The organism is Sphingobium phenoxybenzoativorans, from assembly GCF_001757355.1.
Classification (GTDB): Bacteria; Pseudomonadota; Alphaproteobacteria; order Sphingomonadales; family Sphingomonadaceae; genus Sphingobium; species Sphingobium phenoxybenzoativorans.
On sequence record NZ_MINO01000005.1, the window covers coordinates 1 to 55,714 of the forward strand.

General features: G+C 61.2%; 58 protein-coding genes, 1 tRNA gene and 1 pseudogene (1 of these 60 cut by a window edge). 24 read left to right on the forward strand and 36 right to left on the reverse strand.

Going from position 1 to position 55,714, the window contains the following annotated elements; translation table 11 throughout:
- Together BHQ40_RS03985 and BHQ40_RS03990 are read left to right on the forward strand one after the other, a co-directional pair.
- On the forward strand, positions 1-708 hold a 708-nt coding region (locus tag BHQ40_RS03985; protein ID WP_253183250.1), incomplete at its 5' end, for an AAA family ATPase.
- A gap of 146 nt (positions 709-854) precedes the next feature.
- Positions 855-1,370, forward strand: coding sequence for a CHAP domain-containing protein (locus BHQ40_RS03990; RefSeq protein ID WP_070152736.1), 516 nt, complete (start codon positions 855-857; stop codon positions 1,368-1,370).
- A gap of 140 nt (positions 1,371-1,510) precedes the next feature.
- On the opposite strand, the gene BHQ40_RS03995 is transcribed toward BHQ40_RS03990, so the two are convergent.
- The 5 genes from BHQ40_RS03995 to sthA all read right to left on the reverse strand — a co-directional run bounded on the left by BHQ40_RS03995 (position 1,511) and on the right by sthA (position 6,757).
- On the reverse strand, positions 1,511-1,780 hold the full coding sequence (locus tag BHQ40_RS03995) for a DUF3297 family protein (RefSeq protein WP_070152739.1): 270 nt from the start codon (positions 1,778-1,780) through the stop codon (positions 1,511-1,513).
- 86 nt (positions 1,781-1,866) lie between these two features.
- Positions 1,867-2,160 carry a hypothetical protein gene (locus BHQ40_RS04000; RefSeq protein ID WP_070152742.1) on the reverse strand — a complete coding sequence of 98 codons (294 nt, stop codon included), beginning with the start codon at positions 2,158-2,160 and terminating at the stop codon, positions 1,867-1,869.
- A gap of 133 nt (positions 2,161-2,293) precedes the next feature.
- Entirely contained in the window at positions 2,294-4,111 is a 1,818-nt protein-coding gene (gene typA, locus BHQ40_RS04005) for a translational GTPase TypA (RefSeq protein WP_070152745.1), read from the reverse strand.
- Between the two features lie 109 nt (positions 4,112-4,220).
- Positions 4,221-5,177: a hypothetical protein gene (locus tag BHQ40_RS04010; RefSeq protein ID WP_070152748.1), complete on the reverse strand. Its 957-nt coding sequence runs from the start codon at positions 5,175-5,177 to the stop codon at positions 4,221-4,223.
- Between the two features lie 140 nt (positions 5,178-5,317).
- Positions 5,318-6,757 carry a Si-specific NAD(P)(+) transhydrogenase gene (gene sthA, locus BHQ40_RS04015; protein ID WP_246524677.1) on the reverse strand — a complete coding sequence of 480 codons (1,440 nt, stop codon included), beginning with the start codon at positions 6,755-6,757 and terminating at the stop codon, positions 5,318-5,320.
- A 173-nt stretch (positions 6,758-6,930) separates the two neighbouring features.
- Here sthA and BHQ40_RS04020 point away from each other — a divergent pair, with 173 nt between their 5' ends.
- The 3 genes from BHQ40_RS04020 (at position 6,931) to BHQ40_RS04030 (ending at position 9,490) form a co-directional block, all read left to right on the forward strand.
- Positions 6,931-8,157 carry a toxic anion resistance protein gene (locus BHQ40_RS04020; RefSeq protein WP_070152754.1) on the forward strand — a complete coding sequence of 409 codons (1,227 nt, stop codon included), beginning with the start codon at positions 6,931-6,933 and terminating at the stop codon, positions 8,155-8,157.
- Between the two features lie 3 nt (positions 8,158-8,160).
- On the forward strand, positions 8,161-8,880 hold the full coding sequence (locus BHQ40_RS04025) for a hypothetical protein (protein ID WP_070152757.1): 720 nt from the start codon (positions 8,161-8,163) through the stop codon (positions 8,878-8,880).
- Positions 8,881-9,301: 421 nt separating this feature from the next.
- Entirely contained in the window at positions 9,302-9,490 is a 189-nt protein-coding gene (locus BHQ40_RS04030) for a hypothetical protein (protein WP_070152760.1), read from the forward strand.
- 16 nt (positions 9,491-9,506) lie between these two features.
- On the opposite strand, the gene BHQ40_RS04035 is transcribed toward BHQ40_RS04030, so the two are convergent.
- From BHQ40_RS04035 to BHQ40_RS04045, 3 genes are all read right to left on the reverse strand, one after another.
- Complete coding sequence (locus BHQ40_RS04035) at positions 9,507-9,692, reverse strand: hypothetical protein (protein WP_070153134.1); 186 nt, start codon at positions 9,690-9,692, stop codon at positions 9,507-9,509.
- Positions 9,693-9,758: 66 nt separating this feature from the next.
- Complete coding sequence (locus tag BHQ40_RS04040) at positions 9,759-10,385, reverse strand: DUF4126 domain-containing protein (protein WP_070152763.1); 627 nt, start codon at positions 10,383-10,385, stop codon at positions 9,759-9,761.
- A gap of 47 nt (positions 10,386-10,432) precedes the next feature.
- Positions 10,433-10,506: transfer RNA gene (locus BHQ40_RS04045), tRNA-Gln, on the reverse strand.
- 210 nt (positions 10,507-10,716) lie between these two features.
- On the opposite strand from BHQ40_RS04045, the gene BHQ40_RS04050 reads away from it, so the two are divergent.
- On the forward strand, positions 10,717-11,802 hold the full coding sequence (locus BHQ40_RS04050) for a Ppx/GppA phosphatase family protein (protein WP_070153137.1): 1,086 nt from the start codon (positions 10,717-10,719) through the stop codon (positions 11,800-11,802).
- Positions 11,799-12,476, forward strand: coding sequence for an RlmE family RNA methyltransferase (locus tag BHQ40_RS04055; protein ID WP_070152767.1), 678 nt, complete (start codon positions 11,799-11,801; stop codon positions 12,474-12,476). Before BHQ40_RS04050 ends, BHQ40_RS04055 begins: the two co-directional genes overlap by 4 nt.
- A gap of 11 nt (positions 12,477-12,487) precedes the next feature.
- On the opposite strand, the gene BHQ40_RS04060 is transcribed toward BHQ40_RS04055, so the two are convergent.
- Positions 12,488-12,856 carry a hypothetical protein gene (locus BHQ40_RS04060; protein ID WP_253183251.1) on the reverse strand — a complete coding sequence of 123 codons (369 nt, stop codon included), beginning with the start codon at positions 12,854-12,856 and terminating at the stop codon, positions 12,488-12,490.
- Between the two features lie 302 nt (positions 12,857-13,158).
- Between BHQ40_RS04060 and BHQ40_RS04065 the strand changes: the two genes are divergently transcribed.
- Entirely contained in the window at positions 13,159-13,587 is a 429-nt protein-coding gene (locus BHQ40_RS04065; protein WP_070152770.1) for a response regulator, read from the forward strand.
- Between the two features lie 21 nt (positions 13,588-13,608).
- Here the strand turns inward: BHQ40_RS04065 and BHQ40_RS04070 are convergent, their stop codons facing one another.
- Positions 13,609-13,794, reverse strand: a complete 186-nt coding sequence (locus tag BHQ40_RS04070; RefSeq protein WP_070152773.1) for a DUF1328 domain-containing protein — start codon at positions 13,792-13,794, stop codon at positions 13,609-13,611.
- A gap of 210 nt (positions 13,795-14,004) precedes the next feature.
- Between BHQ40_RS04070 and BHQ40_RS04075 the strand changes: the two genes are divergently transcribed.
- Together BHQ40_RS04075 and BHQ40_RS26065 are read left to right on the forward strand one after the other, a co-directional pair.
- Positions 14,005-14,820 carry a transglutaminase-like domain-containing protein gene (locus BHQ40_RS04075; RefSeq protein ID WP_070152775.1) on the forward strand — a complete coding sequence of 272 codons (816 nt, stop codon included), beginning with the start codon at positions 14,005-14,007 and terminating at the stop codon, positions 14,818-14,820.
- Between the two features lie 49 nt (positions 14,821-14,869).
- Positions 14,870-15,016, forward strand: a complete 147-nt coding sequence (locus BHQ40_RS26065) for a hypothetical protein (RefSeq protein WP_171905752.1) — start codon at positions 14,870-14,872, stop codon at positions 15,014-15,016.
- A 55-nt stretch (positions 15,017-15,071) separates the two neighbouring features.
- Here the strand turns inward: BHQ40_RS26065 and BHQ40_RS04080 are convergent, their stop codons facing one another.
- The 5 genes from BHQ40_RS04080 to purU all read right to left on the reverse strand — a co-directional run bounded on the left by BHQ40_RS04080 (position 15,072) and on the right by purU (position 17,958).
- Positions 15,072-15,548 (reverse strand): helix-turn-helix domain-containing protein, encoded by a 477-nt coding sequence (locus BHQ40_RS04080; protein WP_070152778.1) that lies wholly within the window; start codon positions 15,546-15,548, stop codon positions 15,072-15,074.
- Between the two features lie 57 nt (positions 15,549-15,605).
- A complete protein-coding gene (locus tag BHQ40_RS04085) occupies positions 15,606-16,049 on the reverse strand; it encodes a hypothetical protein (RefSeq protein ID WP_070152781.1) in 444 nt (147 codons plus the stop codon).
- A gap of 51 nt (positions 16,050-16,100) precedes the next feature.
- Positions 16,101-16,439: a hypothetical protein gene (locus BHQ40_RS04090; RefSeq protein WP_083276685.1), complete on the reverse strand. Its 339-nt coding sequence runs from the start codon at positions 16,437-16,439 to the stop codon at positions 16,101-16,103.
- A gap of 89 nt (positions 16,440-16,528) precedes the next feature.
- On the reverse strand, positions 16,529-16,981 hold the full coding sequence (locus BHQ40_RS04095) for a helix-turn-helix domain-containing protein (protein WP_171905753.1): 453 nt from the start codon (positions 16,979-16,981) through the stop codon (positions 16,529-16,531).
- Positions 16,982-17,097: 116 nt separating this feature from the next.
- On the reverse strand, positions 17,098-17,958 hold the full coding sequence (gene purU, locus BHQ40_RS04100) for a formyltetrahydrofolate deformylase (protein ID WP_070152790.1): 861 nt from the start codon (positions 17,956-17,958) through the stop codon (positions 17,098-17,100).
- A 212-nt stretch (positions 17,959-18,170) separates the two neighbouring features.
- Between purU and BHQ40_RS04105 the strand changes: the two genes are divergently transcribed.
- Together BHQ40_RS04105 and BHQ40_RS26665 are read left to right on the forward strand one after the other, a co-directional pair.
- A complete protein-coding gene (locus BHQ40_RS04105; RefSeq protein WP_070152793.1) occupies positions 18,171-18,368 on the forward strand; it encodes a hypothetical protein in 198 nt (65 codons plus the stop codon).
- Complete coding sequence (locus BHQ40_RS26665; protein ID WP_253183252.1) at positions 18,368-18,457, forward strand: hypothetical protein; 90 nt, start codon at positions 18,368-18,370, stop codon at positions 18,455-18,457. Before BHQ40_RS04105 ends, BHQ40_RS26665 begins: the two co-directional genes overlap by 1 nt.
- Positions 18,458-18,614: 157 nt before the next feature.
- Here the strand turns inward: BHQ40_RS26665 and BHQ40_RS04110 are convergent, their stop codons facing one another.
- On the reverse strand, positions 18,615-19,373 hold the full coding sequence (locus tag BHQ40_RS04110; protein ID WP_070152796.1) for an SDR family NAD(P)-dependent oxidoreductase: 759 nt from the start codon (positions 19,371-19,373) through the stop codon (positions 18,615-18,617).
- Between the two features lie 221 nt (positions 19,374-19,594).
- Here BHQ40_RS04110 and BHQ40_RS04115 point away from each other — a divergent pair, with 221 nt between their 5' ends.
- Positions 19,595-20,440 carry an AraC family transcriptional regulator gene (locus BHQ40_RS04115; protein ID WP_216094849.1) on the forward strand — a complete coding sequence of 282 codons (846 nt, stop codon included), beginning with the start codon at positions 19,595-19,597 and terminating at the stop codon, positions 20,438-20,440.
- A gap of 7 nt (positions 20,441-20,447) precedes the next feature.
- Here the strand turns inward: BHQ40_RS04115 and BHQ40_RS04120 are convergent, their stop codons facing one another.
- Together BHQ40_RS04120 and BHQ40_RS04125 are read right to left on the reverse strand one after the other, a co-directional pair.
- Entirely contained in the window at positions 20,448-21,611 is a 1,164-nt protein-coding gene (locus BHQ40_RS04120) for an iron-containing alcohol dehydrogenase (RefSeq protein ID WP_070152802.1), read from the reverse strand.
- 96 nt (positions 21,612-21,707) lie between these two features.
- Positions 21,708-22,850, reverse strand: coding sequence for a cytochrome P450 (locus tag BHQ40_RS04125; RefSeq protein WP_083276686.1), 1,143 nt, complete (start codon positions 22,848-22,850; stop codon positions 21,708-21,710).
- Between the two features lie 303 nt (positions 22,851-23,153).
- Here BHQ40_RS04125 and BHQ40_RS04130 point away from each other — a divergent pair, with 303 nt between their 5' ends.
- Positions 23,154-23,813 (forward strand): TetR/AcrR family transcriptional regulator, encoded by a 660-nt coding sequence (locus BHQ40_RS04130; RefSeq protein ID WP_070152804.1) that lies wholly within the window; start codon positions 23,154-23,156, stop codon positions 23,811-23,813.
- 862 nt (positions 23,814-24,675) lie between these two features.
- Here the strand turns inward: BHQ40_RS04130 and BHQ40_RS04135 are convergent.
- Positions 24,676-25,023, reverse strand: coding sequence for a hypothetical protein (locus tag BHQ40_RS04135; protein ID WP_171905754.1), 348 nt, complete (start codon positions 25,021-25,023; stop codon positions 24,676-24,678).
- A 455-nt stretch (positions 25,024-25,478) separates the two neighbouring features.
- Here BHQ40_RS04135 and BHQ40_RS04140 point away from each other — a divergent pair, with 455 nt between their 5' ends.
- Positions 25,479-25,658 carry a hypothetical protein gene (locus tag BHQ40_RS04140; protein ID WP_070152809.1) on the forward strand — a complete coding sequence of 60 codons (180 nt, stop codon included), beginning with the start codon at positions 25,479-25,481 and terminating at the stop codon, positions 25,656-25,658.
- Between the two features lie 65 nt (positions 25,659-25,723).
- On the opposite strand, the gene BHQ40_RS04145 is transcribed toward BHQ40_RS04140, so the two are convergent.
- Genes BHQ40_RS04145 through BHQ40_RS04165 form a run of 5 tightly spaced genes read right to left on the reverse strand, consistent with a single transcriptional unit; the run spans position 25,724 to position 31,230 of the window.
- The gene (locus BHQ40_RS04145; RefSeq protein WP_070152812.1) at positions 25,724-26,224 is read right to left on the reverse strand and encodes a DUF1543 domain-containing protein; all 501 of its coding nucleotides are present in this window, start codon (positions 26,222-26,224) and stop codon (positions 25,724-25,726) included.
- Entirely contained in the window at positions 26,221-27,900 is a 1,680-nt protein-coding gene (locus tag BHQ40_RS04150; RefSeq protein ID WP_070152815.1) for an FAD/NAD(P)-binding protein, read from the reverse strand. The genes BHQ40_RS04145 and BHQ40_RS04150 overlap by 4 nt, the downstream gene beginning before the upstream one ends.
- Positions 27,897-28,673 carry a transglutaminase-like domain-containing protein gene (locus BHQ40_RS04155; protein WP_070152818.1) on the reverse strand — a complete coding sequence of 259 codons (777 nt, stop codon included), beginning with the start codon at positions 28,671-28,673 and terminating at the stop codon, positions 27,897-27,899. Before BHQ40_RS04155 ends, BHQ40_RS04150 begins: the two co-directional genes overlap by 4 nt.
- Positions 28,670-29,152 (reverse strand): hypothetical protein, encoded by a 483-nt coding sequence (locus BHQ40_RS04160; protein ID WP_083276688.1) that lies wholly within the window; start codon positions 29,150-29,152, stop codon positions 28,670-28,672. Before BHQ40_RS04160 ends, BHQ40_RS04155 begins: the two co-directional genes overlap by 4 nt.
- Positions 29,149-31,230: a catalase gene (locus BHQ40_RS04165; protein WP_070152821.1), complete on the reverse strand. Its 2,082-nt coding sequence runs from the start codon at positions 31,228-31,230 to the stop codon at positions 29,149-29,151. Before BHQ40_RS04165 ends, BHQ40_RS04160 begins: the two co-directional genes overlap by 4 nt.
- 418 nt (positions 31,231-31,648) lie before the next feature.
- Here BHQ40_RS04165 and BHQ40_RS04170 point away from each other — a divergent pair, with 418 nt between their 5' ends.
- Together BHQ40_RS04170 and BHQ40_RS04175 are read left to right on the forward strand one after the other, a co-directional pair.
- On the forward strand, positions 31,649-33,142 hold the full coding sequence (locus BHQ40_RS04170) for an ATPase domain-containing protein (protein ID WP_070152825.1): 1,494 nt from the start codon (positions 31,649-31,651) through the stop codon (positions 33,140-33,142).
- Positions 33,143-33,172: 30 nt separating this feature from the next.
- Positions 33,173-35,248 carry a hybrid sensor histidine kinase/response regulator gene (locus BHQ40_RS04175; RefSeq protein WP_253183253.1) on the forward strand — a complete coding sequence of 692 codons (2,076 nt, stop codon included), beginning with the start codon at positions 33,173-33,175 and terminating at the stop codon, positions 35,246-35,248.
- Between the two features lie 496 nt (positions 35,249-35,744).
- Here the strand turns inward: BHQ40_RS04175 and BHQ40_RS27030 are convergent, their stop codons facing one another.
- From BHQ40_RS27030 to BHQ40_RS04220, 9 genes and pseudogenes are all read right to left on the reverse strand, one after another.
- On the reverse strand, positions 35,745-37,385 hold the full coding sequence (locus BHQ40_RS27030; protein WP_435593902.1) for an ATP-binding protein: 1,641 nt from the start codon (positions 37,383-37,385) through the stop codon (positions 35,745-35,747).
- Positions 37,359-39,122, reverse strand: a pseudogene (locus BHQ40_RS27035) (GAF domain-containing protein); the annotation flags it as partial. The pseudogene BHQ40_RS27035 and the gene BHQ40_RS27030, both read right to left, overlap by 27 nt.
- Before the next feature lies 1 nt (position 39,123).
- Positions 39,124-40,605, reverse strand: a complete 1,482-nt coding sequence (locus BHQ40_RS04185; protein ID WP_070152831.1) for an ATPase domain-containing protein — start codon at positions 40,603-40,605, stop codon at positions 39,124-39,126.
- A 944-nt stretch (positions 40,606-41,549) separates the two neighbouring features.
- On the reverse strand, positions 41,550-42,065 hold the full coding sequence (locus BHQ40_RS04195) for a nuclear transport factor 2 family protein (protein WP_139139181.1): 516 nt from the start codon (positions 42,063-42,065) through the stop codon (positions 41,550-41,552).
- 62 nt (positions 42,066-42,127) lie between these two features.
- Positions 42,128-42,943: an SDR family oxidoreductase gene (locus BHQ40_RS04200; RefSeq protein WP_070152838.1), complete on the reverse strand. Its 816-nt coding sequence runs from the start codon at positions 42,941-42,943 to the stop codon at positions 42,128-42,130.
- A gap of 44 nt (positions 42,944-42,987) precedes the next feature.
- Positions 42,988-43,389, reverse strand: coding sequence for a GlcG/HbpS family heme-binding protein (locus BHQ40_RS04205; RefSeq protein WP_070152841.1), 402 nt, complete (start codon positions 43,387-43,389; stop codon positions 42,988-42,990).
- A gap of 138 nt (positions 43,390-43,527) precedes the next feature.
- Positions 43,528-44,409, reverse strand: a complete 882-nt coding sequence (locus BHQ40_RS04210; protein WP_070152844.1) for a helix-turn-helix domain-containing protein — start codon at positions 44,407-44,409, stop codon at positions 43,528-43,530.
- An 844-nt stretch (positions 44,410-45,253) separates the two neighbouring features.
- Positions 45,254-46,153: a sigma-70 family RNA polymerase sigma factor gene (locus BHQ40_RS04215; protein WP_083276690.1), complete on the reverse strand. Its 900-nt coding sequence runs from the start codon at positions 46,151-46,153 to the stop codon at positions 45,254-45,256.
- Positions 46,143-46,583 (reverse strand): hypothetical protein, encoded by a 441-nt coding sequence (locus tag BHQ40_RS04220; protein ID WP_070152849.1) that lies wholly within the window; start codon positions 46,581-46,583, stop codon positions 46,143-46,145. The genes BHQ40_RS04215 and BHQ40_RS04220 overlap by 11 nt, the downstream gene beginning before the upstream one ends.
- Positions 46,584-46,869: 286 nt before the next feature.
- Between BHQ40_RS04220 and BHQ40_RS04225 the strand changes: the two genes are divergently transcribed.
- The gene (locus tag BHQ40_RS04225; protein ID WP_253183255.1) at positions 46,870-47,325 is read left to right on the forward strand and encodes a carboxymuconolactone decarboxylase family protein; all 456 of its coding nucleotides are present in this window, start codon (positions 46,870-46,872) and stop codon (positions 47,323-47,325) included.
- A gap of 443 nt (positions 47,326-47,768) precedes the next feature.
- Here the strand turns inward: BHQ40_RS04225 and BHQ40_RS04230 are convergent, their stop codons facing one another.
- Positions 47,769-49,604: a cation:proton antiporter domain-containing protein gene (locus tag BHQ40_RS04230; RefSeq protein WP_070153151.1), complete on the reverse strand. Its 1,836-nt coding sequence runs from the start codon at positions 49,602-49,604 to the stop codon at positions 47,769-47,771.
- Positions 49,605-49,999: 395 nt separating this feature from the next.
- On the opposite strand from BHQ40_RS04230, the gene BHQ40_RS04235 reads away from it, so the two are divergent.
- From BHQ40_RS04235 to BHQ40_RS26470, 6 genes are all read left to right on the forward strand, one after another.
- On the forward strand, positions 50,000-50,287 hold the full coding sequence (locus BHQ40_RS04235; protein ID WP_070152852.1) for a co-chaperone GroES: 288 nt from the start codon (positions 50,000-50,002) through the stop codon (positions 50,285-50,287).
- Between the two features lie 70 nt (positions 50,288-50,357).
- Complete coding sequence (gene groL / locus BHQ40_RS04240; RefSeq protein WP_070152855.1) at positions 50,358-51,992, forward strand: chaperonin GroEL; 1,635 nt, start codon at positions 50,358-50,360, stop codon at positions 51,990-51,992.
- 234 nt (positions 51,993-52,226) lie between these two features.
- The gene (locus BHQ40_RS04245; RefSeq protein WP_070152857.1) at positions 52,227-52,592 is read left to right on the forward strand and encodes a hypothetical protein; all 366 of its coding nucleotides are present in this window, start codon (positions 52,227-52,229) and stop codon (positions 52,590-52,592) included.
- Between the two features lie 8 nt (positions 52,593-52,600).
- A complete protein-coding gene (locus BHQ40_RS04250; RefSeq protein WP_253183256.1) occupies positions 52,601-52,915 on the forward strand; it encodes a hypothetical protein in 315 nt (104 codons plus the stop codon).
- A 147-nt stretch (positions 52,916-53,062) separates the two neighbouring features.
- Positions 53,063-53,305, forward strand: coding sequence for a YozE family protein (locus BHQ40_RS04255; RefSeq protein WP_253183257.1), 243 nt, complete (start codon positions 53,063-53,065; stop codon positions 53,303-53,305).
- Positions 53,302-53,544 (forward strand): hypothetical protein, encoded by a 243-nt coding sequence (locus tag BHQ40_RS26470; protein WP_070152863.1) that lies wholly within the window; start codon positions 53,302-53,304, stop codon positions 53,542-53,544. Before BHQ40_RS04255 ends, BHQ40_RS26470 begins: the two co-directional genes overlap by 4 nt.
- Positions 53,545-53,762: 218 nt before the next feature.
- Here BHQ40_RS26470 and BHQ40_RS04265 read toward each other — a convergent pair whose 3' ends face one another.
- A complete protein-coding gene (locus BHQ40_RS04265) occupies positions 53,763-54,617 on the reverse strand; it encodes a transglutaminase family protein (RefSeq protein WP_083276692.1) in 855 nt (284 codons plus the stop codon).
- Between the two features lie 5 nt (positions 54,618-54,622).
- Positions 54,623-55,714, reverse strand: partial view of an extracellular catalytic domain type 1 short-chain-length polyhydroxyalkanoate depolymerase gene (locus tag BHQ40_RS04270; RefSeq protein WP_070152869.1) — the 3' portion only. 57 nt of this gene lie beyond the right edge of the window; 1,092 of the gene's 1,149 nt are visible here — the last part of the coding sequence; the start codon falls outside the window, past its right edge — the gene reads right to left on this strand; its stop codon occupies positions 54,623-54,625.

Sequence of the window (55,714 nt, forward strand, 5' to 3'; positions counted from 1 at the left end):
CGGCTGTTCACTGAAGCGCCGGGGGGACGGCGGCGCTTTCTGGACCGGCTTACGCTGGCGCTGCACCCCGGCCACGCCACGCACAGCGCCCGGTATGAGGCGGCGATGCGCGCCCGCACCAAATTGCTGACCGACGACCGCCCGGCCGACCCGTCCTGGCTGGCGGCGCTGGAGGCGCAGATGGACGAGCATGGCGCGGCGCTGGCGGCCGCCCGTCAGGATACGGTAACGGCGCTCGGACTGGCTCTCATGGATCAGCCGGATGGTCCCTTCGCCCGCCCGCTCCTGTCCATACAGGGATGGCGTGCGGACGGCGAACCGCTGGTCGACCAATTGCGCGAAGGGCGGCGGAGGGACGCCGCCGCCGGGCGCGCGCTCAGCGGCCCGCACCGCAGCGACCTCTCCGTCATCCACGCGGAAAAGGGCCAGCCCGCCGCGCTTTGTTCGACGGGGGAGCAGAAGGCGCTGCTGCTGTCGATCATCATCGCCCATGCCGCCCTGGTGGCGCAGCGGTCCGGCCGTCCGCCCGTGCTGCTGCTGGACGAAGTGGCGGCGCATCTTGATCCCGCCCGGCGCGCGGCCCTGTTCGACCGGCTCGCTGCAACCGGCGGGCAGGTATGGATGACCGGCACCGAATCCGAACTTTTCTCGGCCCTCGGCGCGGCGACCCGCCTGCACGTCGAACAGGGGCATATCCGCCCCGCCTGACCATGGCCGGGTCGCGGCTTATGCGGCGAACCGTTCTTTGACGCGCTGCAGCAACGACTCATCGCAGGATCGACGTTCGTCGTATTTTCTTATTAACCGCGACCTGCCTTAACCCTTCCAACAAGAGAGCGAGGGGTCGCAATCGCATGATTAAAGGGTTTCGCGCAGCCATTGCGCTGGTGTTGGCGCTTGGCTGTCTGACGGTCGCAAATCCGGCCGTCGCCGGCGTTCTGCAATGCGCGCCCTATGCCCGTCAGGTTTCCGGCATTCAGCTTTTCGGCCGCGCCGCCAACTGGTGGGCGCAGGCGGACGGTTTGTACGACAAGGGTCAGGAACCCCGCGAGGGCGCGGTCCTCTCCTTCGCCGCCAGCCGCGCAATGCCCGCCGGCCATGTCGCCGTCGTCAGCCGCATCGTCAATTCCCGCGAAGTGCTGCTGGACCATGCCAACTGGTCCTATCGCGGCGGCATCGAACATGATGTGCGCGCCATCGACGTGTCGCCGAACAATGACTGGACCGACGTGCGCGTCTGGTACGGCCCGATCGGCGACCTCGGCATCCGCAGCAACCCGGCCAACGGCTTCATCTATCCGGAAGCGCACAAGGCGCCCGGCGCCCCCACCCAGATCGCTGCGCTCGGCAGGAACACCGGCGGCCGGTAATCGGCGGGTTCCCGGACACCTCATCGGCCCGGCGGAACTGTCCAACAAAGGCGAAGGTTCCAACAAATCCTATTTTTGCTGAAACCAGGCAAATATATGAAATTTCTGGAGTAATCCGGAATCCGAAAAGCGCGAAAAAGCTATATACCCTCGCGTTCCCCGTCGCTTTCGGCCGCATTTTCGAACCAGGCTTCGACCGGTCCTGACAGCTTGATCGTCAGCGGCTGGCCATGCCGGTCGCGGGTCTTGCCCGCAGCGACGCGGATCCAGCCCTCGGAAATGCAATATTCCTCGACATCGGTGCGCACCCGGTCCTTGAAGCGGATGCCGATACCGCGCTGAAGCACGTCCATGTCGAAATGGGGGCTGCGCGGATTGGTCGAAAGGCGATCTGGCGGCGTATCTGTCATGGCAGAGCGCCTAGCGCCGATGCGGCCGGGCCGTCAACCGCCTGTAGGAGCGATCGACGGCCAAACCTCATGCCTGGCTTATGCTGTCAGCGGCAGATGCGGACCCGGACATCGCGATGGCGATAGCGATCATACCGCCACTCGTTCCAGCACCGGCGGCGGTCGCCGCGCCAGTTCGAACGGCGATGGTCCCGGCGCCAGTCGCGGCGGTCATACCGGTCCCAGCGGTCGCCGCGCCAGCGATCCCCGCGATAATAATCGCCACGGTAATTGTCGCCGCGCCAGCCGTACCGGTCATGCGCCTGCGCGGGGGCCGACGCCGCGATCATGGCGCTGCCCGCGATCAGGGCCGCGGTCACGCCTTTCCACAGAATGTTCATCTTCACGCTCCTCCTCATCCGGGCTGGAGGGGGGCCGCCAGCCTGTATGAAAAGAAATATTCCCGCCCGGCTGAACCGGACGGGAATATGGCGTTAACTAGATGTTCAGCGGGCGAACGCTCGCCCGGCCGGATCAAGCCGCCTTGGAGCGGGACTGGCGCTTGCGCTCATTGGGGTCGAGCCAGCGCTTGCGCAGACGGATCGACTTGGGCGTCACCTCGACCATTTCGTCATCGTCGATATAGGCGATGGCCTGCTCCAGCGTCAGGCGGCGCGGCGGCGTCAGGCGCACCGTGTCGTCCTTGCCACTGGCGCGGAAGTTGGTGAGCGCCTTCGACTTCATCGGGTTGACCTCAAGGTCTTCCGGCTTGGCGTTCTCGCCGACGATCATGCCTTCATAAAGCGCCTCGCCGACGCCGACCATCAGGATGCCGCGCTCCTCCAGCGGACCCAGCGCGTAGGCATTCGCCTCGCCCGCGCCGTTGGAGATCAGCACGCCATTCTTGCGGCCTTCGATCTTGCCCTTGTGCGGGCCATATTTCTCGAACAGGCGGTTCATGATGCCCGTGCCACGCGTGTCGGACAGGAATTCGCCATGATAGCCGATCAGCCCGCGCGAGGGGGCGGAGAAGGTGATGCGGGTCTTGCCGCCGCCGGACGGACGCATGTCGGTCATCTCGGCCTTGCGGATGTTCATCTTGTCGACGACGGTGCCGGAAAACTCCTCGTCCACGTCAATGACGACGGTTTCATACGGCTCGGTCTTGCCGCCATTCTCATCCTCGCCAAACAGCACGCGCGGACGGCTGATGCCCAGCTCATAACCCTCGCGGCGCATCGTCTCGATCAGAACGCCAAGCTGAAGCTCGCCACGCCCTGCAACCTCGAAGCTGTCCTTGTCGGCGCTCTCGGTCACCTTGATGGCGACGTTCGATTCCGCTTCGCGCTCCAGCCGGTCACGGATCATGCGGCTCGTCACCTTGCTGCCCTCGCGGCCCGCCATCGGCGAGTCATTGACCGCAAAGCGCATCGACAGCGTGGGCGGATCGATCGGCTGCGCCTGGATCGGCTCGGTTACCGAAGTGTCAGCGATCGTGTTGGCCACGGTCGCGACAGTCAGGCCCGCAAGCGAGATGATGTCGCCCGCCTTCGCTTCGTCCACCGGCACGCGCTCCAGCCCACGGAACGACATGATCTTGGAGGCGCGGCCGGTTTCGATGACCTTGCCCTCCATATCAAGCGCATGGATCGCCTGATTGACCTTGACGGTGCCGCTGGTGACGCGGCCGGTCAGCACGCGGCCAAGGAAGTTGTCGCGGTCGAGCAGCGTCACCAGGAAGGTGAAGGGCGCATCGACGTCCAGCGCCGGCGGCGGCACATGGTCGACGATCTTCTGGAACAGCGGCGTCAGCGTGCCCGAACGCAGCGACGGATCTTCATTGGCGTAGCCGTTGCGGCCCGACGCATAGAGCACCGGGAAGTCGAGCTGCTCGTCAGTGGCCTCCAGGCTCACGAACAGGTCGAACACCTCGTCCAGCACTTCCTGGATGCGCTCGTCCGGACGGTCCACCTTGTTCACGACGACGATCGGGCGCAGGCCCAGCGCCAGCGCCTTGCCGGTCACAAACTTGGTCTGCGGCATCGCGCCTTCGGAGGAATCGACCAGCAGGATCACGCCGTCGACCATCGACAGGATGCGCTCCACCTCGCCGCCAAAGTCGGCGTGGCCGGGCGTGTCGACGATGTTGATCCGCGTGCCTTCCCACTCGATTGACGTCGGCTTGGCCAGAATGGTGATGCCCCGCTCTTTTTCCAGGTCGTTGCTGTCCATCGCGCGTTCTTCGACGCGCTGGTTTTCGCGGAACGTGCCGGACTGGCGGAACAACTGGTCAACCAGCGTGGTCTTGCCATGATCGACGTGCGCGATGATGGCCACATTGCGGAGGCTCATGAAGGATCTGCTCATTTTGTGAGGACTGTTGGGCGCGCCCTTAGCGGAAAGTCCGCTGCGCCGCAACAGCGCGCTAAAATGGGCGGAAAGGACCCGGACGCCGGTGGGGTCAGTGCTTTACGGTCTTTAACCCGCACTTCTTACGGATATAGCGCGCCAGGTTCGGATCGCTCAGGCCGTTGCCCTTCTCATAGGCGGCATGCAGCTCATCGCGGATTTTCTGCGCGGCGCTCCGCCGGTTGAGGTCGGCAAAACCGGCCTCCGAGGCGACCAGCTTCTCCAGCGCCGCATGGATGCCTTCGCTCACCTTGGAGCGCGCGGCGGAAGCGGGCGCGGAGCTGACCGCCGCAACGGCCTCGACGACCGGGACCGGTGCTGGCGATGGCGTTTCCACCTTCGCTTTCCTTTTCGCCTTCGCCGGCTTTTCCGCCGCCTTCTTCGACGGCTGGACGGGTTTCGACGGGGGGACTGGCGGCTTCTTCGCCTTCACCTTTGCTTTGGGCTTTGACGGCTTGGCCTTCTTTTCCACCTTGGCGGCGGGCTTTTCCACCTTGGCGGCAGGCGGCGTTTCCGCAACCGGTTCCGCTTCGGCGATCGTCGCCAGTTCCAGCACGGGCCTGGCTGCAGCGGCGGGGATGGCGGCGGGATCGGTAATCCGTACCCGCTCATAGGTGGTGCCGTTCAGGCGGACGACGCTATTATCCCAATCCGCGCTGGCCTCTGCAAAGAAGGACGGGTCGATGGGGACCGGCGCGGCCTTCTTGTCCTTCCCCGCATAACCGGTAGCGATCAGATGATCCGTCGCCAGCACCTCTATCAGCATGTCCTGCAGCAGCTTGCGGCTTTCCAGCTTGTCGAGATGGGCTTTTCCGACTTCCTGCAGAGCGGACAATATCTTCTTCCCGTCCCGCGTGCTCTGCGCCACGGCGACCAGATGCTGGAGCGTGCCGGTGAAACCCGGCTTGCTCTCATGCTCCTCCCGCACCGCCTGTTCGGCAAAATGCAGCCAGGCGTCGCTGAGCGCGACACCGGCTTTCCATATCTGCCTTGATGGGTCGGTTGTCATCGGGTGCCGTTAACCAAAGATCAGAAACAGGACAAACAGGATTCGCAAATAGCCACGTCTTGCGCCAATAGACTAGGGTGAAATCGCGGCATCATGGTTACTGGCCCCGCTAACAGCGAATTGTTTCATCTTGCAACATGTCAGACGCGCGGCATCCGGTTCCATGCATCAAGCGCCGCGATCTTGTACGCCTCCGCCAATGTCGGATAGTTGAATGTATTCTCGATGAAATAATCGAGCGTTCCGTGCAGGTTAAGCACTGCTTGACCGATGTGGATCAGTTCCGTCGCGCCTTCGCCCAATATATGGACGCCAAGTAGACGCCGGGTCTTGAGCGAGAAGATCATCTTCATCAGGCCCTGATCGAGTCCCATGATGTGCCCGCGCGACGTTTCGCGGAACCGCGCGACGCCGCACTCATATTTGATTCCCTTCTCGCGCACTTCCTGTTCGCTCATGCCGACAGTGGAGATTTCCGGCACGGCATAGATGCCATAGGGGAAATATTGGGGCGCGGGCGGCATCGGGAGGTTGAAGGCGTGGCAGGCGGCGATCCGCCCCTGCTCCATCGATGTCGAGGCGAGGCTGGGAAAACCGATCACATCGCCGGCGGCATAGATATGCGGCACGGAGGTCTGGAATGTCGCGGGATCGACCGTCAGGCGGCCGCGCCTGTCGGTTTCCAGCCCGCATGTGTCGAGGCCCAGCGTGGCTGTCGCCCCCACGCGCCCGGCTGCATAGAGCAGCATGTCGGTGCGGATCGCCCGGCCATCCTCCAACGTGGTGACGACCTTTCCGCTGTCGTCCTTTTCCACCGTGGAAACCGGCGAACCCAGCCGGATGATCATGCCCCGGTCGCGCAACTGGTGGATAAATTCCTCAATAATTTCCCGATCGATGAAATCGAGGAAGGTCGTGCGCGGTTCGACCAACGTAACGGCCACATCCAGCGCGCTGAAGATGGTGGCATATTCGATGCCGATGACCCCGGCGCCCACCACCGTCAGGCTGCGCGGCACGCGCGGCGCTTCGATCACGGCGTCACTGTCGAGGATGGAAACGTCATCAAAGGGAATATCGGCCGGGCGGTACGGCGCTGTGCCGACCGCGATCAATATCTTCTCGCCCTGGACGATCAGTTCGCTCTCGTCCGGCGACGTGATCGCCACCCTGTGCGGGTCGAGGAACCGGGCGAAGCCGGACATGGTGCGCACGCCGTTGCGCTGAAACTGATGCTCCAGCACGTCGACCTCATGCTCCAGCGTCTTGTTGAGGCGCGTGCCGAGATCGCTGCCGTCGATATCCTTCTTCACGCGGTAGGAGCGGCCGTAGAAACCCCGCTCCCGCCAGCCGGAGAGGTTGAGAACGGTTTCCCGCAATGTCTTGGACGGAATAGTGCCTGTATGCACGGAAACGCCGCCCACCCGCCGGCGGCCCTCCACGACGAGAACCGACTTGCCAAGCTTCGCGGCCTGCACTGCGGCGCGGCGCCCTGCCGGGCCGCTGCCGATCACCACCAGATCATATGGCTCCATATGGCTTCCCCCCAATGCGCCGCCAAACGGCGCTTTGTCAGCCACAGGCATCCCCTAATATGGTTATCATTATGTGAAGCACGGCGGAATGCAACGGAAAGCGGCGGAATGGATGATGCTCTACGGCTTCCGTAGCGGGGCCATCACCGTTATACCGGTTGCCGCATCCCACTTGATGCCGAGGTGTTTTATATACATATAACACCAGAGGAGATGATATGGCTTCGACCGCGACCACGACCGATACGCAGCAGGAGATTAGCGCACTCACCCTGGAGGCGCCCAATCCCGTGCCGACCGTGACGCCGGAGAAGGCGGCGGGACTGGTGCCGCTGGACGACGGCAAACGGTCGAAACTCGACGAGAAGGTTGACGCTTTTATCGAGGATCTGGTCGCCCAGGATGCGAACAGTCCCGAATTTGGCATGCGGGTCGACCAGCTCACCAATATGGGCCGAAAGGAAATCGCCGACGCCGCCGGCCATAGCAACCGCTTCCTCGACCGCCCCGTGCGCGCCATGGATTCCGATAACAGCGTTGGCGCTGACCTTGCCGAACTGCGCCGCACGGTCGAGGACCTTGACCCGGCGAAGCGCGGCAGCCTGACCGCGCCCCGCAAGCTGTTCGGCATCATCCCGTTCGGCAACCGGATGCGCAATTATTTCGACGGCTATAAGAGCGCGCAGGGCCATATCAATGGCATCCTGGGCAGTCTGGCGGGCGGCAAGGACACGCTGATCAAGGACAATGCCGCCATCGACGTGGAACGTCAGAATATGTGGGCGTCTATGGGCAAGCTGGAACAGATGATCCATATCAGCAAGACGATGGACAGCCGCCTGGAAGCCAAGGCGTTGGAGCTTGATTCCACTGATCCAGCCAAGGCGAAGGCCATCCGCGAGACCGCGCTTTTCTACGTCCGCCAGCGCAGCCAGGACCTGCTGACCCAGATGGCGGTGACGGTGCAGGGCTATCTTGCGCTCGATCTGGTCAAGAAGAACAATGTCGAACTGGTGAAGGGGGTCGACCGCGCTTCCACCACCACCGTCGCTGCGTTGCGCACCGCCGTCACCGTTGCCCAGGCGCTGGTCGGGCAGAAGCTGGTGCTGGAACAGATCACCGCGCTCAACACCACGACCGCGAACATGATCGATTCCACGGGCGAGATGCTCAAGACCCAAACCGCGCAAATCCATGAGCAGGCCGCGTCGAGCACGATTCCGATCGAGACGCTGCAGCGCGCCTTCCAGAATATCTACGATACGATGGACAGCATCGACACGTTCAAGCTCAAGGCGCTGGAATCGATGAAAACGACGATCGGCACCCTCTCCAACGAAGTGGAGAAGTCAAAAGGCTATATCGCTCGCGCCGAGGGTCAGGCGCAGGCGCAACTGAGCGGCGGCGCAGCCAGCAATCCCTTGCTGAGCGCTATCGAGGCGTAAGAGATGGGCCGGTCAGATCAGGTTCTCGCCGATGCGGAGGCGATTCTGCGCCGTCACAGCGAGCGTGGGACAAGCCTGTCGTCACGCGCCCGCGCGCGGCGCAATGCGGGCATGCTGCGTAAGCTTGGGCGGATCGCGGCGGCCGCCTTCGCCATATTGGTTGCCGCCGTGGTGACCGGCTGGTTCCTGCCGCTCGGTCCTAATGGGGTGATGATCGTGCTCGGCGCAATCATTGCCGCCACCCTCCTGATCGCCGTCCTGCCGTCCGAACGGACGGTGAAGGCGGCGGCGCTTGCGGAAACCGATCTGAAGGCCCTGCCCCTCCAGACCGAAATATGGCTGGAAAGTCAGCGCAAGGCCCTGCCTCCGCCCGCGGTCAAGCTGATCGACAGCATTGGCGTACGCCTGGAAACGCTTGCCCCCCAGCTCAACCGCCTCAATCCGCAGGAGCCGGCGGCTGTGGAGGTGCGCAAGCTGCTGTCTAACCATTTGCCTGAACTGGTCACTGGCTATCAGAGCATTCCAGAGCCGCTGCGTCGCGAGGAACGCAATGGCCGCGTGCCGGAACAGCAGTTGATCGACGGCCTGTCCGTCATCGACGGCGAGATCGACCGGATGACAGAACAGCTCGCCAGTGGCGACCTCGACAAGTTGGCGACACAGAATCGCTTTCTTGAGCTGAAATATCAGGAAGCCAAGGCGCTGGGGGAGCCGGGGCGGTAGCCGTCCCGGAAACGGCCCCTGATCCATCTAACCCTCATCCTTGTCGATTTCCTGACCGGCCTCATCGTGGCTGGCGCGTGGGCGCTATTGGTGATCTCTGCGGGCATAGCCGCCATCGCTGGCGCGGTGGTCATGGGAGTGGCGGCTTTCCGGCGTTGGCGCAGACGTCAACAGGGTTAATGCTCCATTATTGCCTTTTTGCGGCGAATTGAGTAGAAAATGGGCAAGAGCAAGAATCGCCATAGGCAAACACGGCAGGTCGCGATGCCCGAATTTGCTGAGTCCATACGGGCAACCATCAAGCGCGAACCGTAAAGAATCGGTCCACCCCCGCCAGAAATTCAGGCGAAAATACAGGAAGCCGGTTCGCCCGAAAAGCGTATTACAATGCGCAGAAAGGGCACGAGGTAGGAGTGGTTAGATGAATTCCAGCCCCACGACAGATCTCCATCCGGTCGTCAGTGCGCCCGAGCAGGTGGAACTGGATTGGAACGACAAGCTGACCCTGTTCTACAAGGAACATGCCGACAGCGCGCGGTTCCTGTTCAAGATCGGCGCGACCTTCGCCTTCATTACCGCCACGATCTCGCTTCTCGCCCTGATGGCCTGAAACAGATTGCGGCCTGTCAGGCGAAATGCCTGACGGCGACAACGCCCAGAATGACTGACGCGCCGAGCGAAAGCCCGCACAGCACATAGCCGACATAGATGAGCATGGGCGGATGCGGCCGTTGCAGCTTGTTGTTGCGGCTTGCCGCCGACAGGATGAAGCTGGCCAGAAACCCGTAAGTCAGCGCCGCAAATGCCGTCATGATCCCTTTACCCCGAAAAGCCCGTTCATGGGCCAATGTGACGGGGAAAGATGAGAACATCATTAACTACGCCGCCGGAGGCTCGAAAATTCTGCCGGACTGCGTGTCCGGCGGCCCGGCGCTGCGTCGGAATAGCAGTCGGCGAAGGATGAGCAGCGCCGCAATCGTCCCTGCCAGAATGATCGCCGCGCATATGACCGCCAGCATTGGGTTGGCCAGCACGGCGATAAGCATCCCGCCCGACACCACATCCTCCCCGGTCGACACGATCGCGTTGCTGAACGGTTCCGGACTGGTGTTCACGATCGCGCGCGTTCCGGCCTTGGCCGAATGGGTGAGCAGCGTCGCTCCGCCGCCCAGCAGGAGCGTCGCGACCTGCCAGACGGGATCGCCGGCGTCGACCAGCGCCAGCGCCAGCAACGCCCCGCCGACCGGACGGACCAGCGTATGCACCGCGTCCCAGACCGTATCGACCACCGCCACCTTGTCCGCCAGGAACTCCGCCACGGCGCCGGTCCCGGCAATGCCGATGATCCAACCATTGGACAGCACGTTCAGCGCCTGCAGATGCTCCGGCGTCGCCACCCAGCCGAATCGCATCGCCATTCCGACCGCAAATATGCACAGATACAGACGCCACCCGGCCAGCAGGCTGACACTCGCGGCCACGCCAAGGATCTGCACGATGTCCATGGACCGGTTCTACCACAGACGGGCGAACAAAATACAGCATGGGAAAGTGGATGCCCCGCGAGGATTCGAACCTCGATTGACGGAGTCAGAGTCCGTAGTCTTACCTTTAGACGACGGGGCATCAGCATCCAGCCACGGCCGGAGCGAAGGGCGCAGATAGGCCGGTGCTTTACGATGGTCAAGACCGTTCGCGCTGCACTGTTCCGGGACATGACACAGCACGGGCGGCACAGCGCCAGAGGCCAACTTGCGCTTTGGCCGCCACCGGCTTACTCTGACATCAAGTACCGCCGCCTTTCCGGCGCGCGGAGAGCATAAGATGAGTACGGCCTTGGCGCAGCGCAGCAGCCCAACGCCGCAGACACCCCCAGCCGGTTCAGCAAAGGGCGGGGGCGCCCCTGCGGCTCACCAGATGGCCAAGGCAGCGGCGGTCAGACCCCGCGCGGGCTGGCAGAATCGCAAATCCTATGCCGCGATCGATCTTGGCACCAACAATTGCCGGCTGCTTATCGCACGCCCCTCTGCCGATGGCTTTGTCGTGGTTGACGCCTTTTCCCGCATTGTCAGGCTGGGCGAAGGGCTGGCGGGCACTGGCCGGATCAGCGACGCGGCGATTGAGCGCGCCATCGCCGCGCTCACCATCTGCGCGGAAAAGCTCAAGCGCCGTCATGTCACCCTCGCCCGCTCCGTGGCCACGGAGGCCTGCCGCCGCGCCAGCAACGGCAATGATTTCATCGAACGAGTCTACCGGGAAACGGGCATAGCGCTGGACATCATCACCGCGCAGGAAGAAGCGCGCCTGGCGGTGTTGGGATGCCATGCCCTGCTGGAGCCGGGAGACGGCCCGGCGCTCATCTTCGACATTGGCGGCGGATCGACGGAGTTGGTCCTAGTCGACACCAGCACGGAGACGCCCCGGATTCTTGACTGGCAAAGCGCGCCTTGGGGCGTGGTGTCGCTGACAGAAAGCGAGATATTCGATCCTGAAAGCCCATCCGAGCGGCTGCTTGCCTATGACCGCATGCGCACGCGCGTAAAGGATGCGTTTCAGGCGCTCGCCAGCCGGTTGCCCAGGGACGCCGATGATATCCGCTTGCTCGGCACTTCGGGCACGGTCACGACGCTGGCCAGCATTCATCTGGAACTGCCGCGCTATGACCGGCAGGCGATCGACGGGCTGATCGTACCTGCCGAGGCCATGCGCGGCATCTCCTCCCGGCTGGCGGCCATGTCTATCGCCGAACGGCGGCAATTGCCCTGCATCGGCAATGAACGGGCCGATCTGGTCGTTGCGGGATGTGCGATACTGGAATGCATATTGGATATCTGGCCCGCCAAGAGCCTGGGAGTCGCTGATCGCGGCATCCGGGAGGGGATATTACGCGGCCTTATGGACCGGGATGGAAGCGCGCGATGAGAGGCGCAGGCGGCCGGGTAAAGGTCAAGACAAGCAAGGGACGTACGGCCCAGTCAAACCGCTGGCTGGAGCGGCAACTCAACGATCCTTATGTGCGCCGCGCCAAGGCGGAAGGGTGGCGCAGCCGCGCCGCCTTCAAGCTGATCGAACTGGACGAGAAGTTCGCTCTCCTCCGCCGCGCCCGCCATGTCGTCGATCTGGGCGTAGCGCCGGGCGGCTGGGCGCAGGTGGTCCGCAAGCTTGCTCCCAAAGCGCAGGTGGTCGGCATCGATCTGCTGCCGGTGGACGCCATCAACGGCGTGACCCTGTTTCAGATGGATTTCATGGACGACAAGGCTCCGGACCTGTTGCTCGATGCACTGGGCGGCGCGCCGGACCTGGTATTATCGGACATGGCGGCCAATACGGTCGGCCACGCCCAGACCGATCATCTCCGCACCATGGGCCTAGTCGAGGCGGCCGCATGGTTCGCGATCGAAAATCTGCGTCCCGGCGGCGCGTTCGTCGCCAAGGCTTTTGCGGGCGGCACTGACACAGAGCTGCTGGCGGTGCTGAAAAAGCATTTCACCACGGTCAAACACGCCAAGCCGCCCGCGAGCCGCAAGGGCAGCGTGGAATGGTATGTGGTGGCTCAGGGCTTCAAGGGCGCGGCGCAGGAAAGCGGCGGCGAGTAGGCCACTTTCTCCTACAGCCGGATAGCGCGCACCGTATTTTCCGAATATTTCTGATCCGTGGGATCGAAGCCCTCCAGCGGCGTGAACCGCTGCCCTGTCATCGCCACATCGTTCAGTCCGGACAGCTTGAATGTGCCAAGCTTTGGTTCACGCGGCGCTTTCCCGTCGCATTCAACCGTCATCGCGTCGATGAACAGGTCGTCATGCTTCGTATACAGGATATGCGGCGCCATCAGGAAAGACGCCTTGTTATATACAGCGGTCAAACACACCCGCACCTGAATAGCCTGAGCGATCAGATTGGCGGGATCGTCGGGCGAGAGATCAGGAAGCTGATCCTTCGCCATCTTGATTGATAAGGTTTTTCGATTCTGTTGCATCGCAACATCGGCCTTTATCGCCCTTCCGGCATGGTGGCAATCGGGTTCGCGCGGCCACTACCTTGCTAACGCTCCCCCGGAAAAATTCTGATCCAGCAATCTGAAGCGAAACAGCCTCTGTTCATCGTTAACAATTCAGAAACCGACGAATGTAGTATCGACAACTTCCGGCACTCAAGACTAACCATAGAAATCCGGTGTCGCTCGACGTAGAGTCGAAAGCATATGTCAGAAAACCTTATCGCAATGATGGCGTCGAGGAAGGCTGTTTCGATGTATAAAGCTCGCGCCGCATTATCACGATGACGAATACGCCCCCTGATCACTCCTCCTCCATCCTGCGCATCCTGTGCGTCGATGATGAACCTGATATCAGGGCGGTTTTGGAACTTGCCTTGAAAATGGACCCCTTGATGGAGGTCCGGTCGGCAGGGTCAGCCGAAGAAGCGCTGGCGCTCCTAAATCAGCGGGAGTGGATACCTGACCTCGCCCTGCTGGACATGATGATGCCGGAAATGAACGGGTGTCAGCTTGCCAACGCCATGCGAGCGTCAGACCATATGGCGGATATCGCCATTATCTTTGTCAGCGCCAACGATCAGCCGTCCGATCTGGCCAAGTACCGCGCCGTGGGAGCAATGGGGTTTATCCGCAAGCCTTTCGATCCCCTCAATATGGCACGGCACGTGCGGGACCATTTGACAGGGGCCATCACCAGTCTTTCCGAGTGACGGCCCCTGAAAAGCCCGCTGTCAGTCTATCGCATTCTTGATTCCCTTGCCGGCCAGAAGGCCCATGACGAGGAACAACGCAAAAATGGCGAGCGCGATAAAGAACAGAATCTTCGCAATTCCGACAAATGTGCCTGCCGCTCCACCGAAACCAAGAACGGCAAGTACGGCAGCGATGACGAGGGAAATTATAGCAAGCCGGATCATGGCGGCACCTCTCTGATTATAGTGCTTTCATAATCCGGCGACCTCTTTTTGGTTCCATTCGCCGGACGCCATTCAAACAGGGATCACTGGAATTTGTCCAGCGATGATGGCCTCTGGAACGGCATTCACAGCAACGCGTTAAGCATGATGCCGGACACGAACCGGTTTGCCCCCTCATGCTGGCCGCATGCCGGAAGGAATAGCGCATCTATGCTGATCCGCGCGGGATATGAGATCGCCTTCGATATACCGGCGCCCACGGCAATGCTGGCGCTTCTGAATATTCATCCCTCGCGCGAGAAGGATCTGCGCACGCCCCACCAGATCGCTGTGTCACCGGATATCGCCATGCGCAACCATATCGACATGTTCGGTAACCTGTGCACGCGGCTGACGCTACCACCCGGCCGCGTCACCCTCTCGACCGATTTCGTAATAGCCGATGAGGGGGAGCCTGACGTGCGCGCACCCGATGGGCCGCAAATGCCGGTCGAGGACCTGCCCGACGACGTGCTCATCTACCTATTGGGAAGCCGCTACTGCGAAACGGACAGACTGATGCAGGTGGCATGGAACCAGTTCGGCGGCATTGCTTCGGCGCGCGGCCGGATCGAGGCGATCGTGGATTTCGCCCATAACCATATATGTTTTGGCTATGAGCATGCCCGCGCTGATCGTACCGCCTGGAACGGCTATTCAGAACAGGTAGGCGTATGCCGCGATTTCGCGCATCTGGCGGTCACCCTGTGCCGCTGCATGAATATCCCGGCGCGCTACTGCACAGGCTATCTGGGGGATATCGGCATTCCGCCCGTCGATGCGCCGATGGATTTCAGCGCATGGTTCGAAGCCTATGTCGACGGTGACTGGTACACCTATGACGCGCGGCATAATGTGCCGCGGATCGGGCGCATCCTCATGGCTTGTGGAAGGGACGCGACGGAAACAGCGCTAACCACCGCATTCGGTACGGCTACGCTTGTCTCCTTCCAGGTCCATACCGATGAAGTCGATACGGATTCGTGAAAATCTTCCAATTTTTCAGTGTGGTGGAACTTTTTTACGGATCGCGCGATTGGCAGAAATGACCGAGCTTGAACGCCTCAGCGCCGCCGCGCGCAATTATCGCAAACTCGCCGGGCGCATGCCGCCGAGCCGTTCGCGAAAGGCTTTGCTGGAACTGGCCAATGAATGCGAGGTCAAGTCGCTGGCGTTCCAATAAGCTTTCCATGGCACCGCCGCGCCAGATGCCCTGACGCGACGGATAATTCGGAAGGCTATTCGGCGACCATCGCCCGCGATGTCCACTCGTCCAGAAGGTCGTAGGTCGTTCTGGACAAATGGAGATAGGTCCGGCGGCGATCATAGGGGTCCGCCACCCTCTCTATCATGCCCGCTTCCGTCATGGTGGTGATCCAGCGGATACCAGTGCTAGGCGGAACCGCGCCGGCAACCGACACAGCGGTCACGCTCAACTGACGCTTCTCCAACTCGGCGAGATAGAGTTCAAGGAGCATGTCCCACGCCGGATCTGCGAAGATCTCGCCGAACAGTTTCTCGCGATAGCGGCGCATCCGCAGATAGTGGCTGACGGCCCCTGCCCGGCCTTCCTTGCGGGGCCGTGACGGGAATGAGACCGGCATCGCCATCCTGTCCGGATTCGCGGCGATTTCCTTGAGATGTTCAAGCGTGCGTTGCGCATGCTTTTTCGATTCAGGAATGCCCGGAAGGGCATTTGTGTGACCCTTTGTCATTGTCTTTTCCTGTAAAATCCCGGAGTCCTTCTTGTTGAAAGATCTGCCGGGGTTATGTCAGCCGGCGTCCGGCTCTCGCCGAAACAGGCCCTTGGCGAACCGGGATCGCTGATCAGCCATGATCCCCGACAGCATCGCGAGCTGCATGGGAATGGTCCACACCTGCTGGAGCGCCTGATAGGCCTTTGGAGCGACGTCGATCTGCCAGAATGTAGCCAGATGGATCAGCACCGCCACAAACTGGAAACCCGCAGCCCATAGGGGCCACAACCGATCGCTCCGCATGGCGAGCACCATGAAACAGGCAAGGCAAACGACGTCGATGAACAACAACGGATACATCGTTCCCTGCCAGGAGTAATCGATCCAGGCCGTAGACAGATCCAGCACGGTCTTGATCAGGATGACTGCCGCCCCTGCCCTGCCGGTCACGCCGCCCGCCGCCAGTGCGTAGCCGCAACAGCATAGGGTGAAGATCACATAGAGGTGCAGGAGCGTCATCTGTTGCTGCACTTTAGCAGCTCTCGATATCAGTCAAGACCGTCACGCTGCTTATGACACCTCGCGCAGGTGCGACGTTTGCGGCTGCACCGGCTGGAAGGGGTTGCAGATCGGGCCGGGCGAGCAGCCGATTTCCGTGTTCTTCAGGTTCGACGCATTCTTCATTTCCACCATCTTGTGATGGGCGGACACGAACTGGCCGCGACCCTCTACAATCGTGGTCAGGCCCTTCACCATATCCTCCAGGGCAACCTGTGCAGCCGATGCCGGCAGCTTGGCTTCGTTGTTGGCGGCTAGGAAACTCGACGTAAGTTGGGTCATCCGCATCAGCGATGCGTCGATCGCCGCATGAGTGCGGTTGATTTCCACCACGATCCGGCGGGCGGTCATTGGATTATATCCTTGCATGAGTCCTCCTTCGCTGCCCGAAGGGTGCAGCGTTGTTTGCTTCTGGATGTCTGGGATAGGCGGCGCTGTTCTTACGAAAGAAGAATGAAGCCGCCTTTTGCGATAATGACGATGGCGATTGTAACCACCGTCGAAACAAGCGCGATCCGGAAGATCGCGAACAGTCTGGTTACGGAGTCGAGGTCATTTGGCTTTCCTCCTGTCGGTGGCAGCCTGAGCGCTGCCAACCAGTTCTTACCGCGAACTGTGACTGGAGGATTGGCGGATTCCTGCGGCTCCGCAACCGGCGTCGATTTGAATTCAAACCGTCTTAACTGCTGGGACGCCTCCCACTCGACGAATCGCCGCGCGGCTTCCCGCCTGCTTGTCGTCCCCAGAATCGCCATTGCCCGGTGCAGATACTGATCGACCGTCATGGGGGTCAGATCCGTTTCGATGGCGATTTCCTTGGATGTTTTTGCTTCGGCGACAAGACGCAGGCATTTTTTCTGCACCTCCGTCAGCCTTGCAATTTCATTATCCACGCCAGTCTCCACGGCATTCGGTGTGCGCGGTTCCATATGCAGCAATTAACCGTAATGTGAACAGCATTGCCGTCGCGGAATCGCGGATATTTGACGCGACTCCGCCGACAACGGTGTCATTCGCGAAAGACGACGGTCTTGTGTCCGTTGGTGAATGATCGCCCCTCCAGATGGGCGGCCACGGCGCGCGCCAGAACGCGCCGTTCGATGTCGCGCCCCTTGCGGATCAGGTCGTCGGGCGAGTCATGATGGCTGATGCGCTCGACATCCTGCGCGATGATCGGCCCCTCATCCAGGTCGGCGGTAACATAATGCGCCGTTGCGCCGATCAGTTTGACGCCCCGCGCATGCGCCTGATGGTAGGGTTTGGCGCCTTTGAAGCCCGGCAGGAAACTGTGGTGGATGTTGATGCACCGCCCCGCCAGAAAAGCCGCCAGGTCATCCGACAATATCTGCATATAGCGGGCGAGCACCACCAGCTCTGAGCCGCTGGCCTGCACGATATGTTTTATCTGTGCTTCCTGCGCAGATTTCGTGCTGGGCGACACTGGCAGATAGTGGAAAGGAATCTCTCCAAAGTCCGCCGCGCCGAAAGTCTCTCTCGGGTGGTTGGAGACGATGCCCACCACATCCATCTTCAACTCGCCATTGCGCCAGCGGTAGAGCAGATCGACCAGGCAATGATCGAATTTGGAAGCCAGCAGCAGCACCTTCCGCCGCATGCCCGCAGGCCGTATCGCCCAGTCCATCCCATAATGTGCACCTACGGCATCGAAGTCCTCGATGAGCGGCCCGGCGCTTTCGCCAACGATGAGATTGAACAGGATTCGGGTAAAGAAGCGGCCGGTTTCCGTGTCGTCGAACTGATGCGCTTCCAGAATATTGCCGCCATGCTCGAAAAGCTTTGCGGTCACCTTCGCGACGATACCAGGCTGATTGGGGCAGGACAGGGTGAGAAGATAGGAACTGTCAGACATTGGCGACCTCGATATTTCGAAACCGTCTGAACCGCCAACCTCGCATCCGGTCAATAGGCAATGCCAGTTGCGGTATCGCTGCATGTCCCAGCCGGGGCGGTGTCGGAACCGCCACCGCAGATTGTGCGCCGAACTTCGCCGGCTGTTAGCATCCCACGGCCAGCTTGGCCGCCCGACGGCCAGGCGCGTGGAGTGACGGGGCAGGCGAGGATATGACCTTCAGGACGACAATGGTCCTTAGCGCAATCGCGTTGCTGTCATCCCTTGGCATTCTCATCGCTACGTCCGTTTGGAGCCATTCGTCCGGCGCTCGCCTGCTGACGCGTGTCGATATGGCGCACCGCCAGGCATTGCTGGTCACGCGGCTGGAGGCCGACATCATGGCGCACGCTTCGTCAACGCGGACCTGATGGAAGCGAAATTCTACAAGGCGAACCTGGAGGGTGCGACAATGGAGGCGTCAAACTGCGTTTCGCGCTACTCCACGACGCGTGAATGAAGGATTGCAAGGGCTGCCCGACCCAATGGCAAACCGGCGAAACGGTATGGCAGACGGAGGAAAAAGAAAGGCGGCGGAACGGGCAATAGACCTTGCCCGCCCTGCACTTTCATCACATCAAACATTCGGGAACGCTGGCCGGGCGTCCGGCAAACTCCTATATATGAACACCCCCAGCGACTTCGATACGCTGGGCATTGACCCAACCGAACGCATCCGAGAGCAGCCCGGCAATCACTGGCCCTACATCTTCGGGCAAACCAGCGCGGCCAAGCGCGGTGTGGGCGGCTACCGCCTTGTTCACCTCCGGATTGTCACGGACAATCCCGCCGCTGAAATCGGTGGCGATCGCACCTGGCGCAACCACATTCACAGCGATCCGGCGCGGGCCCAGTTCCAGAGCCATGTTCCGGCTCAACGCCTCCACCGCCGCCTTGATCGGACCGTAGCCGATGCGCGCCGCCATGGCGAAACGGGCGAGACCGGAAGATATATTCACGATACGCCCACCATCATTCATGAGCGGCAGCAACTTCTGCGACAAGAACAACGCGCCCTTGAAATGCACATTGTAGAGCGCGTCCATTTCCGCCTCGGTGATTGTCTCCAAAGTCGCATTGGATGAGGTGCCTGCATTGTTGACGAGATAGTCGAACCGCTCCGCTCCCAGCACGGCCAAGGCGGCCCGCACCTGATCCACAAAGCTGTCAAACGACGCAGTCTCTCCGGCATCGAGATGGAGGGCAACCGCCTCCCCACCCGCTTTCAAAGCGAGCGCCACCACCTTCTCCGCTTCTGCACGATTGGACTTATACGTGAATATCGTGCGGACGCCGCGTTCGGCCAGGCAGAGCACAGTGTTCCGGCCAATTCCCCGGCTGCCGCCGGTAATGATTGCGATCTTACTATCTGACATACCTTCACTTTCTTTCTCGAAAGGATTGAGAGGCGGAAAATTATGGCCACATAATGCAGCGCTCACGCCGTAACTCGGAATGCCGGAACCGATCTATTTCTTGCCTATTTCTACTCTACATATAGGATCTGGATCAGGTTCAGCATGAAGGCGTGGATATGAATCCGTTAGCGGATGCGCTGTTGCGATACATAGAACGCCATCCCGGAGATTCTCCGTTCATGACGGCTATCGATGGCATGGCGATCATGCGGTCCGACCATCCCAAGCCGCCGGCACACATGATTTTCAAACCTTCCATGTGCGTCGTGGCCCAGGGTGCAAAATGGGCGACGTTTGGCGGCACCCAGTTGGAGTACCGGGCGGGACAGGCGCTCGTCATTGGCGTGGAGACGCCCTCGGTCGGCCGTGTGATCGAGGCGACACCCGGCGAACCGTGCCTGGTTCTCGCGTTTGAGCTGGATGTCGCCATTATGCGAAGCGTCGCCGAAGGCCTGAAGGAACCGCCCAGATCGAATGGAGAGCCTGGCCGGGGCGTCCTCGTGACGGATTTTCAGGGACCGCTCGCCGATTGCGCCCTGCGCCTTGTGCGGTTGCTCGACACGCCGCAGGCGATATCGACGCTATATCCCGTAATTATGCGGGAAATCTGCTACTGGCTACTCACCGGTCCGCATAGCGGCGACATCGCCAGAATGACCCTGGCGAACAGCCCGTCGCGTCCGGTGATGGACGCCTTGCACGATTTGCGGCATCGCTTCAGGGAGACTGTAAGGATTGAAGAACTCGCCGCGATCGCCCGGCTAAGCCCTTCCGCCTTTCACCGTCAGTTCAAGGCGCTGACCTCGATGACGCCGCTTCAATATCAAAAGCAACTGCGCTTGCTGGAGGCGCGCCGCCTTATGGTCTCGACCGCTGTCAATGTCGAAACGGCATGCTTCCAGGTCGGCTATGAAAGTCCTTCGCAATTCAGCCGCGAATATGCGCGCATGTTTGGCGCGCCGCCGAAGCGCAACGCCATCGCGATGCAGATCGCGCTGATCGAAGAACGGGCCTCAGCCGCTTGACCGCACGCTAAGCAGCCCAGGCGCGGCGATAGATTTCCACCATCTGGTCGACTGACGGGACAGCGGGGTTATTACCCGGCGATCCAGAGGCGAGCGCCTGTTCCGCCATAAGGGGCAACAAGGCGAACCATTTGTCAGGATCAATGCCATAGGCTGCAGGAGACGGAACTTGCAGGTCTGCGTTCAACCGCTCCAGTTCTTCCAACAGCTTGCCGACCGCTCCCTGATTGCTTTCCTCATCCCCTGCAATGGCCATGGCGCGGGCGCAGTCGGCGTAGCGGGCCAGTGCCGCAGGCGCGGAGAAGGCCGTCACCATCGGCAGCAGCATGGCATTCGACAATCCATGCGGCACATGGAAATGCGCACCGATCGGCCGGCTCATCCCATGCACCAGCGCAACGCTGGCGTTTGAAAAGGCTATCCCCGCCTGGGTGGAACCGAGCATCATAGCCTCGCGGGCGTGACGATCGCCCGGATCGGCCCATACGCGGCGGAGATTGGGCGCGATCGCCCGCATCGCTGATAGGGCAAATCCGTCCGAAAATGGGTTTGCGCGCCGCGACACATAGGCTTCCATCGCATGCGTCAACGCATCTATCCCCGTATCCGCAGTCAGACGGGGCGGCATCGTCAGAGTCAGCTCAAAGTCAATGAGCGCCGCGACCGGAAGATAGGCGAGGCCCGCACAGAGCATCTTCTCGTCGCTGACCTCATCGGTGATGATTGTGAAGCGCGTAGCTTCCGAGCCGGTCCCCGCAGTCGTCGGAATGGCGATGATGGGCAACCCCGGCATATCCTGGAGATGCGGCGCCTTATAGTCGCGACAGCGCCCGCCATGAACGGCAAGCACGGCAATCGCCTTTGCGCTGTCGATCGGGCTGCCGCCGCCGAAGCCGACCACGCAGTCATGATCGCCTTCTAGAAGAAAGGCCAGGGCCGATTCAATGGATGCCGCCGTTGGCTCCGCCACTGTGTCGAAGAATATCCGGGCATCGAGTCCTGCTGCGGCGACGGCATCCTGCAGCATCGCAGCCCGCCCCGTGTCAAACAGAAAGCGGTCGGTTACGATCAACGGACGGCTAAGTCCGAGCGACGTTAGAACCTCAGTCAGATCCCGCACAGCGCCCGCGCCGATCCGCATCAGTCGCGGCAGGGTGATGTTGAACGCCATTCCTCTCTCCATTCAATCATCACATCATGACGCCTGCTTCTGGAACCACAAGCTAATGGATCAGAGAATGCTTGCGCCACGCGTTGTGGCGCTCAATTATGATGGCGGTTTCCACACCAGAGGGAGATGATCGATGGTGTTAACCGGCCCCGCACGAGCCGGGACTTCAGCACCTGCGGCGACCGAAAAGTCCGGGATGCGGCGGAGCCATTCTTCAATGAATATCTGAACCTCCATCCTGGCAAGCTGTGCACCAGCACAGCTATGCACGCCTGTACCGAAGCTGATATGACGCGGCGGCCTGCCGAAATCGATCCGTTCGGGGTCGGGGAAGATCGCCGGATCAAGGTTATGGAGGCTCGGCGACAGCATGATATGATCGCCGCGCTTCATCGTCACGCCGTTATGCACCACATCTTCCGCCAGCACCCGGCCCATATTGCTGGTGGCGTAGCGGCGCAGTAGCTCCGGCACGATCGCGGACATATGGTCGGGGTGGCCGATGATAAAGCGCCGCATCTCTGCGTTCCGCGCCAGAAAAAGCGCGATGAAGCCGAACATGGCCGCCACGGTATCAAGACCGGCAAAGGTAACCATGGTGCAGGTCGATAACAGTTCGCTGGAGTTCAACGGACGGCCATCTACCTCCGCCGACAAAAGGTGACTGATCAAATCGTCGCCCGGCTTGGAGCGGCGCTCGGCGATGCGGTCATCGAGATAAGCGCGCACCTCGCCATAGGCGGCAAGCTTGGCTTCAAGATCGGGATGGCGCGCAAAAACTTCGGTACGGGCATGCAACCAGGCGCGATCGGCAATCGGAAGGTCAAGGAGCCGCAAGACGATGATAAGCGGCAATCGATGCGCAAAGTCTCCAATAAATTCGCAAGCGCCAGCCGGAAGAAAGCCATCGATCAGTTCGCCGGTCAGGACACGAATGTCCTGTTCCAATGCGCGGACGCGGACTGGCGTAAGGAAAGACATGATCGCCCGGCGATAATCGCCATGCGTGGGCGGGTCCGCCTCAAGCGGCAGCAAGGGATCGGCGGGTACGCTTGGAATAGTAACGCTGGCGCTAGAGAAACGCCTGTGGTCGCGAAAGAAGGCTGCGACGTCGGCGCCCTCCGTAGCAACCCAATGGCCACCATTATGCGGCGAACAGATGATCGGCCCGAAACCCCGAAAATTAAGCCAGGCCCGCTGCGGGTCCTCGCTGGCGCCCGGCAGGTCATAAAATGTCAAGGTCGACGACAAGCTCCGGGGGAATATGGTCGGGAATTGCCAGGGCAGCCATCAAGAATCTCCCATCGGGCTGCTCTGCGGCAACCGCCCGCAGAGAGGTAATCCGGGGCCGAAGCCTCGTCAATCTTAACACGGATGCGCTTCTTCGATATTGCCATCCGTGGCCCCGTGATCGTCAAACTCTCGTTCATCGTTTCGAACCTGTTTTCTAGAAGGCCGGGCTGCGTTATCCGGAGCCCCATGACCGAGCCTCGCAAAAATCCAAGGAAGCGCCGTTCCCTCGGCCCTTATCTCAGTACGGAGATGATCGCGCGGCGGTCACGGATATTGCGCACCGCCATCGAAATATTGGACGAGGGCGGGGAGGAGCATCTGACGATCGCCAGGCTCTGCGATAGGGCGGGAGTCGCTGCCCGTACGCTCTATCGCGCGTTTGGCGACCGTGAGGGCATTATCTATGCTGCGCTTGCCGAGCATATGGGATCGCTGACCACGGTCCTCTCGCACAAGCCGCGCGGGCAGGATGTCGATGCAGTGTTCCGGGAATATGACTGGATCGCGGAGGAATTATTCCGTGGGCCGGAGTTTGCGCGGCTCATCATCAATTTTTATTTTGCGTCCAAGCCGCGCGAAGCCGTTTTACAGGACCTGCGCAGCGTGCCCTATCAACGGATCGAAAAATGGCTGGTCAATGCGCAACAGCGCGGGGAATTGCTGCCCGGCATCGATCTGCAACGGATCGCCATGTATCAGACGGACACGGAATATGTCCTCTTTCACAAATGGGCGACTGGCCGGGTGCCGGACGAATGCATGGCCCGCGAGTTGAAAGTGAATTTCCTGATGACGGCGCTGAGCGTAGCGAATGACGCCTTCCGGCCGCGCATAGCGGGCAGGCTGGAGAAGTTGCACAAGGAGTTATCGGCACTGCGCGCTGAACTGGAAGCCGGTCCCGTAAAATAGGGCGGCCGGGGACATGCCCCGGCCGTCCAGTTTGTCAGTTGGCCGCTGAGGAGAATTTGAGGCCAACCTCCAGCCCGAAGTAACGCGGCGGACCATATTGGCTGTTCTGCCAAAGACCGCCCACCACCTGCGACGCGGTTTTGTAGCGCTTGTCCGCGAGATTCTGGCCGATATGCTGGCCTACTCATTCATCCTTTCCTGTAAAAATGGCCGCCGCATGTCGCCTGCGGTCGGACAGTAATGCCTCAGCTTCCTGGGCCTGCGCCTCCCTCACCATTGGGCGACAAGGATCGGGTAAAGGGCTTAATTTGGCGGGCGCATTATTATCCAGCGCTGCGCTCAGCGTCCGAGCCAGGTCCGAACTGCCATCGGTTACCGGGTCAATCCATTTCAAACAATGATGAGCAGGGAAATGGTGCCGGGGACGTGATCCAAATTAACCGGTAAAATATTATAATCCAATGATAAAATGGCAAAAAGAAGCCGATTTATACCGTAAATATACCGTCTGCAGAATTATTTGTCATTCGCTTGTGATGGTCGCGGATCGATGACGTCAACATTAGCTAAGTGCACCTTAAATTTTGAGCCCTCTTTGCCATTCGATAGGCCAATTTTCCGTTTTCAACTGCGGAAAATGCTCCTCGAAGGTCGGCCAGCGCTTGGTAGAACTAGGGTGGGAAGCGGACTGGCGGCTATTCCTCGATCCGTTCGGGCTGAGCCTGTCGAGACGCAGTCGACCGTAGGTCAACCCCTGCACTTTCTTAAGAAGGACAGCCCTTCGACAAGCTCAGGGCGAACGGAGAGTGAGAGGCCGCTAATGGTCGTCTCGCGACGGGCAGCTTTCTGAGCACGCGGTTGGCTAGCCGCCGTTCACCGGTCGGGGCCATCCCTTGGCATACAGCGCCTGTGGCCCCTTCAATCGCTTGAGGCGCACCCGCCGATGAGCAAGGCCAACGGCGACGATCAAAATCCCAACGACCAGGCGAATTACATTGGCGGTCGTCGGATTGATGAGAACGGCAACGGCATACAACAATACCATGATGCCAACGCCGCCAATGGTCCACAGCTCGAAACGAGTAGACGGTTTGCGTCGAGCATAGAGGCGGTAAGCAAGACGCCAGAACAGAGCATTCATTTTCTTATCATGGGCTCCAATCTCTGCAACTGGTAGACAGTCAACCGGCTGGATTTCCCTGTCACGCAATCAAAAGAATGATCCATTTTCGTCTGAATGAAATAGCCACCGCCGAGGTCGACCCTTTGTCGCCATTTAGCCGCCAATTTTCCCTTCCTAGGTGCGGTCCGTCCGCTAACCGGCAGGTCGCGACCAACATGCGCCGTTCGCCGGTCGGTTCTAGAACAGCAGCTTGTCTCAAAACCCGCCATTCGTTTAGATCGGGCCCGTCAGGCAGCAATGCCCCCAATCCTATAGCTCATCCGCCGAGACGCTATCGCCGACAGCTGCCGATCAGTGAGTAGCAGTTCGCGAGAACCTGCATCACGATGACTCCAGTCACGATCAAGCTCATCCCCGCATCCATCTGCGGCTAGGAACGGTTCAACTCGATCCGCCTCCGCCTACCACAAACAGCACGCGTTCTGGAACGCGTTTATCTGCGAAGGGTTCTTCAAGAGACGAACAACGACAAGGAGAGTGACATGAGCATCGAAGGAAAGGCCAAGGAGGCCGCCGGCTACGTCAAGGAAGAGCTGAACGAGCACGGCAAGTCGCCCGAGGCGCGGAAGAAGGCACAGGAGGGCCGCGATCTGCGCAACGAAGGAAGGGTGGAAGACGGCAAGGCGCCGAAGACTACTCCGGTCGGTAGCGACGCCAAGTAGCGTCTCACCTTTCCGAACGCGAAAACGCCGCCCCTCACCGGGCGGCGTTTTCTTTTGGGGCGTGCCTATTTCAAATGTGTATAGCGGCAGATGAAGGCCGGCTGGCCCGAAGCAGCGCCGGGCGTCAGGTGAATATGCAGCTCGTCACCGACAAGCCGATCGAGCGCGAACGCCTTGTCGGCCTCGTAGATGTCGTCGCGGTGCGCGTACTTCCAGTCTGAAACGGTCGCGAGCGCGCGGTCCTTCGCCTCCTTCATCGAAGTCGCCACCACGAACATGTTCCGGTGCTGCTCGGCGAAGTCCTTGCCGTCATAGCCGCCAAGATTGACGAACCAGAGCTTTTCGCGAGCGCCTGACGGTTCGGGCCGCAGGTCAACGGTCCAGCCATCGGCATGGCTGATCTCGGCATAGCAGTCGACGTGCAGCGTCCCCGGCGTGCCCCACCATTCGGTCCGGAGTTGGTCATGGGTCGCCTTGATCGTCTCGGCAACCACGAAACGGACGTCGTGGATCTCGATGTGCGCCGAGGGATGCTCGCCACCTATATAGATCGCCCACAGCTTCACGAAGCCGTCTCCTCAGTCCCGACGGCAACGCCCTGCCGGTCTCCCATCGCATCGACTGTATGCGCCAGAGCCGCTCCGACCGTCGCGCCCAATTCATGCGAACTGGTGATCCCCTGCACGAACGGGTGCCGCTCGAGGATGAACGGAATGCTGAGACAGAAAAGGCGCTCGCGCGCGGGATGATCGCTCACCGGATGGAACTGCTCGTCCACCACGATCCCCTTGATGCCCGGCGCATCATCCTCCGCGGCGTCACGGACGACATCCTGCTCGAGCAAAGTAGGAAACGGAAACTTCTCGGCTTCCAGCGGCCGCTGCCCGGTCGCGTCGATGAACGCTGGGAAGTGCCTGCGCTCGCCATCTATGCTCACAACTGCTCCCGCCTCCGACCCACGCGTGTCGATCCTGTGATCCTCGCCCAGCGCGATGACCGAGAGATACCCGGCGCGGTGCAGCGCCAGCAGCCTTTCGATCGAGAGGTGCGGGACCGTCGCATATTCATCGACGAAAACCGGCTTCAGATAGCGGTTGAAGCGCTTGAGAGCCTCTTCCTCCAGGTGCGGCACGATCAGTCCCAGCACCTCGTGCATGCGCAGGATCGCGTAGCGCCAAGGCACGGTATACTCGCGCGAGAAATTCTCACGCGCCTCGGCAAGATTGGCGACCGCCCACTCGAATGGATCGGCGGCGACGCGGTCGGCGAAATAGCACTCGGCGAAGTCTTCAAGCGAGAGATTGGAAAGCCCGACCTTCTCCGCATAGGCCGGATCTGCGGCTGTCAACTCTTCGCAGAACAGGTCGTAGGACCGGTCGAGCAGATGGTCGCAGTCCTCCACGATCAGGCGCTCGATGGCCTCGGGCGTGCAGATGGAAAGCGGCTCGAAAGGAATTGGATAGTAGAAGTCGGCCTCGGGCAGCAGACCCTTGCGAGACATCATCGTGATGTGGAGCTTCTCGGCACCCGGATGAATGCGGTAGCCGATCGCCTCACCCTCGGTCTCGATCATCGTGCCGTGCGCCACGGCCAAAGCCACCGCCGCATCGATCGCCGTGAGCGAACTGCCACGGATCCCGACCGACACCGGAGGGATGCGCTGCAGCGCCGTCGCCGGCCACGGACTCAGGAAGTAGCCGGGACGCACCTCAGGTTCCTCCGGCCATTGATGACCGGTAGCGAGCACGACGCGGTCATAGAGCCGTTCACACGCATCTCCATGGCGCGGCTCGACCGACAGATGCAAGCCATCATCCTCCGCGCGGATGTCGGTCACGCGGCAACTGGTAGCTATCTCGACGCCGATCCCTCGCCCACGGGCGTCGTCGATCAGCCCATTGAACTGATCGAGGAAATACTCGCCAAGGGCGACGCGTGGGTAGAAGGCGTGATCGTCGATCTGGTCCGGATCGATCCCGAGCCGCACCAGCCGTGCGCGGGGTTGACGCTCAAGCCAGTCGATCAGCGTCTCGCCAATCGGAGGGATTTCAATGGACGCGATGTTCGAGAGCATCGCCGGGTCGTTCCACCCCGGGCGGTAGGGCGTGCCAAGGCCAGCGCGAGGCTGATCTTCGTAGATAGTGACATCGGCGGCACCGCTGATCTCCCGCAGGAATGCGCAGAAGGTGTAAATGGTGGTCGGGCCAGCGCCGACGAAGGCAACCGAGAATGGTTTCGTCATGCGGTGGTGACCTCGACGCTCTGGCTGTTCATTACTGCGGTCCCGAATGCGGTGAGAAAAGCGACGTCCGCCGCGTCGCGGCCGATGCCGATCTTCGCCATGTCACGCTCCTTGGCCATGCCCGTCGCATCGACCAGATGCCATTCACCGCCCAGGAAGACCTCGGCGACCGCATGGAAGTCGGGTGGCTCGACGCCGAGCGCATAGACGCTGGCGATCCGGGCGGGAATGCCGGCGGCACGGGCGAAGGTGATCATCACATGAGCATAGTCGCGGCAAATGCCCTGGCGCTTCACGAAGGTGTCGAGCGCCGTCGTCTCCGAGGTGCTGACACCGGGCACATAGGCGAAGTGACCCGCGATCCAGTCACGCATCGCTATGATCTTCGCCCCGCCCTCGACGCGGGCGAACTCCGTCTCGACGAAGGTCTCGAACTGATCCGAAGGGCAGTAGCGCGACGCCCAGAGATACTGGACGGTCTCACCAGGCAGTTGATGCGGCGCGACGAGTGGGAGGTTGAGGCAGTCGTCCAGCATCCGCTCGACCCGCACGGTGGCGCGATAGTCGACCAGGAGCTGGCCCTGCACACGGAGCCATATCCGCTCACCGATCATGTCATGCGAGGCGACGCGCGCGAAATGCTCGGTGGGCGTGATGTCGATATGTGCCGCCTCGGTCACCTGCTCGGGAATCGCGGCGGCCTCAACCTGTAGGAGCACATCGGTCGGCTGCTCGAACCAGTAGTCGAGACTGGCATGGATCGCGAGGCTCATTGAGGACGCGTGCGCTTCAACCGCCGCGCGTTGGCGGTCGCGGTGCGATAGACCGGCGCGAGGGCGCGCTTCCCCATCTTTGCCCCCGCGGTCATCACGCCAACAGCATAGTTGGCGCTTTGGCTGGCGAGCGCTGTCACCTCGCCAGCGCTCGGAACTCGTCCGGCGAGCATCAGCATTCCCACCCGCTGCATTTGCCCGACCCAAGCCGACTGCATCGCCATGGTGTCGCGCGCGACGACCTGTGCACTGCGGCTGAACGCAGCAACCTTCTCGGGCACCATCCGCGACAGCTCGGCATAGTCGCCGGTAAGCGGCGAGGCGGTCGCCGCCCGCATCATCTCGGTCCGCGCGCCGATCACATCGCCCGACGCCTTCATGGTCTCCGCACTGCTCAGCCAGGTTGATTGCATGTCGAGCCCAGCTGACACCATGCGCGACCAGGCGCTGAACGGATCGAACATTCCGCCCCCGCTCATGCCAGCATCCTCAGCGACGGCTCACGCGCGTAGAAGCGCTGCGCTGCGGCCTTCACGAACGCGCCGTCCAGGCCGGTGACACCCTCGTCGGGCTCCACCCCGGCCTTGTTGAGCAACGGCTGTGCCGCGTCGCTCGCGCCGATCGCCTTGAGATGTCCGAAAGCGTTCATCAAGAAGTCGACCGCAGCCGCCTCCTTGAGCAGCGTCGCGCAGCCCTCCTCAGAAAGAACCACGGCTACCGCGTCGAAGATCTGGCTTGGCGATCCGGCGAGTTGACCATCGGCCTTCTGCACGGTCCCGTCTGAGAGCTTCGCGCCACCGACTTTGGGAGCAACCACCACCGCCTTGCCCTTGGCCTTCTTCACCGCCTGCATAACTGTCGAGAGTTCGTCGGCGTGTGTTCCGTCGGCAATGAGGATGCCGACCGCGCGTCCTTCGAGCGTCGCCTTCATATTTTTGTGAATTGAAAGCGCATCGGATGGCGGCATGTCGATCGGCGACTTCGCGGCCGGTGCCTTCTTCGGCAGCTCAATGCCAAGGCCTATAGCCACACGCCTTGCCAGATCCTCATCGACGTTGCGTAGATTGGCGACCATGCGGCTGGGCACCTGATCGAGCAGGCCCACCTTCGACAGCTCGAACACGAACGATGATGCGATATGCGCCTGCTCGCTCTCGGTCTGCGAGCTGTAGAACAGCCGCGCCTGGCTGTAGTGATCGGCGAAGGTCTCCGGGCGGACCCGCAGCTTCTCGCCGCTCTCGTCCGGCCCCGTCGCGGCATCCACCGTCGCAAAGCCCGCCATTGGGCTTTCACGCGGTCCGCCTTCCTCGCCATGCGCGGCGAGGCTGTTCGGCTCGTAGTTGGCGCGACCCTTGGGCACCATGGTCTGCATCTTGCCGTCGCGCTGGAAGTTGCCGAACGGGCAGCGCGGCGCGTTTATCGGGATCTGATGGAAGTTGGTCGTGCCGAGCCGCGAGTTCTGGGTGTCGAGATAGGAAAAGAGCCGCCCCTGCAGCAAAGGATCGTTCGAGAAGTCGATGCCCGGCGGGATGTTCGACGGCAGAAACGCGACCTGCTCCGTCTCAGCGAAGAAATTGTCGACGTTGCGGTTAAGGGTCAGCGTCCCAATCAGCCGAACCGGCACATCCTCCTCGGGAATGAGCTTGGTCGCGTCGAGCACATCATAGGGCTGAGCGTCGGCGAAGGCCTGATCGAAAACCTGGATGCCGAGATCCCACTGCGGAAAATCCCCGGTATCGATCGCCTCGAACAGGTCACGCCGCTGATAGTCGTTGTCGGCCGCCTGGAGCTTGAGCGCCTCGTCCCAGATCGTCGACTGGATGCCGAGCCGCGGCTTCCAGTGGAATTTGACGAAACTCGTCTCGCCGGCCGCGTTGACTAGCTTGAAGGTGTGGACTCCGAACCCCTCCATCGTCCGGAACGAGCGCGGGAGGGTGCGGTCGGACATCGCCCACATCAGCATGTGGGTCGTCTCGGGCATCAGCGATGCCCAGTCCCAGAAGGTGTCGTGCGCGCTCCCTGCCTGAGGATAGCCCCGGTCGGCCTCCATCTTCACGGCGTGAACGAGATCCGGAAACTTCAGCGCGTCCTGGATGAAGAACACCGGGATGTTGTTGCCGACCAGGTCCCAGTTGCCCTCACGGGTGTAGAACTTAACCGCGAAGCCGCGGACATCGCGGGGCGTGTCGACCGATCCGGCGCCGCCCGCGACTGTAGAGAAGCGGACGAAGACCTCCGTTTTCTCACCCTTGGTGAAGACCGCGGCCTTCGACAGGCCGGAGATATCGTCAGTCGCCTCGAACACGCCGTGCGCGCCCGAACCGCGGGCATGAACGATCCGCTCGGGAATGCGCTCATGATCGAAGTGGAAAATCTTCTCGCGCAGGACGAAGTCCTCGAGCAGCGTCGGTCCCCGCGAACCGCTCTTCAGCGAGTTCTGATTGTCGAATACGGGAACGCCGTGATTGGTGGTGAGGACGGCCGCGTCCAGATCCTCGGCGATCTGGTGGGTTTCGCCGCCGGTGGGCTTGCTGCTGGACTCGGGTGACTTGGCCATGCGGGCTGTCCTCTTTAAACGGGCACCTCCGATCGCACCGGCACTGTCCGCCCGCAGTCGACGCCAGCCTTGCTGGTAATCGGCAGGTCCATTGCTGGTGTTCGAAGCACGGACCAAGACGTTCGACCCGCGCGTCCCAAACGCGCGAGAACTGTTTTGGTCACCGCGAAGCAACGCTCGCTGCGATTTTTCTCCGGCACTTAACCTGTGTTTACGTTCCGCAGTTTTTCAACAGATTGATCTGAAGCAAGGCGCGCCCGCGAATTATTGGCCTAAGTATGCGAGACGATCTGGTCATTTCGTATTATGCAAGCATGGTCGGTGTGCCTACCGATCTGATGAGTCTTCGCCCAGCCGATGGTCAAGCGAGCGCCATTGGCCGGCGGCGCGATCGAAGGAAGACGAAGGCACGCGGCACATGAATATCGACAATCGACGCATCTCCACTGGGAATACGGGGCTCGACCTCGTCCTGCGCGGTGGGCTCCCGGCCAGTCGGCTGTTTCTGGTAGAAGGGATGCCGGGCTCGGGGAAGACCACGCTCGCCCTCCAGTTCCTGCTCGATGGACTAAAGGCTGGCGAGAAGGTCCTCTACATCACCTTGTCGGAGACCAGCGAGGAACTGAACGTCGTCGCGCATTCGCACGGCTGGTCATTGGAGGGTGTCAATCTGTTCGAGCTGGCATCGGCCGAGGACGTGCTGGGGGTCGGGCGTGACCAGTCGATCCTGCACAGCTGGGAGATGGAGCTCGGCGGGACGATCCAGCTGATCCGCGACGAGGTCGAGAAGATCAAGCCCAAGCGCATCGTGTTCGACAGCCTATCCGAGCTGCGCCTGCTCGCACAGGATCCTTTGCGCTATCGTCGGCAACTTCTGTTTCTGAAACAGTTCTTCGCCGGCCTCGATACCACCGTGCTGCTGGTTGATGACCTGACCGGCGGTAGCGGCGTGCGCGACAATCACCTGCACAGCCTTTGCCATGGCGTGATCACGCTTGAGCGCCTCACTCTCGAGTTCGGCGCGGCGCGCCGGCGGATGCAGATCCAGAAGATGCGCGGCGTCGATTTCGTCGCCGGCTATCACGACCTCATCATCCGCAAGGGCGGCATCGACATCTTCCCCCGCCTCATCGCGTCCGATCACCATACGCCGTTTGAAGGCGAGGCGCTGCCCAGTGGGATCGAAGAGCTCGATGCGCTGCTGAACGGCGGCCCGGCACGCGGCACCTCGACGCTCATCACTGGTCCCGCCGGATCGGGCAAGACCACGCTCGCGCTCCAGTATCTCGATGCCGCCTGCGCGCGGAGCGAACATGCAGTCATCTATGAGTTTGACGAGCGCATCGGCACGATGATCAGCCGTGCGAAAGCCTTTGGCATCGATCTCCAAGCGCGTATGGATGCTGGGTTTCTCACGATCAAGCAGATGGACCCAGCCGAGATTGCGCCGGGCCAGTTCGCGGCGATGATTCGGGAAGAGGTCGAGACGCGCAAAGCCAAGGTCGTGATGATCGACAGCCTCAACGGCTATATGGCGGCTATGCCGCAGGAACAGCAGCTGGTCCTCCAGCTTCATGAGCTGCTGTCCTACCTGAACCAGGCCGGCATCGTCACGTTCCTGATCAATCCGCAGCAGGGTTTTTTCGGAACGATGCAGACCCATGGGCTTAACGTCTCCTATGTCGCGGACATCGTCATCCTGCTGCGCTTCTTCGAGAGCGAGGGCCGCATCCGCAAAGCGATCTCGATCGTCAAGAACCGCAGTGGACAGCATGAGGATACGATCCGCGAGTTCCGGGTTGATACACAAGGCGTTCGCGTCGGGGCGCCGCTCGCCGAGTTCCGGGGCGTTCTGACGGGAACGCCAGAATATACCGGCGCTAAAACGCCGCTCATGGAAGACCGCGGCTAAGTGCATCGGACTGCAACAGAAGGCTACCGCGTGCTGGTTAGCGCGCCTTACGGCACCGATGCGCAGAGCGTTGGCAAGTTGCTCAGCGACAATGGCTATGACGTCGCGCTCTGCCTGACGCTGGCCGATGTCGCGGCCAAGCTAGACGAGCATGTCGGGGTGGTGCTGATCACGGAAGAGGCGCTGCTTGCCGATCTCGGGCCGCTCCACCGCGTGCTCGAGGCGCAGCCGGCTTGGTCGGATGTGCCGTTCGTGCTGCTCGCGGGGCGCCAGGCCGGGCGCCAGATTTCGACCGAGGCAATTCGCAGGCGCCTGCCCGACAGTGCGATCAACGTCGTGTTGCTCGAGCGGCCGCTCTCCAGTGAATCGCTGCTCAGCGCCATTTCCTCGGCGATGCGCGCACGCCAGAAGCAGTTCGAGATCCGCGACCAGCTCGCCGAGCTGGAGAGCGAACGCGCGGCGCTGGCGAGCGAACGCACGCGCCTGACGACATTGCTCGATACTCTCCCGGTCGGCGTCGCCTTCGTCAATCCGGATGGCACTACACTCCTGTCCAACCCGGAGTTCCGGCGTTTCCTGCCCACAGGTGACATTCCTTCGCGTTTGCCCGACGGGGAACAGCGCTGGGAAGGCTATGAGGCCGATGGCTCACGGATTACCCGCGACCGGTTCGTTACCGTGCGCGCGCTCAAGGGCGAGCGGGTGCAGGGGATGGAGTTTCTCCACCGGCCCGAAGGAGCTTCTGCGATCTGGACGCGGGTCAGCGGCATTCCGCTGGTCGATGAGGGGAAGGTCACCGGCGCGATCTCGGTGATCGTCGACATCGACGAGCAGAAGCGTGGCCAGACCGCGCTTGCTGACGCCGCGCAGAAGCTCGAGCAGCAGGTCGCCGAACGCACCGAAAAACTGACCAAGACCTTGGCACAGCTCGAGCAGGAAGCCGCCGAGCGCGAGCGCGCCGAAGCGGCCTTGCGCCAGAGTCAGAAGATGGAGGCGGTCGGCCAACTGACCGGCGGTATCGCCCATGACTTCAACAATATGCTGACCGGCGTCATCGGCGCGATTGATATCCTCAAACGCCGCATCGCGACCGGCCGGCTCGACGACATAGACCGGTTCATGGAGGCGGCGACTGTGTCCGCGCAGCGGGCTGCCGGTCTCACCGCCCGCCTCCTTGCTTTCTCGCGCCGCCAGTCCCTTGACAGCCGCGCGACCGATGTCGATGCACTGGTCGGATCGCTCGAGGATCTACTACGGCGCACGATCAGCGAGCAAATCGCGCTCGATATCCTGCGGAGCCCCGATCTCCCTGCTGCGGTGGTCGACGCCAACCAACTCGAAAATGCCATTCTCAATCTCGCGATCAACGCGCGCGACGCTATGCCGGAAGGTGGCCATCTGACGGTCGAGACCAAGGCGATGGCGCTCGACGAGGCCTATTGCGAGACGCGCCCTGGCATATCCCCCGGCGACTATATAGTGGTGTCGGTATCGGACACCGGGGTCGGCGTGGACCAAGCAACACTCGACAAGGTGTTCGATCCCTTCTTCACCACCAAGCCGGTCGGCCAGGGAACCGGACTTGGACTCTCGATGGTCTATGGCTTCGCCAAGCAATCGAACGGCCAGGTCCGCATCCATTCGGTGGTCGGTCAGGGGACGACCGTCAGCATTTTCGTGCCGGCTGCCGATCAGACGCCGTCAACCGAGCAGGATGCGCCAAGCGCTGTCCACCATGGCGATGGTGAGACTGTGCTGCTAGTCGAGGATGATGCTTCGGTCCGCATGCTGGTGTGGGATGTGCTTGAAGAGCTGGGCTATACGGCGATCGAGGCGGCAGAGCCCAATGAAGCAATCGAGCTGCTCGCCAGCGGCCGCAAGTTCGACTTGATGATCTCCGACGTTGGCCTGCCCGGCATGAATGGGCGCCAGCTCGCCGAAGTCGCGCGCGAGCACCTCCCCGACCTGCCGATCCTGTTCGTCACCGGCTATGCCGAAAATGCAGCGATCCGTGCAGGCTTTCTCGGCACCAACATGCAGATGATCACCAAGCCGTTCCAGATCGAGCGCCTGTCCGAAAAGATCAGCGAAATGCTGACCAGCTAAGCACCTGCCGCGCGGCCAATGTCGATAAGTGAACGCTGAACACAGCCTTCGTGGACGATGCGCATGCTGCGGTTGTGCCAGTGTGGAAGCTGCCTGACCGCAAGCGGCCCAGCCTCTGTCGCTATGCGATGCTGATCGGGCCACCGATGAACATCAGCTTCTGGCAGAGCTGCCATTCACCCCGTTGCATGGGAACGACCACGTTGTCCCAGAGGAGGGCGTTGCGCTATCCCCCAAAATCGACCCTTTCCAGTCGCTCAGCGCCACCCTTCTTCTTCCCGGAACCGGACATGCAGCCCAGTAGCCGGAACTGGCCCCACAGGAGACTGTCTGGTTTACGTTGGCCTACGATGAAAAGCTGCCGTTCGGCAGCCCATCAAATCATGCGATTTAGCGAAATGGCATGAGCGACCGCTCGTGCTAGGGCTTGTCATTTGGCGGGTTAACAACAACCGATCGATGGGCAAGGCTCTGTTTGTTGCCGTTGACGGGACATTTAATGGAGAAGCGAAGTGAGCGTCGCAGCAAGCTCACCCTTCCGAAATGGTTTGGTTAGCCGCGGGAGTTTGGCATCGATACCTTCGAGCTCGGCATAGCCAGAGACAAGCAGGATTGGCAGTTCCGGCTGGGCCGACTGGAGGTGCCGAGCCAAGTCGGTACCCGTCATGCCCGGCATGAGATGGTCGGTCACAACGATGTCAATGGGCGCACCGCCCTCCAGGATACGTATCGCCTCCTCCGCTGAGCTGGCTTCGATTATCGCGTAGCCAAGCTCCGTGAGCATATCGGCCGTGCTCATGCGGACCAATTCCTCGTCATCCACAAGCAGTGCCACACCTTGATGCGCGGCAGTGGCTGCTGCGTGCTGGTGGTCCGTTACCTCCTCGACACGTGTATCGCTAATGGGAAGCCAGAGTTCGATGTTAGTACCCATGCCGGGTCGGCTTTGAATGCTAAGCCCGCCGCCCAGCTGTGAAGCCAGGCCATGCACCATCGACAAACCAAGTCCAGTGCCCTTGCCGATCCCTTTGGTCGAGAAAAAAGGCTCGATCGCGCGGGCGAGCGTCACCTCGTCCATGCCTGAACCAGTGTCGGCAACAGAAATCCGAATATAGTCGCCCCGGGAGAGGCCGGGTCGGTGATGTGCGCCTACTGACTCTGCCGTCGCCGAGATATGAAGCGTTCCGCCATCGGGCATGGCGTCGCGCGCGTTTACCGAGAGGTTCAGTAGCGCCATCTCGAGCTGGTTGGGATCAGCCTTGGCCGACGGCAGATCGCCAGCGGCATCGACCACCACTTTGATCTGGGGCCCGGTGGTGCTTTCGACGAGATCGCCCATACCGGCGACTAGCTGGGCAATATCGACGGCGACCGATTGCAACGGCTGGCGGCGCGCAAATGCGAGCAGACGCTGCACCAGCACTCGAGCGCGCTCGGCAGACTGCGCCGCGCCCGCGATCAAGCGCTGCTCGCGCTCCGTTCCGATCCCCTTGCGCTGGAGCAAGTCCAACGATCCAACTATCGGGGTGAGCAAATTATTGAAATCGTGCGCGACGCCGCCAGTAAGCTGGCCCATTGCCTCCATTTTCTGGCTTTGACGAAGCGCTTCGTGAGCCGCCTCGCGTTCTGCAAGCGCATCGAAAATACGCGACTCAAGCGTTGCATTCAGGTTCCGCAAGTCCTCCTCGGCCTGCTTGCGCGCGGTAATATCAAGAGCGGTGCCAGTGACACGCACACAGCGGCCGCCGGCGTCGAACACACCGCGCCCTTTGGCAGCCACCCAGCGCAGTACGCCATCCTCCTTGCCAATGGTGCGATAGTCGACATCGTAGAGTGCGCGCCGCGCTGGGTCCGCGGCCGCCAAATAGGCCGCGACCGTTGCTTCACGGTCATCGGGATGCAGGCCCGCATAGAAGTCCGCCATGGAAACCGGCACGTTGGCCGAGATCCCGAACATGGCCTTGGTTTGAGCTGGCCAGGTCAGCCGATCGTTGGTGACATCGACATCCCAAAAGCCGATCTCGGCGTTCTCGACGGCAAGGCGTAGCCGCTCCTCGCTCTCTCGTAGCCGTGCCTCGGCGCCGACACGCTCGACATGCGCCCAGCAGCGCTCGACGACCTCGCGGATTAGGGCGATTTCGCTCGGACCCCAGTTGCGCGCGACGTCCTGATGGACCGCCATCATTGCGGCGAGCTGATTCTGCTTTACGAGTGGGCAGCAGACGATCGCCTCGATGCCTATGGACTGGAACATTGTGCGTCCTTCATCTGCACCAAGCTCGCCCGCCACGTCGCGCACGATCAGGGTCTGTCCCTGCCGCAGTTCGGCGGCAGCACGCGGGCCGAACAAATCGAGGCTATAGGTTCCAGCCGAGGTGGCGATGCCCGGCGCTGTATAGTCGTTGCGGATCCAAAAGCGATCATTGTCGGCGTCGACGTCGGCATAGGCGCAACGGGAGGCATTAATCTGCTGGCCCAGCATCTCGGCTGCCGCCTGCATCGCATCGTCAGCGGTAGCCGCGCTGAATAGTCGCTCTTCCAAAGCCCCGAAGAAGCGCAGGCGTGCCTCGCTCTCGCGTAGGGCCGCCTCGGCTTCATGCTCGGCGGTGCGGTTGCGAAAGATGGTGACGAAGCCGCCGTCGCGTTCGGCGAGCGGCATGGTGAGGCCCGAGCCCCAGAATCGGCGACCATCCTTCCGCACATGCCATCGCTCATTGATGGCGCGTCCCTCGGAGGCTGCCCGCGCCATCTCCAAGGCAGGCACATTCGCGGCCCGGTCCTCGGGGGTGAAGAACAGACTGCTGGCCTGGCCAATCGCTTCGTGGGTCGAATAGCCCAGCAGATGTGCAGCGCCGTTGCTCCACCCGGTGATCGTACCGGTAGGGTCGAGCGACACGATTGCAAAATCCTCGGCCCCCTCGACAATCTGCCGGTAGCGAACCTCACTCGCGCGAAGATCGGCTTCGGTACGCGCCCGCGCGATGACGATCCCTGCGATCCGAACCACGAAGTCGATTATTGCGAGGTCAGCCGGCGCCGGCTCACGGGGCTCGCGATAGTACATGGCAAAAGTGCCCAGGGTTGCGCCATCGACCGATATGATCGGAATCGACCAACAGGTGCGCAAGTCATGCGCTAAGGCCAGATCACGAAAATCGACCCAGAGCGGGTCTGTGGCGATATCGGCAACAAACACTGGCTCCTTGCGATATACCGCTGTTCCGCACGAGCCGACCGAAGGTCCGATCTCAATGCCGTCAATTTCCTCATTATAGGCGGCCGGCAGACTTGGCCCGGCGCCATGGTGCAAGCGACGACCGTCTTCGTCCAGAAGCAGAATTGATCCAATCACGCTTGAAGTGGAAAGCTCTTCGACTTCGCGAACGATGGCTTCAAGCGTGGCGGGGAGTGGCGCCGCCTCGACGGCAAGCGCGAGAATACGGTTCTGCGCTGCGCCCAACCGACCAACGTCGCGGGTTTCAAACTGCCGTGCTCTGGCTTTAAGCGATGATCGGATCGCGCCAAGCAATGCCTCCGCATGAAGCGGACGTTCCAGCAGAACAACATTGCTTAGCTCAGCCAAGCGCTCAGTTGCTGCGACCGTGCGCGGGGTGCGTGAACCGTTCGCTAGCACCACGAACGGGATGTCGGACCAGCTTTCCTGTCCAGCAACCCAACTACCGATCTCAGCGGCATTTGCCCCGACAAGCGCTTCCTCGGTTAGTAGCACCGTGCCGGCACGTTGACCTAGATGACCGACAAGGTCGCGCACATCTTGGCAAATCCGGGCTGCTAAACCGTGGCGGCTGAGCAGATCGGCAGCAATTGCGGCATCACGACCGCGCGGCGCAAGTATGAGGACGAGATCGTTCATTCTATGGGCGGAAACTATCCGGCTCCAAGCTTCCCATCAGGTTTCTCGCCTCGCCTGAAAAGGTCGGCACTCCCGTTAGCACACCCTGAAATTGCTTGAGCGGTTGGCCGAGTTGCAATCCGCTGGCGCCAATCTGGAACTCCCGGATAGTGCGCTCGTGCCGCGCCGTGCGCGTCTTTATGACAGAGATTGCCTGTCGGACTTCGCCATGCGCCTCAAAATAGCGCAGCTGGACGACAGTATCCGACAAGTAGCTCAGATCGACATCTGAACGGATGTCGCCGGTGATGCCGTGCAAGCCGAGAATGAGTATGCTGACAACGCCTTTCTGCCCCAGATAGCTCAACATCTCGTGCATCTGGAGCACCAGGAACTGCTCGTTCGGCATCGACTGGAGGTAAGCGTTGAGGCTGTCGATCACGACAACGCGGGCGCCATCATCCTCAACCGCCGACCGAACCGAACCTGCGAACTCGCCGGGCGACATTTCGGCGGGATCAATCGCCCGCAGCTGAAGCTGCCCGTTATCCATAAAGGGTTGGAGGTTCATCCCGAGCGCCTCGCTACGCGTTATTAGCGTCGGCACGCGTTCATCGAACAGGAAATAGGCGGCACGCTCACCGCGCTCGAGCGCGGCAACCATGCACTGAACCGACGCCGTCGTCTTCCCGACTCCGGCCGGCCCCGTCAGCAGGGTCGCGGTACCGGGCACCAAACCGCCTCCGAGTAAGGTGTCCAGTTCTTCCGAACCAGTCGTCATCGGCGGCCCGCTGTCGAGCGTTTCATGGTCGCCAGCGACCAGACGCGGATAGACGCATAACCCGCCCCGCAAGATCTCAAAATCATGATAGCCGCCACGAAAAGGTACGCCCCGCATCTTGACGACATGCATTCGCCGCCGCTGCCCGCCAAATCCAGCCAATGCCTGGTCGAGCGAAATCACCCCATGCGCTATGCTGTGAAGCTGCAGATCACTCCCGCTTGCGCCCTTGTCGTCCAGCACCAGCACGGTGCAAGCCCGGGTGGAGAAGAAATGCTTGAGCGCGAGAATCTGACGGCGGTAGCGGATCGGGCTTTGCGAGAGCAACCGCAATTCCGAGAGACTGTCGAGTACGACACGTGCAGGCCTTAGTTCGTCGACCTTTGTCATTATGTTGCGAACGGTTTCACCCAGTTCGACTTCACTCGGATGAAGCAGCGTTTGTTCGTGATCCTCTGTAAACCCATCTGCAGGAACCATCTCGAACAATTGCAGCGGGTCGAGCGACCATCCATGCGACTTGGCGACTGCGCGTAACTCAACCTCGGTTTCCGCCAGCGTGATATAGAGGCCAGTCTCTCCCACGGCCGCGCCCGCCAGCAGGAAGCCAAGGCCCAGCGTGGTTTTGCCGGTACCTGGCGTTCCTTCGACCAGATACATGCGTTCGGACGTCAGGCCGCCGCTGAGGATCTCGTCAAGACCGGCAATCCCGGTAGAGGCCATCGCAGGTAGCTGCCCATCAAATATCACGCACAGCTCCAGAGTCGTTACAGGGGGACAACCAATAAACTCATGGCCCCCATTTTGGGTCCTATGAAGGCTCGCCCATCTGTTATGGACAATGTAATTTTCCTGGCGACCCCCAGGCGGACATTTCACTTCCTGTTGGCTTTGACTGGTCAGCGGGTCGCGTTTCGACCCTTCCAAGACACTCGACTGCCAATTTCTCTTTCCCAACTGCAGAACGGCAGCTTTTCAAACGGACACCCGCGCGTGATTGAGCAGTGGGTGGATTAGAGACCGACTGGTTTTGGTGACGAATGGCGCTAGTCAGCCAACTCTAAGCGCTCAGCTTGGACCATTGACTGTCCCGTCGTGCCGTTTGCAATGACCCGACCCGACAGTTTTACCTTTCGCTCGATGAACCCATTCCCATCCGGACGCGAGGCGTGAACAATTCTGTCATACGCGGCATCGATAGTTTCATTGGCGGTAGCGAAGCTGGTAATTCCGGGACAACGATCAGCAGTGAGGTAAGCACCGCACTCGATGCACCCTTGCCCAGCATAGGCATGAAGTATCGCAGTGCCTTCAACCTGATCGCCGACCGACACTGTCCAGCATTGGTCTGCAGCGATTTTCATCGGCTCTGAACCGCAGGAAGCCAAGGCCATCAGGGGTAAAAGGACTGTCCGCATTTAAGCGCTTTCACACCACGACTGAAGTTCTGCAAGTGGTCGACGGCCGACCGGCAGGATTGCGCTGCCAAGCAATGAAGATAATGATCCATTTTCGTTCGAACGACCGCCGCCGAAGTCGACCCTTTGGAGACATTCAGGTGCGAAGATCGCTTCCTCGAAAGCAAACGCTCTGCCCACGACCCTAAGCACCGGTGCACTGCCAGCTTGCGTACTTCGCGTTGAAGGCTGACGACGCACTAACCGCTATCAATCCGTCGGAGCGACACGCGCCCAGAAATCGTTAAACTCGATAGCGTCGAAGAAGGCCGAGGCCCGCACGATTTGCCCCGCCCGCATTTCGAGGAACCAGGCGTAGGTGTTCACATAGGGACGACCGTCGAGCGCTGTACCCCGCGCATCGAAGAACACAACCACAGTGTCCCTGTCCGCATAGATGTTGCGAACCGCTGGCTTGAGTGGCGCCTTCATCCGCGCGTTAAAGGGTCGAATGACCGCCTGCATGAAATCTTCCTTGCTGGGGTAGGTCCTCGACGCGACCGAATTGCCCTCAATGGTCCAACGCGCATCTTCGGCGAGCAGTTCGAAGGGGCTGCCGGTTCCGTTGCTCCAGGCGTCGAAGCGGGACTGAACAAGTGCACGGTTGCGCTGCTGGGTTTCGCTTGAAACCTGCGCCGCAGCAGGCTTCACAGCAAGAGCTGCCAATGTGCTGGCAAGGAGGCCACCGACGAATGCGCGGCCTAGATATTTCATGAAACTGGGCATGGGCATTCTCCTTTTGATTGGCAAGGAGCCGGCATCCAGAGGATGCCGGCTCTCACGCATCGTCAGATCCGGTTTTCCCAGGCGGCAAGCTGGTGTGCTTTCAGCATGTCCTCGATCGCCTTGGGGCTGACGTTGCGGAACTTGCCTTCGTCGGCCGGAACGATCTCGATCATCGCGTCGATTTGCTCCTGCGGATCCATCTTGCCTTCGGGCGTGGCAAAGAAGTCGTCGAAGCCCTTGCGCAGGTCTGCGCGCTTGGTGAAGTTCTTCGCGTCATCGAGCCAGCGGAAAGGGTTATCCGCCATCGTCTCGTTGTAGCCGGTGTAGTAGGCGCCGGGATTGATGGTCTGGACCTTGATCCCGTAGCCCGCCAGCTCCTGCTGCATCGCTTCCGCAAACGCTTCGATCGCATGCTTGGTCGAGACATAGGTGCCCCAGTTGGCCGGGGTGAACAGGCCGCCCATCGAGGAGGTGAAGACCACCTTCTTGCCTTGGCTCTTGCCTTCTCGGATCCAACGCTGGACGACGCCCTGCGTCAGCTCAAGCGGCAGGAAGACGTTGTTCTCATAGTTGCGGCGAACGATGTCGACCGGGATTTCCCAAACCGGGCCTGGCTCGCCGCGCCCGGCATTGTTCCAGAGGATATCAAAGTCCCATCCCTGGGCCTGCTTGATGTCATAGGGATCATAGAGGTCGAGGCGTTCGACGCGGATCCGGTCAGAAAGGCCGAGCGCTTCCACTTCGGCGCGTAGTGCCGTCACCATCGGCGAAACTTCGCAGGTGGCAATGATATTGTGGCCGTTCTTGGCCATACCGATGGCGGCCGCCTTGCCGAAGCCAGAGCCCGCGCCAGTGATGAGGATGGTCTTGGTGGTCATGATGAAGTCCTTTCGTCTGCCTGATGTTTGGAGGATTGAAGGTGTCAGTGAGTAAGTGCCGCCGCCGCCGCGGTAGCGATATCGAGGTCCTGAGCGACTGCGCCGCCCGACACTCCGACCGCGCCGATCACGGAGCCGACGGCATCGACGAGGGGAAGGCCGCCGGCGAAGACGACGAGGCCACCGTTGGTCTGTTCGAGGCCGGGCGAGGTGCCGCCGGGCTTGCAGAATTCCCCAATGGCTTCTGTCGGCATCGAGAACAGCGCGGCCGTGCGGGCCTTGCCGAGGGCGATGTCGATGGAGCCGATGAGGGCGCCGTCCATTCGGACGAACGCCTTTAGCTGAGTGCCGGCGTCCAGCACGGCGATATTGACCGGAACACCGATTTCCTTTGCCCGCCCCTCGCCGGCGGCGATGATCTTGCGGGCGGTATCAGAGCTAACCATCTCGTTTCTCCTGCCTGTTTCGAGGATCGGGAGGGCTTGTTCCCTTCCGATGAGGCAGGTGTAGGCGACAGGCGGTCGGAGATATTTCCCGATCCTGCGCCCTGATGAGCAGATCTTGCTATAGTGAGCGAGTTGGCGTCAGCTGCGATGCATGTCGCGATATTGGCCCGGCGTCAGGCCGGTCACCTTGCGAAACACCCGGATGAAATTCGCTTGGGAACCGAAGCCGGTGTCTAATGCGATCTCGACGAGTGAGGACTGGCGTAACGCCAGCTTTTCACGTGCAGCCTGTACCCGGCGTTCTGTGAGGTAGCGGTTGGGGGATGAGCCCGTTGCCTCGCGGAATAGCCTTGAGAAATGGAAAGGACTGAGACAGGCCTCCGCAGCAAGGTCTTCCAGGCCGATATCATCGGTGAGCCTGGCTTCGACGAAATCGAGGACCCTTTTGAGGCGCCGTGGATCGAGGGTATGCGCCCTGGTCTGCGGCTGCCACCGATCGACGCCGTAATTGCCGAGCAGATGCCCGGCGAGCGCCGTCTGCATCCCGTCGACCAGCAACCGGTCGGTCGGCTGCTGCGGGCGACCGAGAAGACCTTGGAAGGTGTTGCCGAGTTGCTGGAGCACGGGGTCGGCAAAGCCACCTGCATAGGCCAGCTTCGCCTTGGCTGGATCTATATCGTAGTCGACGAGTGCACTCCGCTCGATCAACGTCGGCGGCAGGAAAATGTGCAGGGTCTCGATAGAGCCGTTCAACTCCAGCCTGCGCTCATTCGTTCCCGCCGGAACGATCCAGGCTGTTCCGGGCCGAGCAACCCCTTCTTCCAAGTGGCCGTCACCCTCCCGGCTCACGCCGGCTTTGCCAGACAGGATGAGCACTAGCTCGGTGCATTCGGTTGTCACCGCATTTTGTGCACCCGAGCCGATGAGCCGGCGCTCAAGGCGCAGCGAAGACCATTCAGCCGGATCATCCAGCTGTTCGCTGATGAGATATTTCTGGTCACCGTGCGTCGCAAGAGCCATGTCGACACCTCACGAGGACAGAAATTAGGGTGTTCGTTTCGAAGTAGCAACCGCTGTTCGTGAGGGATCGGGCGGGCGCTGTTTGCCCGGCTGCCGACCCTTCCAAGACACTCGGCTGCCAATTTCTCTTTCCCAACTGCAGAGCGGCAGCTCTTCGAACAGACGCCTGCGCATGATTTAGCAGTTGGGGTGGAGAATGGCAGGTCTGTTAATGGTGCAATTTGCGCGCCGTTTTCGCCTTTATTGCGAACAAATCAGCAGGCTGGGCATAAATCTCCATGCTTACTGCGAACAATTTTAATCCGACTAACACAGTTTAAAGACCTGGCAGCATTGCGTTTTTTGAGGGCTTCTCGATAGCTTAATGGCCCATACCTATGCTCCGATTGCCCATTGGGCGATATCGGCACATTAGTTCGAGGAGAAGCGCCTGGTTTTCGAACGATCTCATAAATGGGGCATGAACCCTTCGAAGTGATTAGAAGGTCATAGACAGGGCTGATCTTCTTCAGCGACTTGTTTGGGTTGGCCTCAGCACTCCTTGGCGAACAACCCACGGCAACTAAAATCAAGATAGATGCTATGGGTCTATTCATCTAGCTGCTCTTACAATCATAGGCTATTTTAGACTATCAGCGAATGTCTGAAACTTGGTTCCCTCCGATAACAGTCTAATGGCTACAAATACCGGCAGGATTGCGCTGCCAAGCAATCAAGAGAATGATCCATTTTCGTTCGAACGACCGCCGCCGAAGTCGACCCATCCCAGTCACTCAACGCTGGATTTTCGATCCCCACTTCCGGACCGTCCGGTATTCCGGCGGCTCTCGACCAGCTCAAGACACTAGTGGCTATGTTGCGGGCGGCGGCTGGTGTCTAAAGCTGCCGCAAGATGACGCAGCTTGTCAGGGTTTCGCACGATGTAGATCGCCGCAATCCGCCCATCTCGCACGTCTAGAGCGGTCGTCTGGAGCACATCGCCGCGATCGATACTGACATAACCAGGCAGTCCATCGATCATCGCGGTGCGCAGCAGCGTTGGCACTGATATATATTTGCGCCGTAGCCCAGCGAATAAGCGAAGTGCTCGATCGAGCCCGCGAACGATATTTCGAAAGGCGATCACCCTGCCGCCGCCATCCGAATAGATCTCGACGTCGTGCGCAAGCAGCGCAGACAGCGTGTCCGTGTCGCCGTCGCGCGACGCGGTGAAGAAGGCCCGAGCGATCTGGTCAGCCTTGCTCGCTTCCACCGTGAAACGCGGTCGCGCATTCTGCACATGTTTGCGAGCGCGCGAAGCAAGCTGGCGGACCGTCGCGGGTTCGCGTGCCAATGTCGTCGCGATATCTGTCAGCGCCACGCCAAACACGTCGTGGAGGAGGAAGGCGGCGCGCTCCAGTGGGGACAGCCGCTCCATTGCCAGCATCAACGTGAGCGTCACGTCGTCGGCGATCGTCTCTTCGGGCTCGGTGGTGCCCATCAGCGGCTCGGGCAACCAAGCACCGATATAGGTCTCCCGGCGCGCACGGGCGGACTTGAGCTGATCGAGGCAGAGGCGGGTGACGATACGGGTCAAATAAGCAGCCGGAGCATCGACGCTTTCCACTTTTGCCGACCAGCGCAGCCACGCCTCCTGAACAATATCCTCCGCTTCGCTGACAGAGCCGAGCATCCGGTATCCCAGGCGCAACAACCGTGGCCTTTGCGCCTCGAAGTCAGCGAGATATTCATCCCTATGCGGCATTCGTGTCCTCCACAGAGCGCGGTCGGCAGCTCTCATGCGCCGTATCCCGCCATGCCCACAGGGCAAGCCCGGCCGTAAGTATAGCCGGCAGCGTCACCGCGGGAAAATCTTGGGCGAGTGCACCGGTGCCGCAGATGCCCACCGCCACTTCCCAGAAGTGGAACAGCGCATGGCCCGCCAGCCAAAGCGCGGCGGCGGACCAGAGCGGCAGGCGCGCCGCCGGCCGCACGACGCCCGTGAGCATCGCTATCGCGACCAACAGGAAAATCAGCCCGATGTCGCGCACGAAATGCTGGTTCAACGGGCCGGTGGTGGTGACACCCGGCACTGCGAAATACCAGTTTGCGGGCGAGATCAGCATGAAGAGACCGTTGACGGCGGCTCCGATGCCGAGCACCGCAGCCAGCGCGAGAGGAAGGCTCCGATTCATGCCGTCTGCTCCTGTGTCCTGAGTGGAGAGCCAATGATCGAAGCGTGTGGGCGCGATCCTCAGAAGGCCGACAAGGCCGGCCGATCAGTCCCGTGCCGCCGACAATAACAATCTTCATCTCCATGTCTCCCATGCAAGGTGTCTGCATACATGACGAGATGGCCGCAGCCAGTGTGACACGGGCGATGGCGGAATGAAAAAATATGCGCCGCCATGTCACGCAGCGCCCGCCTGTCTCGTCATGCCGATGTGCGCCGACAAACGACGCCCTGACGAGGAAAGCATCATGACCGAAATGAAACGTTTGAACTGGTCCGAGGTCGCGCCCGACGGCGCCAAAGCGCTGTTCGGGGTTCACTACTATGTGACGAAGAAGACGGATCTTCCCGAGGAGCTAATCCATCTTGTTTTCCTTCGGGTATCGCAGATCAACGGCTGTGCCCATTGCATCGACATGCATACGCGTGACCTGCTTCGGACCATGCCGGTCGACAAGGTCGCGCTGCTCTCCGTCTGGGCGGAGGTGCCGCACCTGTTTTCCGATCAGTATCGCGCCGCGCTCGCTTGGGCCGAGGAAGTGACGAACGTCAGCAACACCCACGCCTCCGACGACGCCTATGCGGCTGCGGCCGCCGCCTTTTCGCCAAAGAATCTGGTCGATCTCACACTCGTCATCGCGGCGATGAACGCATTTAATCGGCTCGGCGCCCCATTCCGCCTTCCCGTTGCAGCGAACCCATAAACATACAGAGGCGGGCGCATATTCTTGCTCCCGCCTCTGGCAGCAGGCGACCAGAATGCGTCCTTCGCCGATCGGCCTTTGAACGGCGGCTTCCGTTAGAACCAGTCATTCGCTCAGTTCGGGGCTATAGCGGCTCGCACGACGTTGGTGATTGCAAAGATATCCACGTGGCCTCCTAGCCTCCGGGGGAAGCAATTTCGATGGCATCAAAGGCTCTGATTGCAAAGAAGCCGCGTGAACAGGCAGGCTCGGTGGCCTCACGCGCATTCGATTTTCAAATGCACGCGTCGATGGCGCGCATCCTTGATGCATATCAAAACGGCGAGGCGTGCTGGAAAAGATCAGCAGCCGATCTCACCGCAATACAACGATGGCCTCGGACGAACGGCCCATCCCAAAAAAGCCCTCACTGATAGCGGAACGCTACACATCGTAGCGCACCCTCAAGCAGACCCTTCATCGTCCTGGCGTCGGACGCGCAGTTCCGGGGCTTCGCGGGCAGGAAGGTCCGGCCGCCGCTCGAATGCGCCGCCTTCGCCGGAGATGCGTTCCTTTTGGATGATATCCGCCGCGCGTTTCCTTGATACACCCAGGCTGCGCAGTGCATAGTCCGCCAAGCCGAACGACAACTCGCGCATGCCCATGATGGCAAGGCCGACGCCCTGGCTTTCAAGATGGGCCACCTCGGCATCACTCTGCGTCCGCACGGCGACATCGATGTCCGCATTGAGCTCACGGGCGAGTTCGATGATTCGCCGAGTCTGGAAGCTTTCGGGCGTCGCGATCACAAGAAGGCGTGCAGCGGCGATACTTGCTTCCCCGAGAATGCCGGGGGTGGATGCATCGCCATAGATCGCCGGTATGCCCTTGGCGCGAAGCGCCTCGACACGTCGCCGGTCCTTGTCCACAATGATGACCGGCAGCTTTTGGTCGTTGAGCGCCTTGCCGACCACACGGCCCACCCGACCGTAGCCGACGATGATCGCGTGATTACGCGTTCCCTCGTTCATTCGCTCAGGAAGAGTGGACAGGGCTTGCCCGCCGCGACGCTCAAGCACCGAAAGGATGCGTGGTCGCCGGTCCAGCCATCGCTCGATACCGTCGAAGGTCTTGAAGACGAGTGGGTTGAGCGTGATCGAGAGAAGCGCGCCGGCGAGTATCAGGTCCCTGCCTTCCACGGGAACCACCCCAAGCGTCACACCCAAGCCGATCAGGATGAAGGAGAACTCGCCGATCTGGGCAAGGCTCGCCGATACCGTAAGCGCTGTTCGTACCGGGTAGCCGAAGGCCAATACGATAGCGAAGGCGGCGACGGACTTGCCGACGAGGATGATCGCCAGAACCGCGACCACCGCCAGCGGCTCGCGCACGAGCACAGCCGGATCGAACAACATGCCGACCGAGACGAAGAACAGGACGGCGAAGGCGTCCTGCAACGGCAGCGAATCCGCTGCAGCCTGATGGCTGAAGTCGCTTTCGCTCAGCACGACACCGGCGAAGAAGGCGCCGAGCGCGAACGACACGCCGAACAGCGCCGCCGATCCATAGGCAATGCCCAGCGCGGTCGCGAGCACCGACAGCGTGAACAGCTCGCGCGATCCTGTCCGTGCGACGCGCTCCAGCACCCAAGGCACCGCGCGCGTGCCAACGACGAGCACCAGGGCAAGGAAGAGCGCGACCTTCCCAAGCGTCAGCAACAGGGCCAGGGCGATTGTGCCGCCCGTCGCTTCGCTGCCTTCGCTGGCGTTGCCGCCGAGTACGCCCGCAAGCGCCGGCAACAAAACCAGCGCCAGGACCATGACGAGATCCTCGACGATGAGCCAACCAACAGCGATGCGGCCGTTGATCGAATCCAGCGTATTGCGGTGTTCGAGCGCGCGGAGCAGCACCACCGTCGAGGCAACCGAGAGCGCGAGGCCGAAGACGATGCCCGCGCCGGGCGTCCAGCCCCATACATGCGTCAGCCCCGCGCCGAGCAGGGTCGCGACCGCGATCTGCACGATCGCGCCCGGAATGGCGATCCGTTTGACGGAGAGCAGATCCTTGACCGAGAAATGCAGGCCGACTCCGAACATCAGGAGGATCACGCCGATCTCGGCAAGCTGTTCCGCCATTCCCGCATCGCTGACAAAACCAGGCGTAAAGGGGCCGACCGCAACACCCGCCACCAGGTAGCCGACCAGCGGGGGCAGCTTCAGCCGGCTCGCAGTGAAGCCGCCGACGAAGGCAAGGACCAGCCCCATGACGATCGTGGTGATAAGACTGGTGTCATGGGGCATCGGCATCCTTTCGGAGAGCCCGCCGGGCCGACGCGCTTGGTGAACCATCGATAGAAAAGCACATTTGAGGCGCGCGGCGCCCGTAGCCCTTGGCCTGTCATCCGTTTCGATATTGATGAGACGTTCGCCCTACACCACTCCACCGGTAAACGCGATCCGCTCGCAGAGAAAATGCGCCGCTCGCCCGGCTCTGCGAACCGAATGGATGCTCATATAGATTGAGGGCGTTTATTCATGCCGGCGGCGAGGACCATCTTGTTATCGGTCGGCGCAATGCACATATCGCGTGCATTGGCACTCTCGGCTTGAGACTGTCAGCTCGCAATTTGGCAGCGCTGGCTCCCGCTTGTGAAAGCGACGATTTCGTCGCGATCCAGCGACAGGATGGCTGATCCATGACATTTCGCCCTCTCCACGACCGCGTGCTCGTGCGCCGGCTCGAAGCAGTAGAAAAGACGGCTGGCGGCATCATCATACCCGACACTGCCAGGGAAAAGCCGCAGGAAGGCGAGGTCGTCTCCGCCGGCAGCGGTATCCGCGCCGAGGATGGCAAGATCACGCCGCTGGACGTCAAGACCGGCGATAAGATCCTGTTCGGCAAATGGTCGGGCACCGAGGTCAAGCTCGATGGCGAAGACCTTATCATCATGAAGGAAAGCGACGTTCTGGGCGTCATTGGCTGACCCAGACTTTTTCTATCAGTCTGGCCGTAGCGAAACGGTTCGCAGATTTTTCCATAAAGGATCACTAACCATGTCAGCCAAGGACGTAAAATTCTCCCGTGACGCGCGCGAAGGCATCGCGCGCGGCGTCGATATTCTCGCCAACGCGGTCCGCGTGACGCTCGGCCCCAAAGGCCGTAACGTTTTAATCGACAAGAGTTTCGGCGCACCGCGCATCACCAAGGACGGCGTCACCGTCGCCAAGGAAATCGAACTGAAGGACAAGTTCGAGAATATGGGCGCGCAGATGATCAAGGCTGTCGCGTCCAAAACCCACGACCATGCGGGTGACGGCACGACGACCGCGACGGTGCTTGCGCAGGCGATCGTGCGCGAAGGTATGAAATCGGTGTCTGCGGGTGTCGATCCGATGGACCTCAAGCGCGGTATCGACCTGGCCGTCACTGCCGTGGTCGCCGAACTCAAGGCGCGGTCCAAGCCGGTCGACAACAATCAGGAAATTGCCCAGGTCGGCATCGTCTCGGCGAACGGAGATGAGGTCGTCGGTCGCAAGATCGCCGAAGCGATGGAGAAGGTTGGCAAGGAAGGTGTCATCACCATAGAGGAGGCCACTGGCGTCGAGTTCGAGCTGGACGTTGTCGAGGGCATGCAGTTCGATCGCGGCTACCTCTCGCCCTATTTCATCACGAATACCGAGAAGATGTCGGTCGAGTTGCAGGATCCCTATATCCTGATCCACGAAAAGAAGCTGTCGAACCTGCAGGCGCTGCTTCCCGTTCTGGAGGCCGTCGTCCAGTCCGGCCGTCCGCTCCTCATCATCGCCGAGGATATCGAAGGCGAGGCCCTCGCCACCCTGGTCGTAAACAAGCTGCGCGGGGGGCTGAAGGTTGCGGCCGTCAAGGCGCCGGGCTTTGGCGATCGACGCAAGGCGATGCTCGAAGACATCGCTATCCTGACGAAGAGCGAAGTGGTCTCCGAGGAACTGGGCATTAAGCTGGAGAACGTCACGCTGGAGATGCTGGGTACCGCCAAGCGCGTCACGATCGACAAGGACACTACGACCCTCGTCGATGGCGCCGGCGCCGCGGATAGCATTAAGGGCCGGGTCGACGCGATCCGGGCGCAGATCGAGAACACGACCAGCGACTATGACAAGGAGAAGCTCCAGGAGCGTCTTGCCAAGCTCGCCGGCGGTGTCGCGATCATCAAGGTCGGCGGTGCAAGTGAAGTCGAGGTCAAGGAGCGCAAGGACCGCGTCGATGATGCCCTCCATGCGACCCGCGCGGCCGTCGAGGAGGGTATCGTACCCGGTGGCGGGACGGCCTTGCTCTATGCGGCGAAGGCATTGAACGGTCTCAACGCCGTGAATGACGATCAGCGCCGCGGCATCGACATCGTCCGCAGGGCACTCCAGGCACCGCTGCGGCAGATCGCGGAAAATGCCGGTCATGACGGCGGCGTGGTCGCGGGCCGGCTTATCGATGGTAATGACGAGAATCTCGGCTTCAACGCGCAGACCGAGCAATATGAGAATCTGTTCCAGTCCGGCGTCATCGATCCCACCAAGGTCGTGCGCACCGCGCTTCAGGATGCCGCCTCGGTTGCAGGGTTGCTGATCACGACCGAAGCCGCCGTTGCCGATTTGGGCGACGATAGCGCCGGTACGCCTGCGATGGCCGGCGGCATGGGCGGTATGGGCTTCTGAGCCAGGCGGTGAACCCAGACATGGGAGGCAGAGGTGTCATACCCTCTGCCACTCACGTTTGGATCCGGATTCAAATCATGCGACAACGTCGCCGATGTGTTATGGTCGCGCATCACCCGCATAGTGCCGCAGGCATATCGTGACTGAGAGACCATCGTGCTCCCGCCTGCCGTCGGGAGTCGCATCGATGTTCCTCATACTTGCCAGCTCCAATCGTAGCGATCGGCGACCGACATGACGGTTCGCTCTACGAGAAGCTCGGTCACGTTCGCCGCGCCCTTCCGTTTGCCCGGCTTCGACGCCCCGCTGCCGGCCGGCAGCTATGCGGTCGATACGGAGGAAGAGGCCATCGAGGGAAATGTCCGCACGGTCTTTCACCGCATTGCGACGACTCTTGTGGTGGAGACGACCGGTCGGGTCGAACATCGCGCCGTCGATCCCAAAGACCTGGAGACGGCCTTGCGGCAAGACCGCGAAGCCGCAGCTCTTCGGACAGACGTGCTACCGCCCGAAGTGCTCGATCCTTCGATACCGCCGCCCGTCAGTTGGCGTTGGGTTCCGTTGTGGGTCCGCGTCCCCTGGTCGGGCAGAGGGGCATAGCTTCAGCCATGTTCAACACTTCCGCGCTGTGCAGACAGCAGGAGGCGCATCACCGCCGGATCGCGGCGGAGACGGACCTCCAGAATGTTCGCAAGGTTGCGCTGGCCGCCGCCCGCGCATGGGAAGTGCAAGCGCTGGAAGCCGAGAGCCGCGAAGCTGGAGCGAAGGACGCGCTCAGCGACGAGGACGCAGCCATCGCACTGGAATTTCTGCTGGAGGACGAAGCCGATGCGGAGGACGCCGACGACAGGTTGGAGGATGACGATACGACGCGACAATCCGCTGTGTCGTCCCATATCAAAAATGAGGAAAAGCCCGCGTGATACTGCATAGTCTTCTGGGTCAACATCAGGCCGATCCAGCCGGTCAACGCTGGGAAAACGGTCTGTTCGTCAGTGTGTGCCTGATTTGCCGCCGGGCCATGATCAAGCCGGTCAACGGTCAATGGCAGCTTGCAGGGCAAAGGGACTGTGACAGCGATCGACTCCTGTTCCGCCGAGACCGACGACAAGGTGACGTTCGGCGCCTGGTTGCTGACCCAGCATGATCGTTCGGATTGGGTCGGCGATCTGGCCAGGGCTGCCAAGGCGGACCGTAAGTTTCCCCGCGCGGGCGATCCCGATGCGGTGCGCAGCCATCTGGGCAGCATGCAGGCTGAGAGCGAAATGCTCGAAGCGCTGGATGATGCCGAACAGATATGGCTGCGCAAATGATCTATATCGCGCGCAGTATCAACGAAGCAAACCTGCCTTCTCAGGCGATCGTCAATACGATCCGCGAACCACTTCTTGTGCTCGATGCCGACTTGCGCGTGCTCGCGGCCTGCCGATATTTCTATGAAACATTCAGGATGGCTGGCACCCATCAGCGCAATGATGACAACCAACTCGGCAAAGCGCTCGGTAATCTGCGGGTAATGGAGCGGCAAGGGCCGCAAGGTCACTTGCGGTAGCGGGAACAGGACAACTCCGATGACGAGGCAGACGATTGGGGGCGAAAGCGGCAGACGTCTCAAGGCGAGCGGCAATCACGCTACGAGCGCGATGAGAAGGCCTGTTCCGGTGAGGATGAGGATGTAAGGGTCGGGAAGCAGGTGCATGTCAGACGAGCCTCCGGACGCATGTTCGAGTAGACCTGTCATCAGATGGCAGCCGGCCTCTTACACTGCGGTTAGACCTCTTCAACGGTCACTCGCACCTCCATGCCGCTGAAATCCTCCGCGGCACCGGCATAGCCCCCGGTGACGGGCATGATCTGCGTGTTGCATCGGCCAACAGCCACCGGGATGAGGTTGGCCGATCCCACCCGGCGGTGCGTGGGATCGAAGGCTATCCAGCCGGCAGCGGGAAGATAGACCTCGGCCCAGGCGTGCGTCGATCCTGCATCGTCAGGAGAGACGTCGGGATCATGGAGGTAGCCGGAGACAGCGCGGGCGCCGAAGCCGAGGTGGCGCACCGCGTCGATGAACAATGCCGACATGTCTCGGCACGAACCGCTCGCGATCGAGAGTGTCTCGAGCGGCGATTGCGTGCCCTCCTCGTCGCGTGTGCGATAGGCCACAGCATCCGCGATGCCGGCATTGATGTTCTTCAGCAGCGACAGCGTGTCAACAGTAGGCCCGAGAACAAAGCTTCGTGCCCAGGTCGCGAGCAACTCTTCGGGATCATCATGCTGCGGATGCAGGAGCGCGCCGAGATCCGCCATCTCTCCGTCCGAATAGCCGAACGGATAGGAGTGCGCGCCGGGCGCGATCCGATAGATGGGCCATGCGAGCGCTTGCTGCTCGACGAGAAGCTTGCTCGATATTGCGAGCAAGTCCGTCGGGAACGCAAAGCTCGCCGCCGCCACCAGGTTGCCGAACACATCCTGCGCCCACGCCATATCGGCATTGGGCGACAGTTCGAGCGAGCTTGAAAGGATGATCAGGTCGTGACTGCTCCGCGGCACTAGCATCAGACGATGCGGCTGCAGCGATACGGCGCGCCGGTAGCGATAAATCGTGTCGTGGCGTATCCGGAGCTTCACCAGCGCTAACGCATCAACCCGGCCGCTCGGAGCGCGTCTTCGATAATCCTGCCTACGCCCGAAGGGTCGGCGGGCGTAGGCAGGATTATCGGCGGCTGGTCGAGCGGAGTTACCGATAGCGGGTGATGATTCATAGTTGTCCGCACGAGAGTGGCGCTAGCCGGCATGGCGATCTCTGGAGAGGAGAGAGGTTCGACGGTTGCCAATCCCCAGAACTCGCAAATCCGGTGCGTTGAGGAAATGCTCGCTTCCAGCATGTAGGGGCCGCTTCTGCCGCAGCCATCGTTCAACGTATCGAGCGGCGTGCCGTGCCCCATGCCGGTAATGCTGTATTCCTCGATCACCTCCCGGTCATCGTCGTTCCGCCAGACTCGGCGTGGATACCCATCCACCGCCTCGGTGCGGTCGGGCTCGAGACCGACCCCGTGCAAGCCACGCCACTGGCTGATGATCGCATCCGAATTGACGGGGTTGACGGTCGCGTCACCGCTTCCGTGCCAGATTGAGATGGTCGGCCAGGGCCCCCCATGATCGGAAGCACTGCGAATAAGCCTTGCTAGCTCGGCCTCACCCAGTCCGCCGCGTCCGCGCATGAGGCTCAAGGCCTCCGGTATCGTGTCGGCACAGCCATAAGGAAGGCCGGCGATGATCGCACCGCCCGCGAACAGCTCGGGGTAGGTCGCGAGCATGACCGATGCCATCGCTCCGCCGGCGGACAGCCCCGTGACGAATATGCGGGCAGGATCGATGTCATGTCGGTTCGCCACGGCAGCAATCATCTGCCGAATCGACAGCGCCTCTCCGCCCTCTCGGCGATTATCTTCGGCGGAAAACCAGTTGAAGCACAGGTTCGGATTGTTTTGCCGTTGCTGCTCGGGAAACAGCAACACAAAACCGAAGCGATCGGAAAGCTGCGACCAGCCCGAGCCGACGTCATAGCCGGCGGCCGTTTGGGTGCATCCATGAAGAACGACCACGAGCGCAGGAGACTCCTCCAGCTCGGCGGGAACATAGGTCGATGCGCGGAGCTGGCCGGGGTTGGAGCAGAATGAACACAGTTCTTTTAACCTGCTGGCCTCGGCGTGCTGGGTACTTCC

Coding starts and splice junctions, on each gene's coding strand:
- BHQ40_RS03990 (WP_070152736.1), top strand. CDS start 855: ATGATTAAAGGGTTTCGCGCAGCCATTGCGCTGGTGTTGGCGCTTGGC.
- BHQ40_RS03995 (WP_070152739.1), bottom strand. CDS start 1,780: ATGACAGATACGCCGCCAGATCGCCTTTCGACCAATCCGCGCAGCCCC.
- BHQ40_RS04000 (WP_070152742.1), bottom strand. CDS start 2,160: ATGAACATTCTGTGGAAAGGCGTGACCGCGGCCCTGATCGCGGGCAGC.
- typA (WP_070152745.1), bottom strand. CDS start 4,111: ATGAGCCTCCGCAATGTGGCCATCATCGCGCACGTCGATCATGGCAAG.
- BHQ40_RS04010 (WP_070152748.1), bottom strand. CDS start 5,177: ATGACAACCGACCCATCAAGGCAGATATGGAAAGCCGGTGTCGCGCTC.
- BHQ40_RS04020 (WP_070152754.1), top strand. CDS start 6,931: ATGGCTTCGACCGCGACCACGACCGATACGCAGCAGGAGATTAGCGCA.
- BHQ40_RS04025 (WP_070152757.1), top strand. CDS start 8,161: ATGGGCCGGTCAGATCAGGTTCTCGCCGATGCGGAGGCGATTCTGCGC.
- BHQ40_RS04030 (WP_070152760.1), top strand. CDS start 9,302: ATGAATTCCAGCCCCACGACAGATCTCCATCCGGTCGTCAGTGCGCCC.
- BHQ40_RS04035 (WP_070153134.1), bottom strand. CDS start 9,692: ATGACGGCATTTGCGGCGCTGACTTACGGGTTTCTGGCCAGCTTCATC.
- BHQ40_RS04040 (WP_070152763.1), bottom strand. CDS start 10,385: ATGGACATCGTGCAGATCCTTGGCGTGGCCGCGAGTGTCAGCCTGCTG.
- BHQ40_RS04055 (WP_070152767.1), top strand. CDS start 11,799: ATGAGAGGCGCAGGCGGCCGGGTAAAGGTCAAGACAAGCAAGGGACGT.
- BHQ40_RS04060 (WP_253183251.1), bottom strand. CDS start 12,856: ATGCAACAGAATCGAAAAACCTTATCAATCAAGATGGCGAAGGATCAG.
- BHQ40_RS04065 (WP_070152770.1), top strand. CDS start 13,159: ATGACGAATACGCCCCCTGATCACTCCTCCTCCATCCTGCGCATCCTG.
- BHQ40_RS04070 (WP_070152773.1), bottom strand. CDS start 13,794: ATGATCCGGCTTGCTATAATTTCCCTCGTCATCGCTGCCGTACTTGCC.
- BHQ40_RS04075 (WP_070152775.1), top strand. CDS start 14,005: ATGCTGATCCGCGCGGGATATGAGATCGCCTTCGATATACCGGCGCCC.
- BHQ40_RS04080 (WP_070152778.1), bottom strand. CDS start 15,548: ATGACAAAGGGTCACACAAATGCCCTTCCGGGCATTCCTGAATCGAAA.
- BHQ40_RS04085 (WP_070152781.1), bottom strand. CDS start 16,049: ATGACGCTCCTGCACCTCTATGTGATCTTCACCCTATGCTGTTGCGGC.
- BHQ40_RS04090 (WP_083276685.1), bottom strand. CDS start 16,439: ATGACCGCCCGCCGGATCGTGGTGGAAATCAACCGCACTCATGCGGCG.
- purU (WP_070152790.1), bottom strand. CDS start 17,958: ATGTCTGACAGTTCCTATCTTCTCACCCTGTCCTGCCCCAATCAGCCT.
- BHQ40_RS04105 (WP_070152793.1), top strand. CDS start 18,171: ATGACCTTCAGGACGACAATGGTCCTTAGCGCAATCGCGTTGCTGTCA.
- BHQ40_RS26665 (WP_253183252.1), top strand. CDS start 18,368: ATGGAAGCGAAATTCTACAAGGCGAACCTGGAGGGTGCGACAATGGAG.
- BHQ40_RS04110 (WP_070152796.1), bottom strand. CDS start 19,373: ATGTCAGATAGTAAGATCGCAATCATTACCGGCGGCAGCCGGGGAATT.
- BHQ40_RS04115 (WP_216094849.1), top strand. CDS start 19,595: ATGACGGCTATCGATGGCATGGCGATCATGCGGTCCGACCATCCCAAG.
- BHQ40_RS04120 (WP_070152802.1), bottom strand. CDS start 21,611: ATGGCGTTCAACATCACCCTGCCGCGACTGATGCGGATCGGCGCGGGC.
- BHQ40_RS04130 (WP_070152804.1), top strand. CDS start 23,154: ATGATCGCGCGGCGGTCACGGATATTGCGCACCGCCATCGAAATATTG.
- BHQ40_RS04140 (WP_070152809.1), top strand. CDS start 25,479: ATGAGCATCGAAGGAAAGGCCAAGGAGGCCGCCGGCTACGTCAAGGAA.
- BHQ40_RS04150 (WP_070152815.1), bottom strand. CDS start 27,900: ATGACGAAACCATTCTCGGTTGCCTTCGTCGGCGCTGGCCCGACCACC.
- BHQ40_RS04155 (WP_070152818.1), bottom strand. CDS start 28,673: ATGAGCCTCGCGATCCATGCCAGTCTCGACTACTGGTTCGAGCAGCCG.
- BHQ40_RS04160 (WP_083276688.1), bottom strand. CDS start 29,152: ATGAGCGGGGGCGGAATGTTCGATCCGTTCAGCGCCTGGTCGCGCATG.
- BHQ40_RS04165 (WP_070152821.1), bottom strand. CDS start 31,230: ATGGCCAAGTCACCCGAGTCCAGCAGCAAGCCCACCGGCGGCGAAACC.
- BHQ40_RS04170 (WP_070152825.1), top strand. CDS start 31,649: ATGAATATCGACAATCGACGCATCTCCACTGGGAATACGGGGCTCGAC.
- BHQ40_RS04185 (WP_070152831.1), bottom strand. CDS start 40,605: ATGGCCTCTACCGGGATTGCCGGTCTTGACGAGATCCTCAGCGGCGGC.
- BHQ40_RS04195 (WP_139139181.1), bottom strand. CDS start 42,065: ATGCCCAGTTTCATGAAATATCTAGGCCGCGCATTCGTCGGTGGCCTC.
- BHQ40_RS04200 (WP_070152838.1), bottom strand. CDS start 42,943: ATGACCACCAAGACCATCCTCATCACTGGCGCGGGCTCTGGCTTCGGC.
- BHQ40_RS04205 (WP_070152841.1), bottom strand. CDS start 43,389: ATGGTTAGCTCTGATACCGCCCGCAAGATCATCGCCGCCGGCGAGGGG.
- BHQ40_RS04210 (WP_070152844.1), bottom strand. CDS start 44,409: ATGGCTCTTGCGACGCACGGTGACCAGAAATATCTCATCAGCGAACAG.
- BHQ40_RS04215 (WP_083276690.1), bottom strand. CDS start 46,153: ATGCCGCATAGGGATGAATATCTCGCTGACTTCGAGGCGCAAAGGCCA.
- BHQ40_RS04220 (WP_070152849.1), bottom strand. CDS start 46,583: ATGAATCGGAGCCTTCCTCTCGCGCTGGCTGCGGTGCTCGGCATCGGA.
- BHQ40_RS04225 (WP_253183255.1), top strand. CDS start 46,870: ATGACCGAAATGAAACGTTTGAACTGGTCCGAGGTCGCGCCCGACGGC.
- BHQ40_RS04230 (WP_070153151.1), bottom strand. CDS start 49,604: ATGCCCCATGACACCAGTCTTATCACCACGATCGTCATGGGGCTGGTC.
- BHQ40_RS04235 (WP_070152852.1), top strand. CDS start 50,000: ATGACATTTCGCCCTCTCCACGACCGCGTGCTCGTGCGCCGGCTCGAA.
- groL (WP_070152855.1), top strand. CDS start 50,358: ATGTCAGCCAAGGACGTAAAATTCTCCCGTGACGCGCGCGAAGGCATC.
- BHQ40_RS04245 (WP_070152857.1), top strand. CDS start 52,227: ATGACGGTTCGCTCTACGAGAAGCTCGGTCACGTTCGCCGCGCCCTTC.
- BHQ40_RS04250 (WP_253183256.1), top strand. CDS start 52,601: ATGTTCAACACTTCCGCGCTGTGCAGACAGCAGGAGGCGCATCACCGC.
- BHQ40_RS26470 (WP_070152863.1), top strand. CDS start 53,302: ATGATCTATATCGCGCGCAGTATCAACGAAGCAAACCTGCCTTCTCAG.